Below are 57,671 nucleotides of genomic sequence, written 5' to 3' on the forward strand. Positions count from 1 at the left end.
AGTTATTATGTGAGTGCCACCAATAAATATGGCTGCGGGGCCACAAGTAATACGGTAAAAATAAGTTTTCTGCCACAACTGTTTGCCAATATCAAAAAAGCAAAAGATAGTTTATATGTAATAACCAACCGTCCAATAAAAACATATATTTGGTATAAAGACACCATATTATATAATACCACTTCATGGCTCTACCACCCACCTACTGGCAGGTATACCGTTACGGTAACTGATGCGGATGGTTGTATGGCAAACAGTGGTTCATTGTTGCATACAGGAGTAAATACTATTATTGAAAACAATTTGCATATATATCCAAACCCCGTGCGGGATATGCTGTATATAGAGGGGTTGTGGTTGGTTGGTGATAACACAAACCATGGGCAGAAGACAAACATTGCCCTATATGATATGCATGGCAAGAAAGTATACGCCGCGGCGGATGCGGTTACGAATGGAGAGAATAATTATAAGATAAATGTATCGAGTTTTCCAAAAGGAATATATATAATACTTGTAGGAGATGTGATGCAAAAAATTGTGATTGAATAACCACTCGACACTTAGCTGCACCAATAACACACCCCTTCCTCGCTTAACCAAAACACACTCCCCGCAATAAGCGGGGCAAGCACGAGGGAAAATCCTTCATCCTAACATTTTTATTATAACAAAAAAGGACTGATTTGCAAGTTGTACTTCCCGCCGCGGCGAACCTACTTCCTACTTCCTACTTCCTACTTCCCACCGCGGCGGCTTTACTACTTTATACTTCTACCTAGTTCCATCCCGGATCCAGAGGAGCATCAGCAATAATCGAATACTTATCGCCCATACTTTTTAAAACGGTACGCCACAAAGCATCGGCAGGTGTATTAAATAAATATTGAAAATTTGCAGGAGCTGTTATCCATGATTTGCTTTCGGTTTCTTTTTCTAATTGTCCGGGTGTCCAACCTGAGTATCCTATAAAAAATCTAAAATCTTTTTCTGTTACTTTTCCTTCACGAAATAATTGTAGCATCTGTTCGTGGTCGCCACCCCAAAATATGCCTTGCATAATCTCGGTACTGCCTTCAATTAAATGACCTACCGTATGTATATAATGTAATGTATTAGTCTCGCACGGCCCTCCTTTGAACAATCCTGGATTGCAATTCGGGAAATCCTCCATGGCATCACGCATGCTTAGGTTAATGGGCTGGTTTAATACAAACCCAATGGTTCCGCGTTCGTTGTGCTCTACCAACAGTATTACACTGCGAATAAAATTAATGTCCATCATGAACGGTTCGCTCAATAAAAGGACTCCTCTGTTTGGCATCGGTTTCATATTGCAAAATTGTTTTACTTTTCTTGTATATATAACGTAAATAAACGCTTTTTATTACATAATGGTTTGCAAGTGACAAATATTTTTCTAAACACTCTTAATTTTCTGAAGTGAGTTTGATAAAGATATCACTCATGGCTGGCATCTTCTCGCTAAATGACACCACTTCTACATGCTGCATCACTTGTTTCAAAAGTTCATTTCTACCCATGGGGCTTGGGTGTTTCAATATACATATATGACTGCCGTTCTCTATACGGTCATCTACAATCTCTGTGTTTTGCGGGGTTTGCAAATTGTCGCCATTATAAACCAATTCATAAGTATTGGTACGAAACTGTTCTTTCACTTGTTGTAATTCTGCCTCTAATATTTTTTTAGATTTATTAATAAATATAATATAGTCACACATTTCTTCCACCGATTCCATGCGGTGTGTGGAGAATATAATAGAAGCTCCTTTGGCTTTAAGAGCAAGTATTTCGTCTTTAATTAGTTTTGCATTATTGGGATCGAAACCTGTAAAGGGTTCATCCAATATTATTAAAGTAGGTTCATGAATAACGGTACTAATAAATTGTACTTTTTGTTGCATTCCCTTTGAAAGTTCTTCCACCTTTTTCTTCCACCAAGTGCCAATATCGAACTTATCAACCCATACCTTACAACGTGTAATAGCGTCTGCTCTGCTCAATCCCTTAAGCTGGGCTAGGTATAATAATTGTTCGCCCACTTCCATCTTCTTATACAATCCACGCTCTTCGGGCAAATAACCAATGCCTTCTATATGTTTGGGTTTGAGTGGTTGTCCTTCAAATAATACCAAACCACTATCGGCACGAGTAATTTGGGTAATGATGCGGATAAGCGAGGTTTTGCCTGCTCCATTAGGTCCAAGCAAACCTGTAATTTTTCCTTTGGGCATTTTCAAACTCACTTTGTCCAATGCCAAATGAGAGGCATATTGCTTACTCACATCTTGGGTTTCTATAATACTTATTTCCATTTTTATACTACTGAAATTACACTATCGGGAATGTCGCCCTCGTCTTTAAATTTAACCATCAACCGTGCCAAGGTTGCAACATCTTTTTCGCAATAAGCTTTAATTCGATTCAAATCGCCCTCATTATAATATATACCACTTACCATACTTCCGTCTATATCATCTTTGGGTGTTGGGATATCAAAAGCTGCGGCCAATAATTCTAAGGAAGTGTACGCTTTAAAGTCGCCAAATTTCCACAACTCCATCGTATCTAAATGGTTCAACTCCCAAGGCTTTTTGCCAGCAGTGTCTAATACAATGGGTAGCTTTACTTGGTTAATTACCATACGGCGTGACAAATAAGGAAAATCGAATTCTTTGCCATTATGGGCCAACAATAATTGCATCGGCGATTTCACAAATTTATCTAGGGCATCCGACACATCATTCAAAAGTTTCTTCTCGTCATGTCCACAATAAGATTTTATTTTAAGCTGATACGACTTACCCCAACGGCTGAACAGTCCCAACGAAACACATATAACTTTACCAAATTCGGCGTAGATTCCAGCACTATTATAGCTTTCGTGTGGTAACTGATTGGGGTATTTGAGGGCAGATTTCTTGTCCCATAGTTTTTTCCAATGTTCGGGCAACTCTTGGTAATTGCGATATTGAGGCACAGTCTCAACATCCAAAGCCATCACATTTCCGAGGTCTAAATTTTCGAGCATACTAATTTTGTTTTTAAAGTTTCAAACCTAATGCATATTGTATTGCTGTGCAACTTTGTGAAAAAATAATTATATCGGTGCATGGTTGCATGTCTTCACCAACCTTCAAAGCAATGTTTTATGAAATAGAAAAAAATTGTCGCATTCAAAAACTCAAAATTGCAAATAATTATCTGCCATTATTTCCTATTATGGACTAAGGTGATTAATTTGCAAGCGTTTTCAAAAAACAATTATATAACAATAAACAAAATTATGCAAAAGTACAAAAAATTTATTCCTTGGGTAATCCTCGGTATTCTCATCATTTGGTGTGTGAGCGTTTACAATGGCTTTGTAAGTAAAGATGTAGTATTAGGCGAAAAGTGGGGAAAGGTACAAAGTGCTTATCAATTGCGTGCTGACAAAATTAAACAGTTAGTAAGTGTAGTAAAGGGATCTGCTAAGTTTGAGAAAGAAACATTATTGGGTGTGGTAGAAGCACGTGCAGGAATGGCCCGCCAAGCAACCTTCGACCCAACTAAAGGAACCGCTGAAGACTTTAAAAAATATGAAAGCATACAAAGAGACTTGATGTCGAACCCTAAAACAGGTTTCAATATTGTTGTCGAGCAATATCCGCAGCTTCGCACTACCGATCAATACAAAGCTTTGATGTATGAAATAAGTGAAACTGAAAATATGATTAAAACAGAGCGTGATCAATTTACGATTGCTGTAAAAGAATACAATACTGCTACACGTCGTTTCCCTGGTAATTTATTTGCAAGTATATTTGGCTTTAGCCAAAAAGAATTTTTTGCAGCCGATACTGGTACCGACAAAGCCCCTATTGAGAGTCTGAAAGAACTTGAAAAATAATTAAGGTGGCATTCTTAAACCCAGAACAAGAACAGCAAATTGAAAAAGCTATAGGTTTGGCCGAAAACCAAACCTCTGGCGAAATTCGTTTGCACACAGAACAGTTCTGCGACCTAGATGATACCTTGCAACGTGCATTGGAAGTGTTCTACGATTTGGAAATGGATAAAACCCAACAACAAAACGGAATACTTATATATATAGCTTACGAGGACAAAAAAATGGCCATAGTAGGCGATGAAGGTATCAATAATGTAGTTCCTAAAAATTACTGGGATATTATTATACAAGAAATGAAGTCCGATTTTGCTGCAGGTAATTTTGAAGAAGGAATCTGCAAAGCCGTGCATGAAGTAGGCGAAAAATTAAAACAATACTTCCCTTGGAACAGTGATGACAAAAACGAACTTTCTGACAAAATATCCAACCATTGAAATTTATATTTAAATATCTAAGACTATTAGTATTTGTTGGGATTTGCTTGCCATTATTTTCAAGTGCTCAAGCTCAAATTCCACCTAAATCAAATAGGTTGGTAAACGATTATGCAGGTGTATTAACTTCATCTCAAATTGTAGCACTCGAAAATGAAGCTGTAGCATTTGATAATAAAACATCCACACAAATTGCGATAGTAACTATCAAATCACTGGAAGGAAGAGATATAGCGGGTTACAGCCAGGAACTTGCTGAAACTTGGGGCATAGGGCAACAAGGCAAAGACAATGGTATATTGATTTTAATAGCCGTTATAGACCACAAAACACGAATACATACAGGTCGCGGAATTACAGGCTATGCATCTGCTTCAAGATTGGGAGTTGAGCTAGAGGAAAAAGAAATGAATCCCCATTTCAAAAAAGGTGATTTTTATACAGGGCTTTCCAATGGACTCACCCAACTGGAAAAATTATTGGATGGGAAATATGAGGCAGTTCCCAAATCGAAAAGAAGCAAGCACTGGACTTCCTTTTTGGGAATGGCCATTATTATCATAATCATTATCATATCATCTATTCGTCGCAATCGTAAAGGTGGCGGGGGAAGTAGCGGGTTAGGTGCAGGAGGATTATTCTTCTTAGGTGGTAGCGGTGGTTGGGGCGGTGGAAGCAGTGGAGGAGGTGGTGGTTTCGGCGGCTTTGGAGGCGGAAGTTTCGGCGGAGGCGGTGCTAGTAGTAGTTGGTAATAACCAATTACGGCATATATGTATTCAGAACATAATTCGGAATTTGATGCTCATGCTATACACCACCGCATGATGCAATAGGGTAGGATTATAATATGAAATATTCGAGCGGAGACATTTTTATTTACAAAGGTCGCCGCGGCGGGGCAGCAGAGCAGCAGCAAGGAAAATTTCACAAAATAGCATATTGCCAATCAGCAGAAATCAAATCCGATAAGCGAAGTCGATGCTGTCGTTCCGACCGTGGTTTTTGCAAGATGCTTAACCGAATTCGCCACGGCGAAACTTGGGTAAATAAAAAAGCTTTTTGCTTCGTTTTTGGCTTCAAAAATGAAGCCCCGATAGTTATCGGAGTTCGCGGCGACCGAGGAGTGGAAAAAAGTATCGCTAAAATATATAATACAAGCATGTCTTGAGTACATGTATCCCTCAATTACGAATTACGAATCTTCAATTATGAATTATCTTCACATATTATACCGACACTCAATATATAATAGTCCAAAAAAGGGGGACTAATCCCCCCGCATCCCGATAATTATCGGGATTAAGCGGGGCTTTCGGGATGTAGTTCGGCATTACCTTTCTAAAAACTAAGCCGCCACAGGCGGAGAACTATTATAGTTTAAGAACTGGTATTAAGCACCATGTAACCCTGAGCGGCCCGCCGCGGCAGGGAAGGGTGGCTTAGTTACAAGACGAAAGTATAAAGTATATATAATACGACTTCCCATTTCTAAAAGTAAAGAATAAATAAATATTATTATTTTGTTCCCCTTACTTCCTACTTCCCTTCGCCGCGGCGAACCTACTTCCTACTTCCTTCGCCGCGGCGAACCCACTTCCTACCTTATTCTATTCGCATCCAACCACCTCTGATACCTCCTCGCATTTGCATTATGTTGTGAAAGTGTCTCTGCAAAATTGTGATACCCCAGCCTGGTTTCACTGGCACAATAAAATATAAAATCATTATTATCGGCATTCAACACGGCGTCTATGGCTTCTATGGTTGGGTTGCAGATGGGGCCCGGTGGAAGACCTCTGTGTGTATAGGTATTATAGGGGGATGAAGCCGATGCGTCTTTATGTTTATTATATATACGTTTGAGGGTAAAATCATTTAAAGCAAATTTGATAGTTGGGTCCATTTCCAAATTCATTTTCTTATGCAATCGGTTAAACACCACACCTGCAATAATAGGCATATCGGATTGTTTGTTCGTTTCTTTTATAACCAAAGATGCGATAGTAATTGCATCGCTTCTAGTAACACCTAATGCTTTTAATTTGCTTTCGCGTTCGCTATTCCAAAACCTATCATACTCATGCACCAATCGACCTATAACGCTGTCGGGCTTAGTATCCCAATTGATGAAATAGGTGTTTGGAATAAATATTTCAAACATATTTTTGGGCAAAATATTATACAATTTTAGCTTATTGCCCTTATATAACTCATTTGCTAAATCCTGGCTATCGGTTTCCAAATTGGCAACTATGTTTTTTATAATATCCCCTACCCTATTGTGCGATTGTATAATAATTTTTACGGGTTCTTGCTTGCCTGAACGAAGTAACTGTATCAATTCTTTATTGCCCATCCCGTCAGCCAAAGTATAGCGACCTGGCTTAATGAGTTTATCATATTTCATGGCTTCCGCTATCCATTTAAAACTCCATGAATCTTGTAAAATTGGAGATAAGTCATCTAGCACCATATTATAGGTACTTCCTGATTTAATATATATAAACTGTTTGTCTTTAGCTAATTTTAAATTAGGTTTGTATAACACAAACCAATACAAGAAACCCACCGCGGCAGCAATCACTACTATAATCGAACAAATGATAATAATGAGTTTTTTGGTACTCCGCTTTGTCTTCTTTTTAGCCATTGATTTTATTATTCGCTACAAATATAATTATTTTATTACAACCCCACACTCCATTGTTTATTATTTGGTTGAAGTTTCCTCAATCGAAGTATATACTTTTTCAAATTCACTGTATCATTTTTCTTCTCAGAAATATTCGCCAAATTAATCAATGCTTGTATATGATTTGGGTCGTAGTATATACATTTGTGCAAACAGGTTTCTGCTAAAGAAATATTATTTTCTTTCCCTGCTACCATCGCCATGTTATACCAAGTAACAGGCATCGCAGGATTTATCAATAATAGTTTTTCTAAAATATCTTTACCCCTTGCGGTATTACCTGTAGCAATATATACAATGCCTAGTTTTTGTTGAAACTCCAAATTTTTGGCCGCAAACCTTACCGCATTTTCAAGCCATGAAACAGCGGAATTCATATCACCTTTTTCCAAAAATGCTATGCCTAATCTATAATTTGTCCAAGCATCTGCACTTATTATCTTGTTAATTTGCATATAATTAATTAGCTCTGCATATTTTTGAGAAATATACAATTCTCGTATCTTAAGTTCAGGATTTTCCTTGCCCATTTTCTTAATATAGTATGCGGCACTATCAAGTGTGTGGTTCTTATTATTGTCCTTCTCGTAAGAGTTAAGATACGCCACTGCAGCAGCAATATCAGCCACTTCACGGTTATTCACACAACGTAATCCTTTAAAAGTGTTGGTGGTGTTTGAAGTCGTATTCCCTACTTTTTTTCTTATATAATGATCCGTAACTGACACATGTGGAATATCACTACTTCCATTCTTGGGCATATGGCATTGCACACAATTATCTTGGACTTTGTTTCGTATAAGTATATTTTCCGTACAAGTATTTTTAACTGCATTACTGTGGCAATTTTTGCATGCGGTATTATATTGTTCTTTTCCAGTTTGCCTTGTACTTACATGGGGATTATGACAAGTAATACATGTTAATTTCAAATTATTATTATCATTCAAATCAGGATTGCTTTTCAAAAAACAGGGGCTCATTTGTAACCTTACCGCATGGCTCGCCATATAAAATCTATTCTCATCATCCGCATATCTGGGCAGGAAAACATCCATCACGTCACTCAGTTTCATACCCGGCCTAAAGCTTTGCCAGTCCTTGCCTTGCTTCAATACAGTATTACCTTGCAAATGGCATCGTTGACATACATCAATCTGCAATTGCCAAGGTAATTTTCTCGGGTTTACAATGCTATAATCTATATTGTTTTTGGTATCAACCAATATACCTTTCTGCTTATCGCTCACATGCAAACTTCCGGGTCCATGACAACGTTCGCAACCTATACCCAAAGGTATATTTGTAAATTGATTTTCGGAGCCCTGCACATAATCGGGCAAGGAATTATGGCAACTCATACACTCGTGGCCTATAATGCGTGAGAATCGGCTATTCGCTCCATTCTCAAAGCCCGGCGGCAAATCCCACTTTCCCTCTTGTGTATAGAAAGTTAGTGGTGCTTGGTATAAATATCCATTACTTTCTATTATATGTGAATTGGTATGATGCCCCGAACCTATGATATACTTTATTTTTTGATCACGCTTATGGATGGTATCTTTTCCTTGCAGTTTAAATTCCAATATATATAATTCATTCCCCACAAAATGTGGAGCATAATACAAATCCAAAAACTTATCATATAGTACTTCGTGACCCGTAAATTTGCCTGCACTTTTTTGTGGCGTAGCCAATCCAAACGATTGCCCCATGCCTGTTTGCATAAAAGTTTCATATTTATCGGCATGACAGCCTTTGCAGGCTTCACTACCTAAATATTTTGCAGAATCGGAATGATTGCGATATAAAAATTTTTCTTTTGCAGGTTCACTTTGGTCACCACACGACCAAAAAATAAGCATAAAAGCTACCAGTAAAAATAATGCGAGGGCTATATTTTTTGCCTGAGCCAAAACAGGATTTATTATATATATTATTTATTACCAAACTTGGCCTGCCAATCTAGCATACCACCTAATAAATTCCGCACATTGGTAAAACCATTTTTCATCATAAAGTCACGGGCTGCGGCACTACGGCCACCAGCTTTGCAATGAACAATCACTTCTTCATCTTTCCAATCGCCCAAGTCATCAATTACGGATTGTATAGTACCCAGCGGAACCAACTTCGCACCTATATTAAATTCTTCGTATTCATAAGATTCACGCACATCTATAATGTTGAGTTTTTCACCACTATCCATGCGTTGCTTTAATTCTTCTGAGGTAATATCCATAGGGGCTATTTTTATTTTTACCCCGCCGCGGCGGGATTATTTTTTATTTTTCAAGTAGGCAGTTTGCTCACAACCCACAACTCACAACTTACTTTTCACTTTCTCCTCCTCCTTTACTTCTACTTTCACTTCCGTTTTTTCTTCTGATTCGATTACAGGAATTTCGGGTTCCATATCGGCAAGTAAATCCAATAATTGTATTAATTTACTTTGCATTTCTGAACGGTTGATTATCATATCTAGAAAACCATGCTCCAATAAAAATTCAGAACTTTGGAAACCCTTCGGTAAATCTTTTCCTATTGCTTCTTTTATAATTCGTGGTCCTGCAAATCCTATCAGGGCTTCTGGCTCTGCTATATTAAAATCGCCAAGCATGGCAAATGATGCAGTAACACCGCCCGTTGTGGGATCAGTTAAGTATGATATATAAGGAACTCCTGCTTTGGCAAGTAACGCAAGCTTTGCAGAAGTCTTCGCCATTTGCATCAGCGAAAAAGCAGCCTCCATCATCCTTGCTCCACCCGATTTGCTAATAACCATCACGGGTATTTTATGCTCACGTCCATAGTCAATAGCCCTAGCAATTTTTTCTCCCATCACCGAGCCCATGGACCCGCCGATGAAAATAAAATCCATGCAAGCCACTACCAATTTATGCCGACCGATATCACCCACAGCTACACGCAATGCATCGTTCAAGCCCGTTTTACTAATGGTGTCCTTCAGCCTACTTTCGTAACTCTTAGTATCATTAAATTTGAGGGGGTCAGTTGGTAATATATTCGAGAACAACTCCGTGAAATTCTCACCGAACAATACCTCAAAATATTCTGCTGAACCAATCTTTGTATGGTAGTTACAATTAGGACAAACCCATTTATTATTGATATGGTCTACTACGTCCATCACTTTTTTACAGCGAGAACACTTATGCCACAAGCCCTCGGGCGTGGATTTTTTATCTTTGGTAGAAGTGGTAATTCCTTCTTTAACGCGTTTAAACCAACTCATTTTTTATCATTGATTTTTAATGGTGGGCAAAAGTCGGTTTTTTCAGCCAAACTTGTGCTTTTATAATATAAGTATGTAATTTACAAAGGGTTAATTTATCACCCAAACTCTATCATCACCTGATTCTTTTCTACTTTATCTTTTTCACTGATATAAATCTTCTTAATCAGCCCATCCACAGGCGATTTGATGATATTTTCCATTTTCATGGCTTCTAATAACAATAGGCTATCACCTTTGGCAATTTGCTGTCCCTCTTGGGCTAAAAGTTTCAACACCATGCCAGGCATTGGTGCTTTTACCTGTCCTTGCTTTTTACCCGCTTTGGTATCCATGCCCATGCTTGCCAAAAGCTCATCGTATCTATCTTGCAGTTTAACAGTTGTTTTTTTACCATTCACTTTCACCACCAACTCTTTGGTATCCTCATCGGTGCTCACAATCTCCACTTTATAGTTCCGACCTCTCAAATTATAATAGTAATTGTCTCCTTCTTTCGATAGCAGTTCCAGCGGCACCAATTGCCCGTTTACTCTTAGCTCATCAGCCTTTCGCTCTGTATTATATTCCTTGTCTCCTATTTTGGCTTTCATGCGGCAAATATAAATCAATTTACGTCCCGATACCTATCGGGATGCGAATTGCGATTTTTTTAATCTAAATTTTCATTGTCAATGAGCCATTTATCATTTACCTTTTACCATTAATCATTAAAGCTTATCCCCTCTTTCAAAAGCCTTGGAAGCTTCTGCTGCAAACCAATTCTTCCTCTACTTTTATAATAATTCAAAATAGTACTAGGCTTTATTGGAATTATCATAGGACATGCCAACACTCCATCATTATATAAATCACGATAACACATATTGAGTTTGCATAACTCACCATTTATATATGCTGATAAATTTTCTGGGAGGGTTTGTTCATCTGTTTCTATCATCCAAACATGATGTGACTTACTATTATCCTTTAATGGAGCTGGACTCACAATATAATCAAACATTGGAATTTTATAGTATTCGCAAGCACTCTTAATCACAGTATCTGTTTCTGAAGTTAGCAAATGTTCCCCAAAAACTGATAATGTTTCAGACTTCCGTCCTATTATAATAACGCGAATAGGGTTAAGTGAAACTACACTTATCAAATCACCAATACAATACCTAAACAAACCGCTGCATGTGGTAATCACAAGTTCTCCCATATCACCCACCGCGGTTTTTGTAATTGGATTTGTCCTACCATTTTCATATAATAATTCAAAGTATATTCCATCATTTACATACAATCGAATTCCCGTTTCACTTTTACGATCTTGCCAACCCAAAAAACCTTCGGAAGTAGGATAAGTTTCTACAAAATCTAATGTATTATCAAATACAGTTTGCAAATAATTTAAATAAGGTTTCGGACTCGTCCCGCTCAAATTTAAAACAGGATTTGCAGCTATAATAGTTTGCAATTGTTCAACATTGAGTGAAGAAAAGAAATCACGCATCCAAGCAGGCATTGCTACAATAAATCCCGGTGGCGATTCTGCAATTTCATTGTATATACTTTGAATCCTGTCTTTGAATAATGGAATTTTACGCGTAACAGTCGAAGGTCTTGAAAAATACTTTGACCAACTTGGCATTTGACAAGCAAGGATAGCAGAAATCGGAGCTGATTTTATATCTCCAAATTGACTAAATATAGGAGCATCCCCAAAACTAAGCGGTGGTGACTTTAATATGCGTTTCGCACCATATAAATTAATCACACTTGCCACAGCATTCCTTCTGCCACTAAGTTGATTTCTCAACAACTCTTTACTTATAGGTATATATTTTTTATTGCCAGCACTGCCCGATGTTTCTGCCATAAACAAAGGCTTTCCCTGCCAAATTTGGTGCGGATTTCCATCTTTTATATTTTCAATATATGTTATATAATCTTGATATGTGGTAAGTGGAAAATCTTCCATCTCGTTCACACCAATATTTGCTTTTATTCCTAAATCTCTACCCATTTCGCAAGTAGAAATTTTCTTGATTATATAATATAATACTTTGTTTTGAGATAAAGCTATCTCTTCGTTTGTATTTGGAATATTTTCCAACCCTCTTAGTACCTTTTGCGAAATAAAGGGTGAAGCGAAACGAAACAACACATCTCTAATCATAATCAATATCTATATTTATCGCAAATGTATGCAAAATTCTCTACTGTATGAGATTGGCTACCTCCCACCAAAACCGTTAGTTTGTAATACTCTTAATTCATAAATTGATTGATCTGCTTATTTTAAATCAATTGATTACCTTTGCTTTTTAAAACTAGGCAAAGAATTTATCAGATATTTTTACCCATGAAAAACAAATCAATTGTATTTATCATAATATTCCTCTTCATCTCTCATTTATCCTCAGCCGTTAAAGTAAAAAAACGTTTCTATTTCTCCTGGGGTTATAACCACGAGTGGTATGCAAAAAATAATATCAATATATCACAACCCTCCTTGCAAAACAATTATAGTTTTCTCAATGTGAAAGGGATTGACAAACCCGGCTGGAATGAGGGAATCTTTAAGCAAGATTTAACTATACCGCAGTATAATTACCGACTAGGTTACAATATAAATACAAAGTGGAGCGGCGAACTAAATTTCGACCATACCAAGTATCAAGTCTCTGAACAAATACTACATGTGAGTGGCGTATACCAAGGCAGAGCGATCGATTCTACTTTTAACCGAACAAATAGCAACCTCACCTATCAGTTGAACAATGGGGCAAATTTTTTCCTATTCAATGCTGTCCGAAAATTTGATGTGTTGCATACTACCTCTTCAAAAATAAATATAAAATTTTTGGCAAAAGGAGGCATTGGTTTTATGTACCCGCATGTAGAAAATACTATTATGGGCCAAAATAATAAACCTCATTTTCAGTTTGGTGGTTTTGATGCTGGCTTAGAAGCTTGCGTGCAAGTGAATTTATTCAGAATATTTTATATAGAATACAGCAATAAAGTAATATATGCCATGTACAGAAACTTGAGAATATATGATGGTACGGCAAGTCAGAACTTAGCTTGTTACCAAATGATATTATCCTTGGGGGTAAGGTTTTAAATATTTTACTCGGTATAGTGCACTAAAACAAAAATAGTCATTATCAATTTCTGGTTATAAAAAAAATCGCCCCGCACAAATGGGAACTATACAAAAGATTTAATTGCTGGGAAAGTTAATTTCTACCCAACCTTTTCACTCACCACCCCATACAAATACGTCCCACCAATAGCACTAAGTATTATAATAGCCATACTTATATAACCATAACCTAAGTTCACGAATAGCGGGCCAGGGCAAGCACCTGTCAATGCCCAGCCCAATCCGAATACAGTTCCACCCAAAAGATATTTACCTATTGATTTTACTTTGGGTATAAATACAATGGGGTTTCCTTCTGTATCTTTTAATTTATACTTTTTTACTATCGCTACTATAATAATACCTAATACAACTGCGGTGCCAATAATTCCATACATTTGAAACGACTGAAACCGAAACATTTCTTGTATACGATACCACGATATCGCTTCCGATTTGGTCATAATAATACCAAATATAATTCCTGTTATAATATATTTTAGTGCTTTCATATTTGTATATTAAAAGATAATGGGAAATAATAAATGGGTCATGATTAATCCACCAATAAAAAATCCGATAACGGCAATCAAAGAAGGTAATTGTAAATCGGAGAGACCACTAATCGCATGTCCTGAGGTGCATCCACCCGCCCACCGTGTTCCAAAACCTATAAATAAACCTCCTAAAATAAGTAGTATCATATTTTTGATATTATATAATGATTCCAGTCCAAACAATTCTTCTGGTTGCAGACCTTTGGGTGCGTCAAAACCTAGTTTTGAAATGTCATGTATCGTTTCTTTGGCTATTTGAACTGGTTCATTGGCTGATAAAAATTGATGTGCAATAAATCCACCTGCTACAGAACCTATTAAAAATAGTAAATTCCAGCTTTGTGCTTTCCAATCAAAATTAAATATTTTTATTTTTTTACCTGCTCCACATGCTGCACATATTACACTAAAATTTGAAGAAAAGCCAAATGTCTTTCCAAAAAACAACATCGCAGTCATAATACCTGCAATCGCTACACCTGAAGTATACCAAGGCCACGGCTCTTTAATAATTTCTATCATAGAATTTAATTAGTGTGTTATAATATATAATCGCCCTCGGCAAAAAAAGCCCCTTGTGGAGCTTTCTAATCTAAACTATGTTACCAAATCCGGAAGATTGTGGTCTTTCACGATACGTCAATTAATCCACATTGTCGTGCAGAAACGAATTGTTCTGCTTCAGCTCATGTTTCTTTTCTTCTTTTTCTTCTACCAATGAAACACGACTTAAATTATTCTCCGACGAATGTGGTACTTTTTCAAGGTTTATTGCTTTTCTTATATAGGCTGGAACATTATACATTTCATCAACCATTTGTGGGTTGCGAATATCTTGACTTAGTTTACGCATTTCCACCATGCGTTGTTTCAATTTTTCTACACGCTCTTTATCCTCCTGCATAGCTGGTGTAATTTCTTCTTCATGCAAAGGAATTTCAGCTTGTGGTATTTCTTCTATATGCTCAGCTACGGGCTCTTCAGCAAGGGGTTGCGGAGCATTCAAATCGAATAATTCAAATTGACTTTCTTCCTCATTCAATATAGGTTTTTGCGGAGCATTATTACTATTTGGCTGATTATTTTCCTCCACCAAATTCCGTTTCACCCATTGTTGTTCTATAGGTTTATTTTCCACAGGTTCAAATCCAGTTGCTATAATAGTTACTGAAATTTTATTTCCCAATGATTCGTCTTGTGTTAAACCTAATATGATATCAGTAGTAATTTCTGCTTCACGTTGTACATAGTTGGTAATTTCTTCTATCTCTGTCATCAAGGCTTCATCGGTTCCACTGGTGATATTTAATAATATATTTTTCGCTCCCTTTATTTTATTATTATTCAAAAGTGGACTCGTCATCGCAGCTTCAATGGCATTTAATGCCCTGCATTCACCTTCGGCAGCAGCAGTTCCCATAATAGCTACACCGCTGTTGGTCATCACCGTCCGTACATCTTCAAAATCTACATTTATATATCCTGTTACCGTAATAATTTCTGCAATACCTTTTGCTGCGGTAGTTAATATATCATTGGCATGGGCAAAAGCATTACTGAATTTTTGGTTGCCATGCAATTCCATAATACGATCGTTATTAATAACCAATAAACAATCTACAGAATCCTTCATACGTTGCAAACCACTATCAGCAAATCCTCTTCTGCGGTTACCTTCTACTTTGAATGGTGTTGTTACAATACCCACCGTAAGTATTCCCATATCCTTTGCAGTTTGAGCTATAATAGGTGCTGCACCTGTTCCAGTGCCGCCACCCATACCCGCAGTAATGAAAATCATTTTGGTATTAATACCCAATAATTCTACAATACTTTCTATACTTTCTTGTGCTGCTTTTTCGCCCGTCTCAGGATTTGAACCTGCACCCAAGCCACCAGTCAAACTTTGACCAATCTGTAATTTTAATTGTATCGGACTTGCCTCGATAGCTTGCATGTCGGTATTGCATATTACAAAATCAACTCCACGTATACCTTGGTTATACATGTGGTTAACGGCACTACCTCCGCCGCCGCCCACACCTATTACTTTTATAATATTTTGCTTGTCTTTTGGTATGTCGAATTGTATCATGTGTAGTTTGTATTAAGTATTATATATATTGAAACGTCGTATTATAATCTCCCCCTCATTAACCCCGCGGCGGCGGGAACCATTATTTTAATTGCCTTTCTCTCTCTTATAATCTTCCAACTCTTCATCTTTCATCAAGTTTCTAAACGATTCTGCAAGTTTGCTCACCAATCCGGGTCCTTTAGGTCTTGCTACCTTTACTTCTTCAGCAATAGGTGCTTCTTCTATTTTATCAGGAACTATTGTTGGATTAGTTTGTGAAGTTACAGAGTTAAGTCCTTTCATCACCAAACCTATACCTGTAGCATAAGCAGGGCTTTTAACTTCGTCAACCATTCCTTTAGCCAAATGTTCATCGGGATAGCCCACACGAACATCCAACCCTGTATGAAATTCTACCAACTGTGGCAAATGTTTCAGTTGCGAACCACCACCAGTTAATACAATTCCTGCGATTAATTTTTTCTCAAGACCCGATGCTTTAATTTCATATACTACCGAGCTGATGATTTCTTCCATACGTGCATTGATGATGCGAGAAAGATTCTTCACCGAAATTTCTTTGGGTTCTTTTCCTCTCAATCCCGGAACACATACAATTTCATTTTCCTTATTCTCTTCAGGGATAGCCGATCCGAATTTTATTTTCAAAAGTTCAGCTTGGTTTTTCATCACCATACATCCTTCTTGTATATCATCATTTATCACATTGCCACCAAACGGTATAATAGCGGTATGTCTAATTACATTCTCATGAAATATAGCAACATCGGTAGTACCACCACCAATATCTACCAATACAACTCCAGCTTCCAATTCTTCCGCAGTAAGCACTGCATCTGCCGAAGCAAGAGGTTCCAATATCAAATTCTCCACATGCAAACCTGCACGTGTTACACATTTATATATATTTTTTGCAGCCGTTATATGTCCAGTTATTACATGAAAGTTTCCTTCCAGTCTTAAACCTGCCATTCCAACAGGATCACTAATTCCTGCTTCGCCATCCACTGTATAATCTTGGGGTAAAACATGTATAATTTGCTCACCAGGTGCCAATGCAACTTTATACATATCATCGGCCAAACGATTCAAATCGCTTTGTGTAATTTCAGTATCTATATTATTCCGCACCAACAAACTGCGGTTAGGTGTTGATTTGATATGCTGACCAGCAATACCCACTTGTACCACTTTAATATCTATACCTGAACGAGCTTTGGCTTCGGCAATTGCTTGGCTAACCGCATCTTCGGTTTTAGGTATATTGGTCACCATGCCGTGGTTCACACCTGTGGACAACGCCTGACCCATCCCCAAAATATCAATTTTACCGAATTCATTTTTGCGGCCAACTATAGCACACACCTTAGTGGTACCGATATCTAACCCAACTACAATTTTTTCTTTGCTCATGATATATTATAATAACTTTTTTATCAAAGGTTTATGCTATTTGCACACCACTTCATTACGGAACTTCAAATTAATTGATTTATAATGGTTATAGCCTACTGTGTTGAGAACTTTAGAATAAAAAGTATACATTTTGTTCAGTTTATCAGACAAATCCTTGTCATCTCCGAAAATAATCTCATTCGGACCAATCTTGGGGACTATCGTCAAATCGCCTTCTTCATTGATATATATTTCTTCGGTCATACTCTTGAAATAGGCACTGGTATCAATGGCTTTCAGATAATTATATACCATTTTCCCTTCTTTCGTCACCATCGAATCTTTATATGCCATGCTCTCGAAAAAATATCCATTCACCACAGGAACTCTAGCAGTATAACTCGTACAAAAAGTAAATTTGCCCCCATCCTCATCTATATAATAATCCAATTTATCTGTAAAAACTCGAGCCACAGGACGCTTCTGAACTATCTGTATATTTAGACTCCCAGCTATATCTTTATATACTTTTACCTTTTTTATAAATGGGTTTCCCAATAGTACATTCTCTAATATATAAGGATTCAAATCCTTAACTGCAGCACCAACAATGGAGTTAATATGCAAATGATTTGTAATGATATGACCAACAGCCTCCTTGTCCACAAAATAATTCCCACTCGTTTGGTTGTCAATTTCAATATTTACCTGAGTACAAGTAATATGCTCTTGTTCACTTCCAGTAAAACTCAAAAATATAATCAAGTTCACCACCAGCAAACCCCATAACATGATATTCGATATTTTATATATTCTTTTGTTCAACTTCTATTTTAATATTTTTTCAAAGACCCTTACTATAATATTTTTTCAAAGGCGAAATGAAAGTATCAACATCACCAGCACCCAATGTTAACAACACTTCTGGCTTATATTTCTTTATCTCTTTCATTAGGTTTTCTTTAGAGACCAATACTTTGTTTTTATTTTTCATCAAGTCGAAAATGATTTTCGAAGTCACGCCTTTCATCGGTTTTTCTCGGGCAGGATAAATATCCATGAGTATAATTTCATCCAATAAATCCAAACTTTCCGCAAAGCCTTTTGCAAAATCACGCGTACGACTATATAAATGCGGCTGAAAAATACCCGTAATTTTTTTATCCTTATATAACATTTTAGCCGAATTGATAGCTGCTTTCAACTCTTCCGGATGGTGAGCATAATCATCAATATATACAAAATCCTTTAGCTTAATAATATATTCAAATCTTCTCTTCACGCCTGCAAATGTTTTCAAACCTTTTTTAATTTGCTTCTCCGTCAATCCCAAATACTTGCACACAGCTATTGCTGCAGTGGCATTCTCCACATTGTGCGAACCAGGCAAACCACATATAATATTATTCCATTTCACATCCGCATCCTTATAGGTAAATTTATAATCCCCGTTCACTACTTTTATCTTCTCCGAATTGATATCAGCATCCACATATATGCTGTAAGTGGAATTTGGCTTTCTAAAATGAGCAATCTGTGGTATCTCTTTTTTAGCAAATAATATCCCATCCTTTTTGGTTTTCTTTGAAAAAGCAATAAAGGTTTTTTCCATCTCTGCATGATTTCCATATATATCCAAATGGTCGGCGTCTGTTGCTGTAACTATAGATACATCAGGTTTCAAATGCAAAAATGAACGATCGAATTCATCTGCTTCTACTACTACAAAAGGGTACTCTCCAGTATTGGCTATATAATTTGTTTGATAATTGGTAGAAATTCCGCCCAAAAATGCCAACACATCCACACCTGAACTTTTCAGAATATGAGCTATCATTGTCGACGTTGTAGTTTTACCATGTGTGCCCGCTACTGCAATCGTATAATAATTCTTGCTAATTAATCCCAACAATTCAGAGCGTTTTACAATATTATAGTCATTTTCGACCAACCATTTAAACCCTTTGTGTTCCGCAGGTACAGCAGGTGTTCGTACAATTAATATATTATTTTTGCTGATGCTTAATTTTCGTCCAAAGTAATTTATATACTGTTCTTCTAAAAAACTTAGTTGTTTTTTTAATGTTTTTACTTGATCATCGAAAGCTATTTCAATTCCTTCTTTTTGCAATGCCTGCGTTAGGGGTGTTTCTGTTTTATCATAACCTGATACAATAATATTGGTGCCGTTAAAAAAACGTGCAAGTGCACTCATGCCAATCCCTCCAACGCCCAAAAAGTATATATATTTTATATTCTTTAGATTCATTTCACCAAACTTAAAATTTCAGAAACTATGGTTTTTGCAGCATCGGGTGTGGCAAAAAATTTAATATGAGTCGCTAGTTTATTTTGTAACACAATGTCATTCATCAATGCGAGGCAACTATCCATTAAGCTGCTTTTAGCATCTATATCTTTCACCATCATCGCTGCTTCTTTGTTAACCAAGGCCATTGCATTTTTTGTCTGATGGTCTTCGGACACATTGGGCGAAGGCACCAATACCAAAGGCTTTCCTACCAAAGCAATTTCTGATATCGAGCTTGCACCCGCACGCGAAACTATAACATCGGCCATAGCATAAGCCAAATCCATTTGATATATAAAATCATAAATTTTTACATTCTCATTTTCCAAATGCTTCACTTCATCATAATACAATTTACCTGTTTGCCATATAACTTGATATCCTGCGTCAGTAAGTTTATATACGTCACTTTTTAAAGTTTGATTCAGCGTTCTGGCACCTAGGCTTCCACCTATAAATAAAATCGTTTTCTTAGCCAAACCTAATCCGAAAAATTTGGAAGCTTCTTGCTTTTTCTGTGCCATATTTTGCAAATCTTGTCGCACAGGATTGCCTGTTTTTACAATCTTTGCCGCTGGAAAATACTTTTCCATTCCGTCATAAGCCACACATATTTTATTCGCTCTTTTACTCAGCCATTTGTTGGTAAGACCTGCATACGAATTTTGTTCATGAATCAAGGTAGGAATACCTTTTATCCCTGCGGTATAAAGCAGCGGGCCACTTGCATATCCACCTACTCCAATAGCTATTTGTGGTTTAAATTTGTTTAATATAATATTTGCTATATATATGCTCGACAATACTTTAATTGGGAAAGATAAATTACCGAGCGTCAATTTTCTTTGCAAACCACTTATCCATAGTCCCTCAATTTCAAATCCAGCTTTAGGTACTTTCTCCATTTCCATTTTGCCTTTAGCTCCCACAAATAATATATTTATACCCGGAATTTGTTTCTCCAATTCCTGTGCAATAGAAACTGCTGGATATATATGTCCTCCAGTCCCTCCTCCTGATATGATTACTTTCGTTAAGGGTAACATATTATATAGTTTGAGCTTGTAAATTATTATCTACATTATCTGATGGGGACACAGCGGACGAAGCTTCTATCTCCTCTTCCTTATGCCCTTCCTCCACCTTTCTACTCACACTTAATATAATACCAAATGCTATAGAATTAAATAAGATACTGGTACCGCCCATGCTCACCAAAGGCAAAGGCAAACCCGTAACTGGGAAAACATTTACTGCTACTCCCATATTAATAAATGCCTGTATCACCAAGCTAAAAGCCAAGCCCACTGCCAACAAAGCACCATAAGCCCTGGGACTTTTTATCACAATTCGAATACATCGAAATAGAAATAATAGATATAATAGTACAATTGTCATTCCTCCAATTAATCCATATTCTTCTATGATAATAGCAAAAATAAAATCTGAATACGGATGAGGTAAAAAATTTCTTTGTGTACTATTGCCTGGGCCCTTACCTGTGATGCCTCCAGTGGCAATTGCAATCTTAGCTTGCTGATTTTGATAGCTACCTCCATTATCTCCATCAATATAGGTTTCAATTCTGTTTTTCCATGTTTCAAAACGTCCCTTTGCAGGTGTAAACATAGCTACCGACACCAATAATCCCAATGCCAAAACTCCACTCCCTACTATCATAAATATATATTTTAAAGGCATCCTTCCTATAAACATCACCAATAATGAAGTAGCGAATAAAACTGCTGCCGTGGAAAGATTTGCAGGTGCTATTAAAGTACATATAACAACTACCCAAGCCAATATAGGCATAAATGACTTTTTCAATTCTTTAGGTTCATCTTGTGCTCTCGACAATTGACGAGCGATAAACATAATTAAGGCGACCTTGGCCAAATCGCTTGTTTGAAAAGTTTGGTTGATCAATGGTAAATTAATCCATCGCTTGGCATCATTCAAATCAACCCCCCAGATTAATGTATATATTAATAAGGGTACCGATACCACAACCAAAATTAATGAAATGCGTGAGTAATATCTGTAATCAATTAGGTGACACAGATACATAAAAAACAACCCAAATATTAGAATAGCCAAATGCTTAAACATTTTAGCTTCGGTATTGCCATCGTATTGCGTAAAAGCAATACTGCCCGTACTGCTATATACAGCCAATACACCGAATAGAGACAGTATAATGATTACAAACCATAATACTAAGTCTCCTTTTGCTTTATTTAGTATGATATCCACAGGATATTAACAATTTTCAATGTTTATGATAAATTTTGAAATATATACCTATAAGTTCCTAACAGCTTTTTTGAACTGGCGTCCCCTGTCTTGATAATCCTCGAATAAATCGAAACTCGCACAAGCTGGACTTAATAATACGATATCTTCCTTGCTTGCTAATTTGTAGGCAATGTGTACAGCTTCTTGCATGGAAGTAGCATTAACTATCATATCCACTTCTTGGCCGAAAGCTTCGTGAATTTTTCTATTGTCTAAACCTAGACATACAATAATTTTTACTTTATCTTTCACCAATTGTTTCAATTGGGTATAGTCATTGCCCTTATCAACGCCACCTGCTATCCAAACTACTGGACTTTGCATACTTTCTAATGCATACCACACCGCATTTACGGTGGTAGCTTTTGAGTCGTTTACAAACTCAATACCACCAACCTTGCCACAATTTTCGAGGCGGTGTTCGATGTTAACAAATTGAGACAGGCTCTCCCTAATTACTCCTTTACGGATTTCGAGCACTTCGCCTACTACAGCCGCAGCCATAGAATTGTAGACATTGTGACGGCCTTTTAATGATAATTCTGATAGATTCATAATAGTTATTTGGTTGTTTAAAGGGTTGATTTCTACTGTTAATTGATTCTCGTTATTATATGCTCCCGGTATACATTTATCGAAAAATGAAAAAGGTAATAACTTTGCTTTTGTTTGGTGCTTTTCTAAATTATCTAACGTAAGTTTATTGTCTGCACAATATATAAAATAGTCTGCTAGGGTTTGGTTTCGTACAATCCTAAACTTGCTGGATATATAATTATCCAACTCATAATTATATCTATCCAAATGGTCGGGTGATATATTAGTAAGGACGGCTATATTTGCCCTAAAATCATACATACCATCCAATTGAAAACTACTTATTTCTAAAACATAATAGTCGAAATTTTCAAGTGCTACCTGACGGGCAAAACTTTTTCCGATATTGCCTCCCAACCCCACATTCATGTCTGCTCTTTTCATGATGTCATATATCATAGAAGCGGTAGTGGTTTTGCCATCGGTGCCTGTAATACATATAGTATATGCATTTGTATACTTTCCTGCAAATTCTATTTCAGATATGACAGCTATTTCAAGGGCTTTTAATTTTTTGATAATCTCGGCCTTCTCAGGGATTCCAGGGCTTTTTATAACCAAATCTGCATTTAAGATTAACGCTTCTGTATGCATGCTTTGCTCGAATGCGATATGATAGTGATTAAGTTCATCAATATAGTTTTCTTTTATCGCTCCACTATCACTTACAAAAACATCATAGTCTTTTTGTACACCCAAAATGGCTGCTCCAGTTCCGCTTTCGCCGGCTCCCAATATGACTAATCTTTTTTTCAAGTTATATATTATCTTACTTTTAAGGTGAGTATGGTTATTAGTGCTAACATGATTCCCACTACCCAAAAGCGGGCAACTATTTTGCTTTCATGATAACCTTTCTTTTGAAAATGGTGGTGCAGCGGCGACATCAGAAATATTCTTTTCCCTTCTCCAAATTTTCGTTTGGTATATTTAAAATATGTGACCTGTATCACCACCGATAAATTTTCGGCAAGGAAAACACCACATAATATTGGAATCAATAATTCCTTTCTAATAATAATAGCAAAAGCTGCGATGATACCTCCTAATGCCAAACTTCCGGTATCTCCCATGAATACTTGTGCAGGGTATGTATTATACCATAAGAATCCAACACAAGCTCCTACAAATGCTCCCGCAAAAATGGTAAGCTCCCCCAAATGGGATATATACATGATATTTAAATATTTTGAGAAGACTATATTCCCCGTGAGGTAAGCTATCAAAGCCAAGGTTATGCCCATAATACCTGATGTGCCAGCTGCAAGTCCATCTATACCGTCGGTAATATTTGCCCCATTGGATACTGCTGTTATAATAAATATAACCACCAACACAAAAACTAAACCTGCCCAGTTACTTCCAAAAATATCGCCATAATCTAATTCATGATTTTTAAAAAATGGTATAGTTGTTACTGTTGATCTATGTTCTTTTGCATATAATGTTTTCCCGTCTACAGTTTCTTCCGTTTTATGATATCCTTCTCCAGCATGCTGCGACACTTCGGTTTCCGGTATAAAATCTTTTACCATTACCGATGGATGCAAATACAAGGTTAATCCTACTACCAATCCGCACACTACTTGTCCTATAATTTTGAATTTTCCTGCTAATCCTTTTTTATCTTTTTTGAATACTTTTATATAATCATCTATAAAACCAATTAATCCCAGCCATACAGTTACAAATAACATCAGTATGATATATACATTCCATATTCTTGCAAAAAGCAAAGTCGGAATTACAATAGCGGCTATAATAATTAATCCGCCCATTGTAGGAGTTCCTTGCTTGGCTTCTTCACCTTGTAAACCAAGCTTACGCACGGTTTCTGATACTTGCAATTTGTGAAGCATTTTAATAAGTCTGCCTCCAAAAACCAATGAAATAAGTAAGGACACTATAATAGCCGCCCCAGTTCTTACCGAGATAAACTGATACAATCCCGAGCCTGAGAAATGATAATGTTTGTTTAGATATTCAAATAAATAATATAGCATGCTACTTTTCTAGTTTTTCTATAAGTTCTATTATAATTTTTTTATCGTCAAATTCATGTTTTACACCTGCTATCTCTTGATATGTCTCATGCCCCTTGCCTGCAAGAAGTATAATATCCATAGGGTTTGCCATACTCACTGCTGTTTTGATGGCTTCTCTCCTATCTACAATACGAAGCGTTTTCTTATAATGTAATGCGGACACCCCTACTTGCATTTGGTCAATAATTGTTTCTGGATTTTCATCTCTTGGATTATCCGAAGTAAATATTACTTTATCGCTCATCTCTGCTGCAACCTTGGCCATCATTGGTCTTTTGCCTGCATCCCTATTTCCACCACAACCGATAATTGTATATAATGTTTCGTTACGGCTACGAATATCATTAATGGTTTGCAATACATTCTGTAGTGCATCGGGTGTATGGGCATAATCAATAATGGCCATGAGCTTTTTGGGCGACATGAAATAGTCAAACCTTCCAGTTACGCTGCCCAAATTGCTTAATGCTGTTATAATCTCTTCTTTGCTTTTTCCCAATAAAAATGCAACAGCATATACAGTTAATATATTATATGCATTAAACCTTCCAACAAGTCTATACCAAGCCTCTTCCCCGTCAATGTTTAATAATAAACCATTAAAATCACATTCAATAATTTTCGCTTTGAAATCGGCAGGGGCATTTAAGGCAAATGAATATTTTGCCGCCTTTGTATTTTGCACCATAATTGATCCATTACGATCATCTTTGTTATATAATGCAAATGCATCAATATCCAAATTATCAAATAATTTTTTCTTGGCTTTTATATAATTGTCAAATGTATGATGGTAGTCAAGATGGTCTTGGGTAATATTGGTAAAAGCTGCTCCAGTTATTGTCAATCCCGCAATCCTATTTTGCTCAATTGAATGGCTACTAGCTTCCATAAATACATATTCACAACCTGCGTCAACCATATCGGCCAACAATTTGTTTAAGGATATAGCATCGGGTGTTGTATGTGTAGCTGGAATTATTTGCTCGTTAATCTGATTTTGAACAGTTGATAAAAGGCCACAGGAATGACCCAGTTTAGTAAATAAATTAAACAATAAAGTGGCACAGGTCGTTTTGCCATTGGTACCTGTAATAGCAACAAGTTTTAATTTCTCTGAAGGATTATTATAGAAGTTGGATGAAATTTGTCCGAGTGCTTCTGAAGTATTATTAACTTGAATATATACAATACCCTCATTTATTACTTGAGGTATTTGCTCTACAACTATAATAACACATCCTTGCTCAATTACTTTAGGAATATAATTGTGTCCATCTGTTTGAGTTCCTTTCACTGCAACAAACATCATATCTTTCAATGCTTTTCTACTATCAGAAACAATAGCAGAAACGGGCAAAGAAGTATCTCCTACCACTTCGACAATATTTACATTCGATATGACCTCTTTTATAGTTTTCACTGATTTATTATATAAGTTCAATTACTACCGTGTTCCCCTTATATATTCTAGTTCCTTTTTCGAGGCTTTGAAATTTCACTTTCCCTTTTTTGCCTACATACTGCACTTTCAAGCCTCTGTTTTCTAGCAAGTACAAGGCATCACGCAGTCCCATTCCCATTACATCAGGCATTTGATTATTGGGTGACACTTGCGTTTCTGTTATATTTATTTTAGTAGAATTGGTAGTGGCATTAGACCATTCTTGGGTACTGTATACTTTGGCTTTATTTTGGGTTACCTGATAAAAATCGCTGGTATAACCTGCGGTCTTAGTTATATAATTTATTTTATTCGTATCATGTATATTTTCTGGCTCACGGTTCACTGAAGCAGCATATACTTTATCAGCAATTTCTTTAAATACTGGGCCTGCAACCAATGCTCCATAATATACACCATTGCTGGGTTTGAAAATCATGACCATGCAAGTATATTGAGGTTTGTCAGCAGGAAAAAAACCACAAAAACTGGATTTATATTTTTCTACATATTTGCCGCCCTCAACTATCTGTGCTGTCCCAGTTTTACCTCCTATTGGATATATTTTCGACCGAATACTGGTAGCGGTACCGTGCTCCACAACTCCAGTGAGCATAGGCATTACTCTCTGCAATGTTTTATCAGAGACTATTTTTTCTGATAATACTTCTGTATTATATTCTTTAATTAATTTACCAGTTTGCTCCACCCTTTTCACAAACATGGGCTTTACCATTCTACCGTTGTTTGCTACTGCATTATATAAAGTTAAAATCTGCATAGGGGTCACCATGATGGCATACCCAATCGACATCCAAGGCAAGGTAGTTGAACTCCATTGTCTATCTTGTGGAGTAACTACTTTATATACTCTTTCATCGGGAAAACCAAGTTTCAAACTTTGACCAAACTTAAAATCATTGACAAGTCTGTTCACAAATCTGCTTGGATTATTACTATAATACTTCCACACAAATTTGCTAATCCCCACATTGGATGAAAGTTCGAAAGCCTTCTGCAAGGTGAGCATTCCTTTGCCGCCATGCTCACTGTCACGCATCGTCCTGTCTCCATATGTTGTGGTACCATCTTCAGAAGAAACAGTTTCATTTTCATTTGCATAACCATCCTCCAACAAAGCGAGTACTGAAGCTAATTTAAACGTACTTCCCGGTTCCGTAGCTTCGCTTATACTATAATTATCGGCCTCAATTACTTCATCATTATCATTTCTTTTTAGGTTTGCAATTGCTTTTATTGCACCTGTATTAGTTTCCATTAATACCACACATCCGTAACTTGCTTTTTCTTTTATCAAAGCATTTTTTAAAGAATTCTCTGCAATGTCTTGTATACTCATATCAATGGTAGTATATATATCATATCCATTGTGTGGCTCTACATCATTATCATCGCTAATAGGTATCCAATTTCCACCAACAATTTTTTGCATTAATCTCTTCCCTTCCCTGCCTTTTAATTCCTCATTATATGCAGCTTCCAAACCTATCCCTCTCTCGTTTTCTTTCTTTTGCCCAATGGTACGTATGGCTAACATCCCAAAAGGATTTTCACGTATGTCTTGTTCTTCAATCAGAATTCCGCCCTTGTTACGACCTAATCTGAATATGGGAAAATGCTTTACTTTTTTCAACTGGTCATAACTGATTTTTTTTAGCAATGGCACATATCTATCTGAACCTTTGCGTGCTTTATTTAATACAACAAGATAATCTTTTCTGCTCTTTTCAGGATTTATATTCGCCAACATTAAAGCCAAGGAGTCAATGTTTTTTTTCCATATATCTTCGCTAAGTCCGCTGGCATGAGGATCCAACACTACATTATATATAGGAACAGAAGTGGCCATCAAACTACCATCGGCTGCATATATATTACCACGCATCGCAGAAATTGTGCGTAATTCGGTAGTTTGCTCAGTTTGCATAGCCACCCACTTTCCACCTTCTACAAACTGAATTTTATAGGTATAATATAATATAACCGCTGCAAACGAAGCCATAAAAATAAAGCTTAGATAAACTCGGAGTAATATGATTTGCTTGTTAGTCAATTGAAAAATTATGAGTGATGAATTATGAATATATAGATATTATTTTTTCAAGTTGTTCTTAGTAGTTAAAATGGATCAGCGAATAATTTTCAAAAGCTCGCCCGCAGTGTTATTGCTTGTTTCATAGGGGGTGTTGTTTATAAAGTCTGTGGCTAGAATTAAATCCAACCAATAAATGGTTTCATCGCATTCCTTCTGAGCAATAGCCAACTTATGAATAAAATCTAATTTAGATTCTGCATTCTGAGCTTTTCTTACCAAGGCTCCAATAGCGGTGCCGCTTCTGAGTAATTGCCTACTCATCACAAACTCCTTCTTTTCAGTCGTTATGTACTTATATAATTTCACAATCTCAATCGCAAATTCAAATGATTTTACTAGTAATATATTTTTCTTAATTTTTTCCATTCATCATTTATAATTTATCCCGCTGCGGCGGGCATCATTATCTTATTATTTTCACTGGTGGTTCACTCAAGGGTTTTAACTCTGTATCCTTCAATCTGTTCAGCACTTCCGATTGTTTGCTTTTGCTCATTAATTCTTTAGCTATACTTATATACTCACTTCTTAGTTCTTTTTTTTCTGTAGTTAATCGGGCTATCTTCACTACTGCTTTATTGGCATAATGTTGATTGGCTATATATATCATACCCAACAAAAACATATAGGAAATAAATGGCATCCACTTTTTTATATGTTCGGGAGTGATAAAAAAACTAAACTCCGAAAATTTAACCAATGGGCTTTTCCCGCTTTTCTCCTTATCTGTATTTGGTTGCTCCATTTATTATATTATAATTTTTCAGCAATTCTTAGTTTTGCACTGCGTGAACGCGGGTTCCTATCTATTTCCTCTTCCGATGGTGAAACGGCTTTCGATAAGGCTTTCAAAGGATTGCTACTATTACCGTATAAATCTTTTTTTATATGTCCTTCTATATTACCACTTGCAATAAAATTCTTCACCAACCTATCTTCTAAACTGTGATAACTCATTACTACCAATCGACCACCTTTGGCCAAAGAATCTGTGGTATCATATAAAAATTTTCCCAATACTTCAAGTTCCTTGTTCACTTCCATTCGGACTGCCTGGAATACTTGACTCAAAAAAGTATATTTATCTTTGAAAGGCGTAACTCTCTCAATTGCCGATAAAAAATCATTGATAGTTTCTATACTTTTATGTTCTCTAGCATCAATAATAGTCTTAGCTATTTTCCTACTATTTTTTAATTCGCCATACGATTTAAATATATATATAAGTTGTTCCTCACTATATTTATTTAAAACATCTCTGGCATCGGGAGTCGATTGTTGATCCATTCGCATATCCAATACTGCATCACTTCTATAACTAAAGCCCCGCGATCCTTCATCAAATTGATAACTCGACACACCCAGGTCGGCCAATATTCCATCGGCAGCTTTTATATGGTGATACTTTAAAAAGTTTTTGAGGAACCTGAAATTATGGTTCACCCAAATAAAACGAGAATCATTAGGCAAATTAGCCCGAACATCATCGTCTTGGTCGAAACCTATAAGTTTACCTTTAGGCCCTAGTTTTTCGAGTATTGCTCTGGAATGACCACCCCCACCAAAAGTTACGTCCACATATACACCATTGGGCTTGATGTTCAACGCTTCAATGCATTCATGCAGCATTACGGGCGTATGATATGTGGCGGCAATGCTCAACTTTCAGGTTCTTTATTACCTTTTTTGGGCATCACCTCTTCGGCAAGGGAGCTAAAGTCGTCGGAACTCATGTTGAGCTCTTCGTTATAAACTTTCTCACTCCAGATTTCAATACGGTTACTGTATGCAAACAGAACCACATCATTATGTATTTCAGCATATTCTAATAATTTTTTAGGTATTAATATTCTATCATTTCCATCAACTGGAACTTCATTGGCTCCATTGTTAAACAACCTGATAAACTGCCTATCACGGCGATTGAAAAGATTCAAATCATTGAGCTTATCTGTCTCTGCTTCCCACGCTTGTTTGGTAAACAATACCAAGCACTTGTCGAAGCCGCGGTTAATGATTAAACCATCCTGAGCCTCGGGAGGTAGCTGCTTTTTGAGGCGTGCAGGAATTATCAGCCTGCCTTTGCCGTCCAGCTTACATTCGAATTCTCCGATGAACTTAGTCATTACCAGTGTTTTAAATTAACGCAACGAAGGTAAAACATTTTCCTCCACAAAAAACCACTAAAATCATTTTGTGGAAAAGTTTCAATCCTTTTTTTATCACAAATATAGCATATTTCTTTGTTTTACAATAATTTAAATATGGTGGAGTTATGTGGGGGAACATTAAAAAAATATTCCTAATTCAAGGCACAGAATGAATGCTATATTTTTTTTAAACTGTTATTTGTGCAAATGGCTTTTGTGGTGTTGGTTTGAACAAAATTTAAAACATGAAAAAACAGATTATTTATTCAATGACTTTGGCAACAATAATGTTTGCCACAAGCTGCAAAGACAGCAGCTCCGACGGATTACCCTCTCAAATGGAAATTCACAAAAAAGTTTACAAGGCATCAACTGATATTGGAGATTTGAACACTGCCATCAATTCTTTACGCTATATAATAGCGATGGACTCAGCCAATCAAAATTTATTGGACACCTTAGCAAATCTATATTTGTCAGTAGGACAGGTTCACCAAGCTGTTAAAGTTTGCGACCAATTTGCAGCCAAATACCCACTAACCGAAAAAGTAATGGAAACAAAACAATTGAGCTTCGAAAAACTAGGTATGCTCGACTCAGCTTATGCAATGGCTGACAAACTATTCCTAAAAACCGAAAAGCTTAAATATATATATCGACAAGGATATTATAAATTACAGATGGGCGATCTAAAAGGATTTGAATATCTGCAAAGAGTAATCGACATCAAAGGCCCAATTAAAGACAGCACAGAAATGATGTTTGAACGTGTTGCCCAAATGATACCTATTAAAGCCGCCGCATATTTTGTAAAGGGTACTACGCTAACCCAGCTTCGCAAACATGCTGAAGCCAAAGAAAATTTGAAATTGGCTATTAAGGAATACCCTGAATTTGAATATGCGAATAGGTTATTACAAAACTACGATCAATATGTTCGTGAGATGGAATCACAAATGAGACGATGAAAGTTTTTGCAAAAAAAATACTGATCGGCAATATCATTATTGCTTCTATCTTGGCAGTACTTGGATTTCTGGGATACTGCAGTATAGACGTAGATTCATCGGTATATATGATATTGCGATGGGCATTGGTGGTCTGTATTATATTATATGCTTTTAGCAGCAAAAAGCTAACTGCATGGATAGTTGCCGCTATGGTTGCAGGTATAGTCTGCGGTTACGACTTTCAGCAAAATGAATTTGTGATTGCCCTCGAAAAATTGAGCAAAATATTTGTCCGCCTCATCAAGACTATTATAGCTCCACTTATATTTTCCACGCTTGTGGTTGGCATTGCAGGGCATTCCAATTTGAAACAAGTGGGCCGTATGGGGCTAAAAGCCATTATATATTTTGAGATTGTAACAACCTTAGCTTTATTTATCGGGCTGGCTGCTATCAACTTCACACAAGCTGGTGTGGGCGTGCATGTGCAGGCAAATGAGAAAGTAGTAAAAAAAGCTACGGATATCATTAACAATAAAAAAGAAGCCGACCACCTTTTAGAAGTTTTCCCAGAAAATATTGCTTTAGCAGTTGCCGAAAATAAGATATTACAAGTAGTAATTTTCAGTCTTTTGTTTGCAATGGGATTAGCTTTGGTAAAAAACAGTTCCAAACAAATTATGTTGAATGGCTGCCAAGCTTTGGCCGATGTAATGTTTAAAGTAACAGATATTGTAATGTTGGTTGCTCCCTTAGCTGTTTTCGGGGCTCTAGCCTCCACCGTTTCTAAAAATGGTGTTGGGGTATTGATGGATTTGGCCAAACTCGTAGGCACTTTATATGGTGCTTTGGTTGTATTTGTAATACTCGTTTTCATTCCAATTCTATTATTAGTAAAAGCAAATCTCAAAAAGTTTTGGCTGGCATTGCGTGAACCTGTTTCATTGGCTTTTGCAACAGCAAGCAGCGAAGCGGCTTTACCCAAAGCTATGGAAAACATGCACAAATATGGAATACCACAACATATAGTTTCTTTTGTACTTCCTACAGGTTATAGTTTCAATTTAGATGGCACAACATTATATCTTTCCATGGCGTCTGTCTTTGTGGCACAGATGTGTGGCGTAGATTTAACCCTAGCACAACAAATAACAATGTGTCTCACCTTGATGCTTACCAGTAAAGGCGTTGCAGGGGTTCGCGGGGCTTCATTTTTGGTATTGCTTGGCACGGTTACTGCTATGGGATTAGATCAGGAAAAAGCTTTCTTGATTTTGGCAGTCGATGCTTTTATGGACATGGCAAGAACTGCTGTAAATGTAACAGGAAACTGTATTGCAACAATTGTCGTAGCTAAATGGGAAAAAGAAATTTAAATATGAAACTCAAAGTCATTTTATATATTGTCATTACCCTCGCTGCAAATAAATTGTTCTCTCAAAGCAGTTATATATTACAAAACAAAGTTCCGTTACCCAAAGAATTCAACCTAAGTGTGGAAGAGCGTTTGGACAAAGCACGAGAGCATTTAAAAAGTTTAAACATTAAATACAATGATGAGCTACTGAAAGAAGAGATTATCTTGTTTCAAGGATATATTAGAAGTGGCCAAGTATTGTTCAACGACACCATAAGTTATCATATTGATAAAATTGCCCACAAGTTTTTTGAACGCGACAAGTCCCTTACAAATAATATAAAAATATACTTATGTAAAAATGATTATGCAGTCAATTTTTCCGCTCCCGATGGAGTCATTTTTATATCTACTGGGTTTATAGCTCAGTGTATGGATGAGTCGCAACTTGCCTTTGCTATTGCCAGAGAAATTGCAAAATACCAAGATGGTTATATCCAAAGTTTAGATGTTACCTTGCTAAATAAAGGTGGCGACGTAAAATCCTATAATACCTACTTCCATGAGTTTACCGATCAGATTTTGGTAGAAACCGCCAATACCCATGAATATGATAAAACAGCAATGGAACTGACTAAAAATGCAGGTTTCGATATGGGTGAGGCTTTGTTGTACTTCGACATATTGCACAATGCAGAATTACCTTTTGAATATGTTAAATTTGAGAAATCATTTTTCGAAAGTGCAAATTTTACTATTCCTGCTGAATTCGATATAGACACCACGATGACCGTAACCCATAGCGAAGAAGTGCAACAGTCAGAATCGCCAATATATGATGACTACGGTAAACGTAAAGATGTTTTAGGTTATTATAAAGCAGCTATTAGCCGCAAACATACTATTGATGTTGCAACGTTTAGTTATATGATAAAACTTGCTAAACTGGAAACATGTAAGCAAGAATTGCTTCGTAAAGAATATAATGATGCGTTGTATAATTCATACTGTATTATCAAACAAGATTCTGGAAATATTTTAGCTAAAGAAATTTTTGTGCAGGCACTTTTTGGGTTTTCTATCAATAAGAACGAAAGTATAGAGCAATACCTCAAAGGGCTTTGGGCAGAAAAAAAATTGGATAAACTTGCAGAATATGTGTTCAAAAAAGTTGGAATAACCCCTGTAGATACTTGTATAAAAATACTATATAAACTTAAAGCCAACAATCCAAACAATTTGGTGGTATTAGCTCTTCGTAAGTGTTGGGAATGGGCTGCCCAAAATCCAAAATCAACCTACCTAAATAGTTTTCGCGATTATTTGATGGCATATTTGAGCAGTAATTCAAATATGAAAAGTGAGTATTTTGTGTTTTCTAGGAACGACATAAAACCCGATGAGCCTAATAAAGTTGAAGAACCTATAATTAGTAAATATGCTAAAATAAAGAAACCCAAGGTGCTGGAAAATGCCTACCGAATTATTCCTGACGCATACACACAAACTGCCATGATGGATATAACTTCTGCATTTATTTTCGAACGGGAATATAAAAATGCTGTTTCCAATTTTGAATATGTTTTTAGCGACATGGAAACGGAATCCAAAAAGAAAATTAAGAAAAATGATAAAATATTACAGTCTTCTCTCGATTTCGATTATCTCAATATGCTGAAAAACGAGCAGGACCCCGTAAGAGAGATAATACCCAAAAAGGAAAGAGTAAAAGTAGAAAGCCTCTTTAAGAAATATGACAAATTACTTGGTGGCAAAGTTCTGAATATGAGTGTTGAAGAAACAAAACTGTATAATGTACAAATATGGAACGACGAGGTGCTCATCAATGATTATATATATGAAATTGGCAACAACTTATTGGGGTACAGAACAAATTATTCAGCTACCCACTTCTATGCTTATCAGTTATCTTTGGCAAAAAAAACTCCCTATCTATTTACAGGCAAGTTTACAAAAAAGATATACCATAAAGAATCAAATACCGATGGCGATGATTGCAATAGCTGTAGCATTACTAATTGTTTGATACTTGTAGATGTATACAATGTAATTGTACCAAGTAAAAAGTTCTTATTTGAATATTATATTATCGATTTCAAAACTGGTCGTAAAATATATCAAAATGCGAATGATGACTATATTCCCTATAAAAGCGACATGCTTAAAGCCCATATATATGACATCCTTTATCAATTATCGTATTAAGCTATGAACAGTTTTTTTTATACAATTATTTTTCTACTATTCTGCTTAAGCATCACAGCTCAAGTACCCGGATATCTTGGAAAAAAGAATAGTATCGGTATTGGGGCACAATGGTTCCCATCTTACAAAAACTACGGATATACCAATACATCTTATACCCCAAAATGGGACAGTTCTTTTACACTAAGTAATTTTAGATATAAATCTGCCTTTAATGCATTTTACGAACGTGTAATCGACCGTCATATTTCAATGAATTTTAATTACAACTACCAACGTGGAGGCTATTATTCTCTAGAAGAAAAGGAACTCATCGACAGTGCTGGGAATATCACTATAACACAATCATTTCAGGGCTATAATGTGGTTCAACATCGATATGAATTGTTATTCAAATTCTTTTTTAGGAACAGTGGGGGACTTGCTCCTCTTGGCTCATATTTAGGCGTTGGTTTAAATTATAGTATTGTGAAAGGTTGGACTGTGGGCGATGAAGACAGTACCCTGATTAAAAAATCACTAACGGCAATGTCCCTCACCTGGGGTAAAACCAGAATACTTGGAGATCATATTATAATAGACTATGGAATCCGCTGTACACCATTTTATTTCAATGGGGAGGTAAACGTCATCAATCAACCTGTTAGAAATTTGAAACCGGCCTCTTATATGTTTGGCAGGAACATACTCTTTGCTTATATCAATTTTGGAATATTGATATAATTCAAATAGATATACCATCGCATTAATGAACCAAAGAAATACCAACCGAAGTAATATATACATTCGAGCCTTGATTCTTATTCAATAAAGGCATCAACGATGTTTCCGCCCATATACGAATAAACTTGTAAGCCACTCTAATTGTTGCTTTCACATTAAATGTAGATTGATTTAAACTGCTCCAGCGGTTTATATAATAGTTGATTCCGTCTTTGCTATACTCCACATTCTGTTTCGAAGCAAAACGCCAACATCCAATTACTCCCATAGCCATTTGAAAAGCATTTTCTGGACTAATTTTATGGGGCCCTACTGCAAATCTTACCATTACAGGCACGTTTAATGAATGGTTGATAATCCTATTTTTGGTATACTGCAATAAAGAATCGTACATAGGGGTGAGCATACTATTGCTCTTGTTAATATGCAACAATACGGATTCATCGCTCAAGCGGATAGCAGAATGTTCATAGCCGATGCCCGACACAAAACTCACGCGTTTTTTGTCATTTGATGTGATATTTTCAAACAAATTTATTTTCCAATTAAATGATTTCCCTATATCATTATTTAGATATTTCATATCGTTCTTTAAAGTTATTTGCCCCATAGTTGAGCCTACAAAATTGAATCCCAAATCAAGTCCATCCCATACACTTCTGTACACATGCTTATCGCGTTCCATACTAAAGAAATATTTATTTAAAGTATCGAGCAATACACTGCCTTTATTCTCTATTACAATTGTTGTGTCATATATTAATTTTCCATCTTTTGATATCACTACTCTCTTTTTATATACTTCCTTCTTGTTATAAGAAGTATCAGCCTGTGCAACCGTTTTATGATATAGGAAAATGCTGCCTAAAATTAGTATTATATTAAAGTATCTCATCTTGTTTTATATTATATATTTATACCAATATTTATTTTTACTACTGGTTATTTAAAATCCTCCGAAAAAAACCGTATTACCTATTATCACTGGCTTTCCGTTTATGTTTTGAGGAATGTTTTTACTCACATTTACTTTGAACTTGGTATTTTTGTTTACCCAACTGCTTGCTCTTTGTGCTACTTGATCCCAATTAACTTTAGCAGCTCCGTTTCCACTTACTTGCACTATTCTTTGGTCTTGTTCAGCAGGCATTTGTTGGAGTTCTTGCTCTATTAATTTTTGTTTAATTCTATTTTCTAAAGCCATATCTTCTTCACTATTGGCAGTATTTTCCAATCTCACCACATTAAAATCAATCGGTTTATTGGTATCGACTGCCACTATGGTATTTGAATTATCATGCAACTTATCATTTGCTTTATTAACCAAACTTGCATGGTGCATCAAAGGCTTACGAAGTGAGGTGCTGCTGGCAAAGGTTGCATTTGTAGAATTTGATAATGGTGTCTCTATCACTATCTGCTCCGACGGTTTTGCCACTTCAATTTGGGCCGTAGAAACTGATAAATTGGCATCCATATTCCCCATATTGTTATAAGCAAAATAAATTACCAAACAAGCTGCCACCGCTGCGGACAGGTATGGAACCACTTGGGCATATAAAGGTCTGATTGCTTTAATATAGAGTGTGCGTTTATCTTTAAAAACTACTTTCTTATCGGGCAATAAATAAGTAAGTTTATATAATTCAAAATCTTTTTGATAAGCGGGATTCGATGATACAAAAGCCAATAAATCTTTTTCTTGAGCTATAGTAAGTTGGCGTTCGAAATACAATATCATCCATTCATCAGCATTTTTTTTATTGATACCGGCGGTTGTGATGATAGCAATCTTTTTGAGAACTTGCTTATGCAGTTTATTTAAAACTATAGTTTCATCGGCTCCTATTTTTGCCAATTTATATAAGTTGCGGTCACGTTTGAATAGTGGATTCTGTTTGATAAAATCTGCGAGTTCAATTTTTTCTACCTGTGATAATTCTCCTTCGATTTCTTTGGTTAAGTAAAGTTCAATATTATTTCGTGTGACCCTGCCCATAGGTTCAGAGCATATTTTTTTGAGCTGGTGTTTGAAATCGTTTCCCATCCCCTGTTCAGGAAAATCAATTCGCTTGCTTTGTCCAAAACTGTCAAACTCTTCTTTCTGTAGCGGATTAAGTTCCAAAAAAGCAAACAGTTCTTTCTGCTCGCTATGACTTAATATGCCATCATAAAAGTCGACAATGTATATAATATAATTTTCTAAAGTTATTGTCATTCGGGTATATTTATATTATAATAGTTCTTCAAATTTTCCCAATTTTTCTTTCAGTACTTGTCTGCCACGGAATATATATACTTTTACTTGCGACAGGCTAAGGTTGGTCATCTCGCTTATTTGCTCATAACTATAGCCCTCATAATCCCTGAGTAATATTACAGAACGTTGCACATCGCTCAGTTCTGATACAGCTTGATCGATAATCTCCTTTACACCTGTGTAATGGCTGGGTGTATGCGTATGGTCGAATTCATTCACCTCGTCCCAATTAGCTTTCTTTTTTTCACGCCGTATTAAGTCTATCATGGTATGATATGCTGTAGTATATAAATACGATTTGCATTTGTCAAACTCTACAATGTCGTTTTTCAACCACATTTTTTCAAACGAGTCTTGAACAATGTCCTTTGCTTTATCCTCATCTCTGATGTTTTTAAGGATAAACCGATAGACACCGTCTGAATACAAATCGACACATTTGTTAAATTCTGTCGCAGTCATTTAGGGTTGGTGATTTTGACTTATGGTACGCCACTAAAATTTCTTTGTTACAAAAATAAAAGATTTTTTTGTGCATTCGGTTATTTTTGCCCCATGCTGCTACAGGTAAATATACCATTGCAATCATTGAACACCTTTGGAATCAATGCTTTTGCTAAATATTTTGTTGAAATAAATACTATAGAATCTGCTCAAGAATTCTTTGCCGAAAAGAAATTTGACACAGAAAAGAAACTCATACTGGGCGGTGGCAGCAATATCCTCTTCACGAAAGATTATGATGGTATCGTTATCAAAAATAATATTATCGGCATTGAAAAAATACAAGAAGACGAAAGCCATGTATTGCTAAAAGCCAATGCTGGCAGCACTTGGCATCAATTAGTATTACACGCTGTTGCAAATAATTGGGGAGGGGTCGAAAACCTTTCACTAATTCCGGGCCTCTGCGGTGCCGCACCCATGCAAAATATTGGTGCCTACGGTGTGGAGCTCAAAGATGTATTTGAAAGTTTGGAAGCATTGAATATCGAAACCAACCAAATACAAACATTCACACACGCCGATTGTGAGTTTGGCTACCGTGAGAGCGTGTTCAAAAACAAACTTAAAAACCAGTTCCTCATCCTTTCCATTACTTTAAAACTAAACAAGAAACCAATATATAATACTTCCTACGGTGCTATCCAAACCACCTTGGAATATATGGGCATTATTGAACCTACCGTCAAATCCATCAGCGATGCGGTTATCCAAATTCGCAGCAGCAAACTCCCTAACCCTGCCGAATTGGGCAATGCAGGTAGCTTTTTCAAAAACCCTGAGATACCCATAGGACAATACGAAAAATTACAACTGCAATACCCTTTATTACCCAATTATAAAGGCTCAATACCCAACCATCTAAAAGTGCCCGCAGGTTGGCTTATTGAGCAGTGCGGCTGGAAAGGGAAAGTGGTAGGCAATACAGGTTCACACAAGTTCCAAGCACTCGTATTGGTAAACTATGGCAATGCTACAGGTGCCGAAATATATAAGCTCGCCCAAGACATCATTGCCAGCGTAAAAGATAAATTTGATATTGTTTTAAAAGCCGAGGTGAATTTGGAATAAGGAAGCCGCCTAGGTCTCTCTTTGCACTTGACTTCCTCTCTGAGCCTCTTGCAGAGGACGTAGAGGCTACATCGCATAAACAGACGCTGAGTCCCTGCCACGCTCATACTTCGCTGCAGGAGACTTAGCTGCGAAGGACCTTGCCCAAGATATTATAGCAAGCGTAAAAAAAAAATTGATATTGATTTAAAGCTGAGGTGAATTTGGAGTAGAGACCCTTCCAATGCAACGTCTATTTTCGAATACCAATTTAGTGAACTTATTATAAATCATAATCATTACCTTTGCAAAAATAAACAATAGCTTATGTTGCGTTCAACCTTACTTATTTTCACTATCATATTTTTAAATATGAATACTTCAATAGGTCAAGTAAACCTCTCAAAAGGTCTGGTAGCTTACTTCCCCTTCGAAGGAAACAGCTTCGATTCTATCAGCCCCAACGCTACCAATAATAATACCGGAGCCTTGTTAACTCAAAATCGTCAAGGTAGAAAAAGTAAAGCAATGGATTTCCTAGCTTCCAATGAAAACTATATAGACGTTGGAACAAATCTTTCCTATTTTCCTGTTAGTATTTCTGTATGGATTATGCCCCGATACTGCCCCAATATCGGAGTTATTTTCTCTAATGAATATAATTTATACCAATGGACAACTACCGCAATGGAACTTATGCAATTGGCTGATGGCACCATTCGTTTTGGTATGGGAAATTCAAGCAATGGACAATCATATAAATATATTGAATCTGCAAATCAAGTGAAATACGATGGTTCCTGGTATCATATCGTGGCAACCTGCGATCAAAATTACAACTGTGAGATTTATATTGATAAAGTACGAGATAGAACAGGCAAATTGTCATTGGGCAATTTCGTTACCTGCATCAACAATGCAAATATAGGAGCACGACCTATAGCAGCCTTAGTACAAGGAGGTATGCAGGGCCATTTTTATAATGGAGTAATGGATGAATTACGTATTTACAATAGAGTGCTTGACACCAGCGATATCGATGCGTTATTCAATCTAGATTCCTCCACACTAGCCGCTGTCCCTTATATTGAGACAGCCGAACCAAATATCAATATAACTAAATTAAATGGAATTATAAATATCCTATCTGATCTGCAAATAGAAAAGGTGAAAATATATGATATGATGGGTAGACAAGTTTACACAAAAACAGTAAATGCTCTTGCTACACAAATAACTGATATGTCAAACCAAAACGGGAACAACTGCTACATTATCGAAATCCTTTGCAAAAACAATCTGCCCGTTCGCCAAAAAATAATACTGTAGTACACATAATGATGCACCCGATGGGGTTTACAAAATATTTTCCTTATGCAGGCCGGTTGCAATCCGATAATTATCGGGACGGATTGAGTTTCGGTATAAGTTTAAGAATTGCTATTATCCAGACGCGAGCACAGATGGAAGTCGGGTTGAAAAAAACAACACAATCTAAAACAAAAAAAGGAGCCTAGTAGTAAAACTAGACCCCTTTATAATTATTATTGTGGCCAACTATTAACCCCGCCAAGACGGGAGCCATTAACCATTAACTTAGTATTTAATCAACCTAACCGTCGATGACTGTTCGCCTTTGGCTAAGTGGAGAATATAAACACCCGCTGCCTTGTCGCTCAAATCAACTGTATATATGTTCTTGTTCAAATAAGAAACAGTTACCACGATTTGTTTGCCCGCTATGTCAGTAATATATAATTGTTTCACCTCAACACCCGCTGGCATCTCAATATTAAACACGCCTTGCGATGGGTTGGGATATACTTTTACTAATAAATTGTTTGTAGTTGCTATGACACCTCCCCAAACTACTGTAGATTTAACTGACATGCCCTTGCAGCCATTTGCATCGGTCACCTCCACAGTATAGTCGCCGTTACTATATACTTTCAGTTTCTGTGTGGTGGCTCCTGTTATGGCTACACCATTTTTGTACCATTGATAGGTACTGAACGCCGTTGTAGATAATTCGTTGTTAGGTATGTCCTGTGTGATTGTTGGTACTGGAAGTGGATTTACAAACACATTCACTGCCGCAGTGGTGGCTTTGCAACCATTATTGTCAGTTATCTTGGCAGTATAAGGGCCAGAAGCTTTTACAAATATCGGATTGGCGGTTGTGGTTAACACATTGGTGTTAAGCATCCAAGAAACGCTGCTGAGACCTGTATTTGTATTGGTTGCAGTAAGACTAACAGAGTCTCCGTTGCATACAGTACTACTGCCCGCTGCGGTTAATGATGGACTGGGTGCCGTGTGCAAAGACAAGCTTATTGAACTGCTAGAGGTAGCTGTACAACCGCCGTTATTAATCACCTCTGCCGTATAAGTGCCTGCACCGCTAATATATAAGAATGAGTCAGTTCCTGTACTGATATTATTTCCATTCAATTTCCACTGATAGGTAAATGAACCTGTATCCTGAGGCGAAACACTTACTCTCATGCTATCACCAGGGCAAATTGTAGAACTTGCGTTACCGTTCAAGGTAGGAATAGTAGGAATTGGTTTGTATGCAACCACCACTGCTGTCGAGGTGCTTTTACAACCATTGGCATTGGTAACTTTCACGGAATAAGAACCATTGGTAAATACTGTTAAGCTGCTGGCAACTGCTCCACTTATTACATTCCCGTTTTGCATCCACTCATAGGTATAGCTTGCGTTATTGATCGCATCTATATAAACAGTATCCATGCCGCAAGCTGTTGGATTGCCTTTTAGCGTAACACTTGCATTTGGCAATGAGTCTATTATAATATTTGCTGCCGCAGATGCTGTTAAACAACCATTTGTATTGGTTATTGATACTTGATAATTACCTGTTGCTTTTGCATAGTAAACAGAATCTGTAGCACCATTAATGCTAGTTGCGTTCATCCACCATTGGTAAGTTAAACCACTTCCGGGTGTTGTGCTAAGTTTAAGACTATCACCCATACATTTGATACCCGTGCCTATATATGAAACATTGGCAGTGGGTCTAGAATATACCGTAAGTTTTGAAGAACTGGAAAGTGCTGCACAACCTGATGCCTTATCTTGCACCACTACCATATAAGTGCCCGATGTTTTTGCATAATATATGGAATCGGTAGCACCTTGTATTACTGTATTATTGAACAACCATTGGTAGTTATTCGCACTACCACCCTGGGCGGTAAGTGCTGAACTATCGCCTTGGCAGAAAGTAATTTGACCCACGCTAAAAGCCGCGGTGGGGGCGGTACCCACTTTTATGGTGATGGTATCTGAATTTAGGTCGCAACCACTATAATAGTTATCTGCAACATTGAGGTAGTAATCTCCAGCTTGTGTAGCATAGAACACCGAGTCGGTGGCACCACTAACAGGAGAACCATTAAAATACCACTGGAAATCGCTGGTATTTTTACTGTCAACGCCCGAGAGTTTGATGGAATCGTTAGCACATATACTTGTTGTGGGTAGAAATGATAAAATGGGAACTGGGTTAGTTTCATCAAAGCTCAAGTTCTGCAAAGTATCGTTAAAACCATTAGAGTCGTTGTGGTAACTGATATAAGGTCGGATATAATAAGTGCCAATGTCGGACATGTCGAACTTGTTAGTGATATCAATGGTCATTGCATCCTTAGGGTTAAATTTACTACCCGTTACGGCCACAGGACCATAAGTAATTATATTGCTATTTGGGTCGGTCACTTCTGCGGCCACCCATGCAGTATCTTTAGTGAGGTCTATGGTGTCAATACCCATGTTCTTAATGGAGACTGATATGGTCTGATTGTATCCGCCCAAGCAAGCTACCGCAACGGGCGATAAAAGTTTGTTGAGCGAGAAGTCCTGCAAGGTCTTGGCGTTATACTCATCTGCACCTATGTCGGGCGTTGTGCTGCTGCGGCTGTCGTCGTCTATGTCTACAGAAACTCCCAGAGCATCACCACGGTTGTCTAATTGAGTACCCGAGGCATGAAGGTCGGATGCAGAGTAATGGTAAGGGTCGCCGTCAACAGACTGGCCTCCCCCTCCGCTAGGATATGCTACTTGGTAGTTGGTAGTATTATAACTCTTTGCTCCTAAAAGTACAAGACTTGTATCTGCTGCATTATAATAGTTATTATAGTTTACGCTGTCGGGGAGAGTTGAGTTTCCTGTGATCTCCATGGCAACTGCGTTTACTGCTTTTGCATTGTTGATGGCAAAAGTATTGTTTTTGAACTGAGTTCTTAACATATAGCCTGTTACATAAAGAGCTCTGTGTGAAGACCCGGTGGCCGTAGCTATTGAAACAGTATTGTGAAAATAATTCCAGTAATAACCCTGATTAATATGGATACCGTAAACTATGCCAGTACTTGTAAAATTCCCTCCTACCATATTGTTGAACAATTCTCCACGAGCTACATTGCCTCCATATACATATTGAATGAAGATGCCGTACTGGCCAACATTATTAATAAAGTTGCCTTTTACTTCGTAGTATGCTCCAGATACATTTGAGGTAGCGTTACTGTTATATATATAGATACCTGCAGAATTGTTCGCACTGCCCGAACGGTTCTGTACCTTGTTGTTCAATATTTTTTCAGCATGGCTGCTGGTAGCATATATGCCAGCATAATATGCGTTGCTTATGTCGTTATTTCTTATATAAGTAATACTTGAAGCTATATTCGAGTTGGAATGAATACCATAATATCCTCCTATTATAATATTGCTGTCAATATAGTTTGCGTCGTTCGAGCCAGCAGAATTTATAGTGGTGGCATTACCATTAATTACCAATGCGGCAAAATTAGTTCCTGTAGCAGTGGCAGCCGATCCGCTGCATTCTATTTTGCACTTGGCAAATTTGTTGAAACTTGAGTTCAAAATGTTAACAGCCCATGCATTGCTTCCGCTGCTGGCCTGGATACCCATGTCGCGGAAAGTAACATATTTGGAAGATGACAACCTAAGTGTATGAGGTGCGGCTGCCGAGCCAGAAAAGGTAAGTATTGTGCTATCGACACCGTGTCCGATGAAGGTTATAGTATTGGTGCTTGAAACACCATTCACCACCCCAATTTCTACTTGCTCTGTAAAAGTGTCAGCCGAAACATCGAAAACAACAGCACCATTAATACCGCTGCACATCAATTGAGAAACAGCAGACTTGAAAGAAATGAAATTAGTAGTTGATGCCGAATTTTTAGAATTGATTGTGTAATTTCCTGACATTACTACACAAAAAGTTTTTTGAACTGTATCATTCCAATAAAAAGAATCGCCTGCTCGAGCAGTATACACTTTTATATTATTGGCACCTGAACCTATGGTAATATTATTGGTGAAAGTAACTGTGGCAGTATCGCATATTTGCAAAGCGGGGCTGAAAGTAAATGTTTCACTATCGGCTGCATTTCCGTTAAGTTTATAATATACTTTTAAACTAGAAACAGAATCGGATCCGCTATTTTTAATTAAAACAGATAAAGGCTGAGAGCCTGCGGAAACAGGAAATATTGGCGTAAGTAACTGCATAACTGCTATATCAGTTTGAGGTGCTGAGGTATTTTCATCTGCTCCAATATCTGGAGGATTATTGCGGGTTTGTCCATCTATATCTGAGTTCACACTAAGATTAACACCATCGTTACACACATTTTTTATATGCAAATCGGTATTGGAAACAAAGGCGGGGACTTCAAAGAACGATGATATACCGGCTCCATTCGGATAAGCCGCAGCAGATAAATTACTAGCTTGATAATTAGTTCCTCCTATTCGCATCACATTAGAATTTGTGGAATACAATATATTATTATCAAAAGCTGATATAGCATTGTTGTTATTGATATCAGCCGCATAATTTGCACCACCTGTTTGAGCATTGGCAAGTATATTGTTTCTAAAATCTATGCTATTGGTTCCTCCATATACCGAGAAACAAAAACTATTGGTAGCAGTACCAGTCATATAAAATGAATTGTGGTAAATTTTCCAATTCTGTCCATACATATTGATGCAACCTGCTGTATTGGTATTATTGAATGCCCCGCCGAAGAAATTATTAAATATCTCCCCAGAAGTATTCACATTGGGCCCACCTTGAGAGGTAAGTATATATATATGATACTGACCCGTACGCAAAAATATATTTTCTTTTATTTCATGAAAATAACCACTTGATGGAGTTCCGTTAATTAAATATATACAAGAAGAATTGCTATTTCCTGTAGCAAGTTCAAAAGTATTGCCTATAATTTTATTGGTTGAAATACTGCTGCTATTTTGATAAATTCCATAATAATACGCATTCTGCAACTTATTGCGTCTGATATAGTTTACCACAGAACCATTGTTACCTGCATGAGTAATATTATAATATCCTCCCGTAATCCTATTGGAATCTATATAATTATTATTACAATTAGATGTTCCTGCAAAAGCAGTTTTGGAGCCGCTAAACACCACACCTGCAGAATTATTGCTTGTAGTGGCTTTATTTAACTCGAGCACACAACTTCTAACGGTATTGTTATTTGCATTGCTCAAGAACATGGCCACAGCATAAGTAACTCCCGATGCACGTATTCTCATGTTTCGGAAATTTATATATTGAGAACCTTTTAGTAAAACTGTGTGTGCTGCTCCTGCTACACCATCATAAGTTAACATGGTGCTAGTTGTATCCACACCTTCAAAAGTAATAGTATTGGTTGAAGATGTTCCTGAAATTAAGGGTATACTAATTTGTTCGTTAAATGTATCTGCTGCTATGTTGAATACAACAGGGCCTGATATGCCGCAATTTGTAAGCTTTACAACCGCATCATTAAAGGTTAGAAAATTAGTGGAACCGCTGCCATTCGAATCAATCGTATATGACCCACTTAACGGGGTAGTACAAATTACAAAAGTGCGACAAATTGTATCATTATTAGCAGTTTGTGTTCCACCGCCGTTTACATTGTTCAACCACACTTTTATAGTGTACGTGCCGGCCGTCGAAATATTTAATAATGTATCAAATTTTGCGGTATACATACTATCCGCTGCAATGTTTAGGCCTGATAATGATTGTGTAACCGCTGCATTATTATCTAATTGATATCCGATATCAACAGAAGTCATATTGGTATCTGTCAAGTTAAACATGGAGAAACGAATCGTATCATTACCTACATAAAAACTTGTTGGTGAAACGTGTGCATATGCCAAACCATCTTTGGTAGATGAAGTAACAACAAGTGAATAATCTTCCTGTTCGCCATATCCAGTACTGCAAGGATTGGGAGAGGAACCGCCGCCAAAATCACCTGTAACTCTTATTCTATATACACCAGCCGCTGTGCCCACAGGTATACTAAAAGTGTCTGAAACCACAGCATTGGCTGTAGTGGTGGGCGAAGTCCAAACCAATTCAGGGGCAGAGGTGCTAAAAGTGCCATCTAAGTCCCAATCAATAAAAATCCTTCCGCGAGTTGAATTACCTGTCCCATTTTTTATGGAGAAATTAATAACTGTGCCTGGTACACCTGATACTGCCATGTGAGTATAGTCAAAATAGTTAGGTGAATTACCTGTGGCAGTGGTAGAATTGTTTACTGCAGACCCCAATGTTACGTTTTGTAAACCTATACTATAACCTGCAACATTTGTGGTGCTTGGGATGCAATAATTAGGCTGTGAATAACACTGTGCCTTTGATTGGGAAAAATTCAATATGAATAACAGCATAAGTGCTACTCTAATGAATCCATTAATTTTTGTGAATTTTCTTTTCATGTGTGATGGTTGTTAATTTGGATTATTATTAATTTGGAATGCAAATATAGCCAAAGAAACCCCATGGGAAATTATTTTTCTTGCATTTTAAGGTACAAAAGAAAATTAATCTAAAATAGGTAAGATTGGCATCAAAAAAGCAATAGGAAATCTAACCTTTAATTTATTTATAAAAATAGCGTGAAATTATTATTTGAATAACTTGTAAAAATACACTAATAGCTTAACCCCAGTGATAAAAACATTTGGCAGCAAGCCACATTCTAGGCAGCAATTCAATTATAAATTCTCAGGTTTCGATACATATCTAGCATACTCCTTTTCTAATATGTAAAAAGGATTTATTCAACTGCCCTCAATTATTGATTTTTCGATTTCCGATTTATCGAGTAATATTCGCAAAAATTTAGTCCATTTCATGTTTTTCGCATTTATATTAATTACAAGTGTTGCTGTAGTATATACTTATACTCGCAACTCTGCGGCAATAATGCGGTAGAGACCAATCAATCAAGTTTAAATGTTCCGCAGTTTTATAAATATTCGCAGGAATATATGATGGCAAATTGTCCTTTTTCATAATAATTTATTAAAACGGATCATCATCATTCATCTTACTACTTCTAGTAATAGTTACTGAGGGCTCAGGGAAACCAGGATTACTGCTTTGCTCTTCTATATTATAAGTATTATACTCGTCGAGGTCGGAGAACTTGGCATACTCTGCTTGGAACCTCACGTTCACCTTACCTGTAGCTCCGTTACGGTGCTTTCCTATAATAATTTCGGCCACCCCAGCAAGGCTGTTTCCTTCCCCATCCTCTGTTACGCCATAATACTCGGGGCGGTGAATGAACATCACCAAATCCGCATCTTGCTCAATAGATCCCGATTCACGCAGGTCGCTAAGCATGGGCATTTTTCCTCCGCCTCGCTTTTCGCTTTCACGGTTAAGTTGTGCGAGTGCCATAATGGGTATAGCTAGTTCTTTTGCTAGTGATTTTAGTGAGCGACTTATATAACTTATCTCCTGCTCGCGATTGCTATTTTTATTACTGTCATCACCTTTCATTAACTGCAAGTAATCGACAACTACTAATTCTATATCGTGTTGTGCTTTAAGACGGCGGCATTTGGCACGCAACTGAAATATGGAAAGGGCGGCGGTATCATCAATAAATATTTTTGATTCGCCCAATTGTACCACCTTTTTGTTGAGCTGTTCCCACTCGTACGGAGCTAGTTGTCCCGTTTTTAACTTGCCACCTGGTATCATAGCTTCGGAAGAAATGAGCCTAGTAACCAACTCCACCGATTCCATCTCGAGCGAGAAAACAGCCACAGCTTTTTTTGCCATTACTGCGGCATTACGTGCAGCGGTTAATGCAAAGGCGGTTTTACCCATACCTGGGCGGGCTGCAACTATAATAAGGTTATTTTTTTGCCAACCGCTGGTCATTCTATCTAAATGCGTAAAGCCTGATGGCACGCCCGATAGGCCGTCTTTATTATCTTTTACACTCTCAATCTGTTTAATAGCTTTCACTATCAAATCGTCAACCTTAGCATAGGTTTTTGATATATTGGTTTCGGCTATTTCAAATAATTTTTTCTCAGCGGAGTCAAGCAGTTCGAAGGAGTCGTTCTCATCATCATAAGCATCTTTCTGTATCTCGCCACTTACCCTTATAAGTTCGCGTTGTATATATTTTTGCGAAACAATGCGGGCATGGAACTCGATATGTGCCGCAGAACCAATACGGTTGGTAAGTTGTGATATATAAAAAGCCCCACCAGCTTCGTCAAGTCTACCTTGATTACGCAAGTTACTGGTAACGGTAAGCATGTCGATCGGCTCGGCTCTAGCAAATAACACTTTGCACACCTCATATATAAGTTGGTGCGACTGTTTGTAAAACATTTGCGGCTCGAGTATCTCGGCTACGCGTTCCATAGCATCGCGTTCGAGCATGAGTGCACCAAGTACAATTTCTTCGAGGTCGGTGGCTTGAGGTGGGAGTTTGCCGAATTCGTTTACCAAATTGCCGGCGGTCATTTCATTAAGGTCGGTACGTTTTTTTTTGAAGGATTGAGAAGACATCGGGGATATTTAACGATTGAATGATTTGTGATTGAATGATTTTAGTTGCGAGTTGTCAGTTGTGGTTTGTCAGTTAGACTTTCTCATAACTCACAACCCGAGACTGACAACCATTATAATGATGCGAAAATAGTTATTAGCATTGGGCTTGAACAAAGGTAGTGGATTGTCCACATATATATATATAATGTGCAATTAATGTGGAGTGTTTATATAATAGCTTGATGGTCAATTTTTGCTTATGTGTATTATATAATTATTCACATTAATCTCTCGTGTGGAACTGCATTTTTCCACAGCTTGAATATCAAGCACAAGCAATTGTTAACAGTAAAAACTGTATATTTAATTTTGGAATCTAAAACAAAAGCATTCCATTATTTTTGCCCCATGCAAATAAAAGAAATCTGCAATTACCTAGAACAAATAGCCCCACCTCACCTGCAAGAGGATTACGATAACAGTGGTTTGCTGATAGGCAATGCAAATAATACATTTACCAAAGCCTTGATAACACTGGATGTAACTGAAGCCGTGGTGCAAGAAGCAATAGATAACGGTTGTAATATGATCATCGCACATCACCCGCTCATCTTTGGCGGATTGAAACGTATTACAGGCAAAGATTATGTGCAACGATGTGTAGCCATGGCCATTAAAAATGATATTGCGATATATGCGATTCACACGAATTTAGATAATGTGTTATGGGGGGTGAATGCAAAAATTGCAGAGAAGCTAGGTTTGCAGAACTTAAAAATCTTGGATCACAAAGATGGACAATTATTGAAACTTGTAACTTTTGTGCCGCACGATAAAGCAAGTAAAGTTCGTGAAGTCCTTTTTGCTGCAGGAGCTGGTACAATTGGCTTGTATGATAATTGTACTTATAATGTTGAAGGACTTGGAACTTTTAAAGCAGGAGAAGGAACAAATCCTTATGTGGGGGAAAAGAATAAATTGCATGAAGAACCAGAAACCAGAATTGAAACTATAGTTCCTATACATTTAAAGAATGAAGTGCAGAAAGCACTCATCAATTCGCATCCTTATGAAGAAGTGGCTTATGATTGGTATCCTATTTTGAACACCAATCCGCAAATAGGAAGTGGTGTCATTGGTGAATTGGAAAAAGAAATGGAAGTGGTCGAATGGCTCGAATTTTTGAAAGCCAAAATGAATTTGTCCTGTATTCGATATACCAAATCCTACACAGGTAAAGTAAAGAAGGTGGCTATATGTGGTGGCAGCGGGAGTTTCCTACAAAAAACTGCAATGGCCGCAGGTGCTGATGCCTATGTAACAGCAGATTTTAAGTACCATGAGTTTTTTATTGCAGAAAACTCAATGCTGTTGTGCGATATAGGGCATTATGAAAGTGAAATATTTACAAATGAATTGCTTTTGGAAAAATTGAGAGAAAAATACCTTACTTTTGCAGCCCAAATTTCGGCAATAGATACCAACCCCATAAACTATTATTAATAAACAACATGGAAGCTACCGTTGAGCAAAAACTTGAAGCACTTTACAAACTGCAACTTATCGACTCTCAAATTGATCGTGTAAAATCGATGCGTGGGGAGTTACCACTTGAGGTGGCAGACTTAGAAGATGAGATAGCTGGTCTTGAAACCCGCATGTCGAACTTAAATACTGATGTTGCCAAATTGGACGAAACCATTTCGACCAATAAGCACAATATCAAAACATCGCAAGCACTTATAAAAAAGTACGATGGTCAGCTTACCAATGTAAAAAACAACCGCGAGTACGATGCCCTTACCAAAGAGGTTGAAATACAAGGTTTAGAAATACAAGCCGCTGAAAAAAGAATCAAAGATTTTCAGATTGAGGTGAAGTACAAAAACGAATTGGTTGAGAAACTTAAAGAAGAAATTAGCGAACGAAATAAAGACCTCGTGAATAAAAAAGGTGAACTTGATAATATTATTGAGGAAACCACCAAGGAAGAAAAAGAGTTAGACAAAGAACGTAAAACTGCTCACAAAATCGTTGATGAAAGATTATACTCAGCTTATTACCGTATCCGCAGCAATGTGAGAAATGGTTTAGGTGTTTCAATTATCGAGCGTGATTCTTGCAGCGGATGTTTTGCTTCTATTCCACCACAAAGACAGATAGAAATAAAGCAGCATAAGAAAATTATAGTGTGCGAAAACTGCGGACGAATTCTTGTTGACTCAAAGTTAGCAGGAGAAGAAGTTGAAAGTTAAAATAATGTCAAAATCAGATAGAAAAAACCGGTCTAAGGCCGGTTTTTTTCGTTAACATATTTCATCATATACATTATCAGGCAAATAAAATTTAATCGCCCGATGACAATCAGGTTTTAAGTACCGATAAATTTGCCGCACTAATTTTTAAAATGGAAAGTTCAAGTCAAAGTACAACTATAAATCGTGTTTCATTTGGCACCCTTCTAATTACCTTAGGCATTATTTATGGCGATATAGGAACTTCGCCCTTATATGTTGTTGATGCAATTATTCACCAAGGAAATGGTATTGAAAATGGATTACTAAAGTTCGACCCGCTATTAATATTGGGAGGCCTTTCATGCATCTTTTGGACCCTAACCATTCAAACGACTGTTAAATATGTGATATTAACATTGCGAGCAGATAACAATGGCGAAGGTGGTATTTTTTCCCTTTTTGCTTTAGTTCGACGCTATAGAAAATGGCTATATATCCCTGCCATCATAGGTGGTTGCACACTTTTGGCGGATGGTTTTATCACACCGCCTATTTCTGTTTCCTCAGCATTAGAAGGACTTAAAATTATCAATCCGAGTATTACTACTGACCAGATTGTTCCAATGGTAATTATTATCATTACAATCTTATTTGTATTTCAACGTTGGGGAACCACATTATTGGGTAAAACCTTTGGACCTTTAATGTTTATTTGGTTTTCGATGCTTGGAGTGATCGGATTAATTGGACTAATACAATATCCCGAGATTGTTAAAGCAGTAAATCCTTACTACGCTTATCAGCTTTTGGCAGAATATCCTGAAGGATTTTGGTTGCTGGGGGCGGTATTTTTATGCACCACAGGTGCTGAAGCAATGTACAGTGATTTAGGGCATTGTGGACTTAAAAATATCAGGATTAGCTGGATTTTTGTTAAAACAACTCTTTTACTAAATTACTTTGGCCAAGGAGCATATTTGTTGGCACATTATGGCCAACCCGCTCCCGAAAAAATGTTTTATGCGTTAATGCCCGATTGGTTTTTGCCTTATGGAATAACGGTAGCTACTTTAGCAGCAATTATTGCAAGTCAAGCACTAATAAGTGGCTCCTATACTTTAATTAATGCAGCTATGAGATTAAATTTCTGGCCCAAGGTTGGTGTAAAGTATCCCACGGTTCATAGGGGGCAATTGTATGTTCCTAGTATTAATAATATTTTATGGATGGGTTGCATGTGTGTTGTTTGGTATTTTAAAGAATCCAACAAAATGGAAGCCGCCTATGGTCTTGCGAATAATTTAACAATGATAATGACCTCGTTCCTACTTGCAGCCTGGTTATTGTCAAAAAAGATAAATCACTATATTGTTATTTCCCTTATTCTAGTCTTTTTAACTGTGGAGATAACTTTTCTTGTTGCGAATTTAAATAAGTTTAAAGAAGGCGGATTTATTACAATTATCATTTCATCCGGACTTTTGTTTGTGATGTATATTTGGCATAAGGCCAGGCAAATTCAAAAAAGATATATCCACTATAATGATATACATAAATACTTGCCTATGATTGAAGAACTGCATGCCGATACAGAAATCCCGAAGCATGCAGGCAATTTGGTTTATCTAACCAACTCCAATTATCCAAACTTGATTGAGGCAAAAATTATTAACAGCATACTCAAGAAAAAACCCAAAAGGGCAGATGTATATTGGTTACTGCATGTAAACACTAGCGATGAACCCCATACGGTCGAGTATAAAGTTCACCATTTGATTCCAGGGAAAGTAATCAGGGTCGATTTTAATTTAGGCTTTAGAGTGGAGCAAAGAATTAATATCTATTTCAGGAAGGTAATCGACGAACTTGTCAAACATCATGAGGTATCCATTATAAGCCGCTACAAATCATTAGAGAAATTCCATATAGCTGGCGATTTCCAGTTTGTTGTTTTTGATAGATTTATGAGTTACGAAAACGATTTACCATTTGTGGAAGACTTTACGTTGGATATGTATTTTCAACTAAAAAAACTCAGTACACCTACCACTAGAGCTTTTGGGTTAGATAATAGTGTAGTAAGTGTGGAGACCGTTCCCCTTATTATATCACAGCCAAAAAACATTAAAATTAAACGCCTAATTTAGCAAAATGTAAGGCAGTAGATTCAGAAATTTAAGAACCTATCCAAAAAGCCATTTAATGTCTTAATTATCAGATATATTTAACCAATATGGCATCTTTATTACTAAAGCTGTAAATGATTTTTTGTAAAACCTTACAAATTTGATAAATTAATTTGGAAGTATAATTTGGAATTGACTACTTTTGAATCAAGATTTCAATAAATAGAACTCAAATGAAGTTGATCAGAAAAAAAATCCAATCGTTATTGTTGCTTGCATTATTTGTAGGACAGTTTCCTACATTGTTAGCACAAGACCTCCCGCGTCAGTATTTATACGTAAGTAAGCAAACGGGGCAAACAAGTAATTTCCACGGACAGCAAGGTAAAACCACCGACAAATATGAGGAGGGTAATGTCACCATTAATGTAGTGGGACCTATTACGCATGCGGTTACCCCTAATGATATGTCAATAGGACATAATCAAACCAAAACTTGGCAAGGGCAAATTTCACCTCTTATAGCACAGTGTCCTGCTCCTGGAAGTAGTGTTAGTGCTAAATTGAATGCGGCCTATGATGTTGTATTTAGCAGACCTCAAGGAGGTGCTGCAGATGGAGCAGTTATATTAAGCACTTATAATTGCAGCACAGAAGCTGATGGGGTGAACCATGAGCACAGTGGTTGTCAATTTCACGGTTCTTTAGGTGGTATGCACGAAATAGTAAGAAAAATAGGAACGGTGGTTCAAGATTTTGAAATATTCAGTATCAATTGTATTGTGCCGGTAGCTTTCAATTGTGCAGATGGAACTGCTACCTTGCATGCCGATATATATCCCGGCAATGAGGGTACAGTTATTTGGCAAACACCTTTTGGACAATTAACTGGAAATGATATTCAAATTAACCTTCCTCCCAATTTTAATAATATTAATGTTACAGCAACTTATACAGTTAGGGGCGTAAGCTATAGTGCTAATGGTGTAATCAGACCCGACAATTTAACAGGTTTTGCACTTCCATGTTGTGCAAATCAACCTAAGAATGTTAGGGACATAGCGATGCTTACTTTTGATGGTCCTTGCCATCCTCCAGTTGTTTTTGCACCTGCTATTGTTTCGCCTCCTACAACAGGAATTGTAGGGCCAACAAATATAATAAATGTAACTGCTTCTGCAAATACAGTTAACTTAGGATCAACAATCACAACTGTAAATGAAAATATTGAGTTATCTGTCACTCCATTTGCTGTGGACTTTAGCAAAATTGGAAATTTACTTAAAGACGCTGCCGAAGTAGTATCGCATACACCTGGCAGTCCCTGCTCACCATCTTTTAGTGTTACTGGTGGGTTAACACTTACTACTTCTAAAAAATGTTGCCTAGGTCCGTGTTTAATTAAGGATGCTCAAAAAATTGCTGGATCTGTTGGCGTTTCTGCAGGTGTAAGCTGTAGGTTTCCTATCTATGGCATTCCTTATGTAGCATCATTAGATGCTTTATTAGAAGCGTCCATTGGTGTTACTGGCACATTAAGTCACCAAACAACTTGTGATGCCCCAAAAGTATGTGCTGAGCTAGGTGCAACAATCAGTTTCGGTTTGGGAATTGGTGCTTCTATTGCAGGCGGCATGATTACTGCCGATTTGAAAGGCGTAGTAGAAGGAGCATCGGCAAGTGTGAACTATTGCTTTATTCCGGCACCTATTACGGGTGAATGGAAAGCTAACTTAGGCAAAATAAAAGTAGTAGGTACAGTTACCACGCTTGAAGTATTTAACTATACTGTGGAATACACTTTATTTGACGGCTATGAATTTGGCCCGTTCCCTTTATAAATCTATTATAAAAATTAACTGCACCTAACCAAAAGTGTTAAACCATAGAATCGTGTCAACTCTAACAAAATATATCATAGCTGTACTTTTGCCATTGGCAGTGGTTGCCCAAGCAAAAGTACCCCCATATGAGTTCAAGCCTGTTGAGATAAAATTCTCTGCTGGATTTACAGGATTAATGAACGACCCTACCCATAAAAGTGGAAGCGAATTAGTATATAAATATAACGGTCAAATATTTGATAAGACCGATGGCCAAATACCTACAAAAGAAGATGGATTTGATGGAACAAGTAAAAGATCTACGCCATGGGAAACATTAGGCGAACTTATACATGCCTATCGTGAGAAAAACTTCGACAAAATACTTTCTTTATACACTGTTACTACCCAAGATCAACTCATCACTTTGCTTGCTGGCGAAAAGAAAGAAAAGTTTTTGAACCATGTTTCCAAAATAACCAAAGCAAAAATATTGGCTGGATTTGAATATAAAGAAGGCATATTGGTTATATACGAATCGAAAGAACTTGGAATTAGTTCTTGCTATATGATTAAGAAGAAGAAGAAATATGTGCTATCATCATTTAACGATGACGGTCCAGAGGCTTGGAATCTTTCCCTATATTTTAAATTCAAACCAGAACCTATCACAGTGCCGTTAATTCAAACTACTGTAGATAGCTTTGGATCGACCGAAACAAAAAGAATTGATTTTAAATTAAACAAAGCGAATAACTTTGTTACTGTATGTGGAGACAAATTGGGTCAAGCTGTACTTTATAATATTAAAGACAATAGTGAATACGATTTGAATCCTGAGCCAGGTATTGTTGGAATCGATTTTAACAAATCAAAATCGGCCATGCCCAAAGAATATACTTTATATATAGCTGAAACCAATTACCCATTAACAATGGTTTCTGAACCAATCTTAAAAGTTGCAAAAGGGTTTACCTTCAAGGTGTACAAAAAATAACTTGCCCAAAAGTTATTTATTTTCCTTCTGAAGTTGTATTTTGCCTTAACTTTGCGTACTTTTATGAGAAACATCAAAGTACTATTTTATCCCCTCATTTTTATTGCTTTATCCTGCGGTGGCGAAGAAAAAACTCCCCACGAAAAAAGTATTGACGAAATAAAAGCTTGGCAAATAAAGGCTGATAGCTCTATTCAGAAGAATGAGAATGTATCAGGAATTTGCGATTCGCTCATTACACATTATGAGCATTTTGTGAATGCCTATCCGCAAGACACTTTCGTACCTGAATGTTTGGAAAGAATTGCATCTTTAAATCAACGGTTGAAACAATTTGAAAAAGCTGAAATAGCTATGGAGAAATTCCAAAAAATGTTTCCTAAACATAAAAAGATTCCCTTCATCCTGTTTCAGGAAGCAATTATGTTTCAAACAGATATGCATCAACTTGGAAAAGCGAAAGATAAATTTAACGAATTAATTTTAAAATATCCAAATACTAAATGGGCAAGCGATGCTAAAATAATCATGGAATCGAATGCCAGCAGCGATATAGAGCTTTTTAATTCTATTATGAAGAACGCTGAAGATAAAAAAATAACAAAGAAATAATGGGGAGTTTGGTAGCAATTGTAGGAAGGCCTAATGTTGGTAAATCAACACTGTTCAACAGGCTTGTTGGGCAAAGAAAAGCCATCGTGGACGATGTGAGCGGCGTAACTCGCGATCGCCACTACGCAGAAGCAGAATGGCTTGATAAAGAATTTATTGTAATAGATACAGGCGGATATGTAAAACAAAGCAATGATGTATTTGAAACTTCGATAAGAGAACAGGTGAAAATTGCTATTTCAGAAGCGGATGTGCTGCTTTTTATGGTGGATATAACCTGTGGTGTCACCGACCTCGATGCAGAATTTGCAGACCTGCTTCGCCGCAGCAGCAAAAAAGTGTTGGTAGTGGCAAACAAATTGGACAATTATGAACGCCTTGCTGATGTAGCTGAATTTTATTCGTTGGGCTTTGAACACATTTTCCCTATTTCATCAATGACAGGTAGTGGAACCGGGGAACTTTTGGA

The 57,671-nt window shown here is 36.9% G+C and carries 49 protein-coding genes (1 of these 49 running past the window's edge); 19 read left to right on the top strand and 30 right to left on the bottom strand.

What is annotated here, in order from left to right:
• Positions 1-552: T9SS type A sorting domain-containing protein (locus SGJ10_12160; GenBank protein MDZ4758875.1), on the top strand; the 552-nt coding region annotated here is incomplete at its 5' end.
• 226 nt (positions 553-778) lie between these two features.
• On the opposite strand, the gene SGJ10_12165 is transcribed toward SGJ10_12160, so the two are convergent.
• From SGJ10_12165 to SGJ10_12175, 3 genes are all read right to left on the bottom strand, one after another.
• Positions 779-1,333: a YqgE/AlgH family protein gene (locus SGJ10_12165; protein ID MDZ4758876.1), complete on the bottom strand. Its 555-nt coding sequence runs from the start codon at positions 1,331-1,333 to the stop codon at positions 779-781.
• A 97-nt stretch (positions 1,334-1,430) separates the two neighbouring features.
• Positions 1,431-2,339 (bottom strand): ATP-binding cassette domain-containing protein, encoded by a 909-nt coding sequence (locus SGJ10_12170; GenBank protein ID MDZ4758877.1) that lies wholly within the window; start codon positions 2,337-2,339, stop codon positions 1,431-1,433.
• A 2-nt stretch (positions 2,340-2,341) separates the two neighbouring features.
• A complete protein-coding gene (locus tag SGJ10_12175; GenBank protein ID MDZ4758878.1) occupies positions 2,342-3,055 on the bottom strand; it encodes a ribonuclease H-like domain-containing protein in 714 nt (237 codons plus the stop codon).
• Positions 3,056-3,310: 255 nt separating this feature from the next.
• On the opposite strand from SGJ10_12175, the gene SGJ10_12180 reads away from it, so the two are divergent.
• The 4 genes from SGJ10_12180 (at position 3,311) to SGJ10_12195 (ending at position 5,518) form a co-directional block, all read left to right on the top strand.
• Positions 3,311-3,916 (top strand): LemA family protein, encoded by a 606-nt coding sequence (locus SGJ10_12180; protein ID MDZ4758879.1) that lies wholly within the window; start codon positions 3,311-3,313, stop codon positions 3,914-3,916.
• A gap of 5 nt (positions 3,917-3,921) precedes the next feature.
• Positions 3,922-4,350 (top strand): TPM domain-containing protein, encoded by a 429-nt coding sequence (locus SGJ10_12185; protein ID MDZ4758880.1) that lies wholly within the window; start codon positions 3,922-3,924, stop codon positions 4,348-4,350.
• A 47-nt stretch (positions 4,351-4,397) separates the two neighbouring features.
• Complete coding sequence (locus SGJ10_12190; GenBank protein MDZ4758881.1) at positions 4,398-5,102, top strand: TPM domain-containing protein; 705 nt, start codon at positions 4,398-4,400, stop codon at positions 5,100-5,102.
• Positions 5,103-5,197: 95 nt separating this feature from the next.
• Positions 5,198-5,518: a hypothetical protein gene (locus SGJ10_12195; GenBank protein ID MDZ4758882.1), complete on the top strand. Its 321-nt coding sequence runs from the start codon at positions 5,198-5,200 to the stop codon at positions 5,516-5,518.
• 429 nt (positions 5,519-5,947) lie between these two features.
• On the opposite strand, the gene mltG is transcribed toward SGJ10_12195, so the two are convergent.
• From mltG to SGJ10_12225, 6 genes are all read right to left on the bottom strand, one after another.
• Positions 5,948-7,000 carry an endolytic transglycosylase MltG gene (gene mltG / locus SGJ10_12200; GenBank protein ID MDZ4758883.1) on the bottom strand — a complete coding sequence of 351 codons (1,053 nt, stop codon included), beginning with the start codon at positions 6,998-7,000 and terminating at the stop codon, positions 5,948-5,950.
• A 35-nt stretch (positions 7,001-7,035) separates the two neighbouring features.
• Positions 7,036-8,958 (bottom strand): multiheme c-type cytochrome, encoded by a 1,923-nt coding sequence (locus SGJ10_12205; GenBank protein MDZ4758884.1) that lies wholly within the window; start codon positions 8,956-8,958, stop codon positions 7,036-7,038.
• Between the two features lie 20 nt (positions 8,959-8,978).
• Entirely contained in the window at positions 8,979-9,284 is a 306-nt protein-coding gene (locus SGJ10_12210) for a rhodanese-like domain-containing protein (protein ID MDZ4758885.1), read from the bottom strand.
• An 81-nt stretch (positions 9,285-9,365) separates the two neighbouring features.
• The gene (gene accD / locus SGJ10_12215; protein ID MDZ4758886.1) at positions 9,366-10,298 is read right to left on the bottom strand and encodes an acetyl-CoA carboxylase, carboxyltransferase subunit beta; all 933 of its coding nucleotides are present in this window, start codon (positions 10,296-10,298) and stop codon (positions 9,366-9,368) included.
• Between the two features lie 98 nt (positions 10,299-10,396).
• Positions 10,397-10,891 (bottom strand): biotin/lipoyl-containing protein, encoded by a 495-nt coding sequence (locus SGJ10_12220; protein ID MDZ4758887.1) that lies wholly within the window; start codon positions 10,889-10,891, stop codon positions 10,397-10,399.
• A gap of 110 nt (positions 10,892-11,001) precedes the next feature.
• Positions 11,002-12,462, bottom strand: coding sequence for a GH3 auxin-responsive promoter family protein (locus SGJ10_12225; protein ID MDZ4758888.1), 1,461 nt, complete (start codon positions 12,460-12,462; stop codon positions 11,002-11,004).
• A 186-nt stretch (positions 12,463-12,648) separates the two neighbouring features.
• Here SGJ10_12225 and SGJ10_12230 point away from each other — a divergent pair, with 186 nt between their 5' ends.
• On the top strand, positions 12,649-13,413 hold the full coding sequence (locus SGJ10_12230) for a hypothetical protein (protein ID MDZ4758889.1): 765 nt from the start codon (positions 12,649-12,651) through the stop codon (positions 13,411-13,413).
• Between the two features lie 122 nt (positions 13,414-13,535).
• On the opposite strand, the gene SGJ10_12235 is transcribed toward SGJ10_12230, so the two are convergent.
• The 16 genes from SGJ10_12235 to mraZ form a co-directional block, all read right to left on the bottom strand.
• Positions 13,536-13,946, bottom strand: a complete 411-nt coding sequence (locus SGJ10_12235) for a DUF6691 family protein (GenBank protein ID MDZ4758890.1) — start codon at positions 13,944-13,946, stop codon at positions 13,536-13,538.
• 9 nt (positions 13,947-13,955) lie between these two features.
• Positions 13,956-14,513 carry a YeeE/YedE thiosulfate transporter family protein gene (locus SGJ10_12240; protein MDZ4758891.1) on the bottom strand — a complete coding sequence of 186 codons (558 nt, stop codon included), beginning with the start codon at positions 14,511-14,513 and terminating at the stop codon, positions 13,956-13,958.
• 121 nt (positions 14,514-14,634) lie between these two features.
• The gene (gene ftsZ / locus SGJ10_12245; protein ID MDZ4758892.1) at positions 14,635-16,086 is read right to left on the bottom strand and encodes a cell division protein FtsZ; all 1,452 of its coding nucleotides are present in this window, start codon (positions 16,084-16,086) and stop codon (positions 14,635-14,637) included.
• A gap of 87 nt (positions 16,087-16,173) precedes the next feature.
• Complete coding sequence (ftsA, locus tag SGJ10_12250) at positions 16,174-17,502, bottom strand: cell division protein FtsA (protein ID MDZ4758893.1); 1,329 nt, start codon at positions 17,500-17,502, stop codon at positions 16,174-16,176.
• Between the two features lie 36 nt (positions 17,503-17,538).
• On the bottom strand, positions 17,539-18,309 hold the full coding sequence (locus tag SGJ10_12255) for a hypothetical protein (GenBank protein ID MDZ4758894.1): 771 nt from the start codon (positions 18,307-18,309) through the stop codon (positions 17,539-17,541).
• A 19-nt stretch (positions 18,310-18,328) separates the two neighbouring features.
• Positions 18,329-19,753, bottom strand: coding sequence for a UDP-N-acetylmuramate--L-alanine ligase (gene murC / locus SGJ10_12260; GenBank protein MDZ4758895.1), 1,425 nt, complete (start codon positions 19,751-19,753; stop codon positions 18,329-18,331).
• On the bottom strand, positions 19,750-20,841 hold the full coding sequence (murG, locus tag SGJ10_12265) for an undecaprenyldiphospho-muramoylpentapeptide beta-N-acetylglucosaminyltransferase (protein MDZ4758896.1): 1,092 nt from the start codon (positions 20,839-20,841) through the stop codon (positions 19,750-19,752). Before murG ends, murC begins: the two co-directional genes overlap by 4 nt.
• 1 nt (position 20,842) lies before the next feature.
• Entirely contained in the window at positions 20,843-22,048 is a 1,206-nt protein-coding gene (locus tag SGJ10_12270; GenBank protein ID MDZ4758897.1) for an FtsW/RodA/SpoVE family cell cycle protein, read from the bottom strand.
• Positions 22,049-22,096: 48 nt separating this feature from the next.
• On the bottom strand, positions 22,097-23,443 hold the full coding sequence (gene murD, locus SGJ10_12275) for a UDP-N-acetylmuramoyl-L-alanine--D-glutamate ligase (GenBank protein ID MDZ4758898.1): 1,347 nt from the start codon (positions 23,441-23,443) through the stop codon (positions 22,097-22,099).
• 8 nt (positions 23,444-23,451) lie between these two features.
• Positions 23,452-24,690, bottom strand: a complete 1,239-nt coding sequence (gene mraY, locus SGJ10_12280) for a phospho-N-acetylmuramoyl-pentapeptide-transferase (protein ID MDZ4758899.1) — start codon at positions 24,688-24,690, stop codon at positions 23,452-23,454.
• A 1-nt stretch (position 24,691) separates the two neighbouring features.
• Positions 24,692-26,155, bottom strand: a complete 1,464-nt coding sequence (locus tag SGJ10_12285; GenBank protein MDZ4758900.1) for a UDP-N-acetylmuramoyl-L-alanyl-D-glutamate--2,6-diaminopimelate ligase — start codon at positions 26,153-26,155, stop codon at positions 24,692-24,694.
• A gap of 7 nt (positions 26,156-26,162) precedes the next feature.
• Positions 26,163-28,199: a penicillin-binding protein gene (locus tag SGJ10_12290; GenBank protein MDZ4758901.1), complete on the bottom strand. Its 2,037-nt coding sequence runs from the start codon at positions 28,197-28,199 to the stop codon at positions 26,163-26,165.
• A 126-nt stretch (positions 28,200-28,325) separates the two neighbouring features.
• Positions 28,326-28,658, bottom strand: a complete 333-nt coding sequence (locus tag SGJ10_12295; protein MDZ4758902.1) for a four helix bundle protein — start codon at positions 28,656-28,658, stop codon at positions 28,326-28,328.
• Positions 28,659-28,695: 37 nt separating this feature from the next.
• On the bottom strand, positions 28,696-29,037 hold the full coding sequence (locus SGJ10_12300; protein MDZ4758903.1) for an FtsL-like putative cell division protein: 342 nt from the start codon (positions 29,035-29,037) through the stop codon (positions 28,696-28,698).
• A gap of 8 nt (positions 29,038-29,045) precedes the next feature.
• Positions 29,046-29,948, bottom strand: coding sequence for a 16S rRNA (cytosine(1402)-N(4))-methyltransferase RsmH (gene rsmH / locus SGJ10_12305; protein MDZ4758904.1), 903 nt, complete (start codon positions 29,946-29,948; stop codon positions 29,046-29,048).
• A gap of 2 nt (positions 29,949-29,950) precedes the next feature.
• The gene (gene mraZ, locus SGJ10_12310; GenBank protein MDZ4758905.1) at positions 29,951-30,418 is read right to left on the bottom strand and encodes a division/cell wall cluster transcriptional repressor MraZ; all 468 of its coding nucleotides are present in this window, start codon (positions 30,416-30,418) and stop codon (positions 29,951-29,953) included.
• Positions 30,419-30,687: 269 nt separating this feature from the next.
• Here mraZ and SGJ10_12315 point away from each other — a divergent pair, with 269 nt between their 5' ends.
• Genes SGJ10_12315 through SGJ10_12330 form a run of 4 tightly spaced genes read left to right on the top strand, consistent with a single transcriptional unit; the run spans position 30,688 to position 35,698 of the window.
• Entirely contained in the window at positions 30,688-31,410 is a 723-nt protein-coding gene (locus SGJ10_12315; protein MDZ4758906.1) for a hypothetical protein, read from the top strand.
• A complete protein-coding gene (locus SGJ10_12320) occupies positions 31,407-32,768 on the top strand; it encodes a cation:dicarboxylase symporter family transporter (GenBank protein MDZ4758907.1) in 1,362 nt (453 codons plus the stop codon). The genes SGJ10_12315 and SGJ10_12320 overlap by 4 nt, the downstream gene beginning before the upstream one ends.
• Positions 32,769-32,770: 2 nt before the next feature.
• Complete coding sequence (locus SGJ10_12325) at positions 32,771-34,975, top strand: hypothetical protein (GenBank protein MDZ4758908.1); 2,205 nt, start codon at positions 32,771-32,773, stop codon at positions 34,973-34,975.
• Between the two features lie 3 nt (positions 34,976-34,978).
• Positions 34,979-35,698: a hypothetical protein gene (locus SGJ10_12330; GenBank protein ID MDZ4758909.1), complete on the top strand. Its 720-nt coding sequence runs from the start codon at positions 34,979-34,981 to the stop codon at positions 35,696-35,698.
• 22 nt (positions 35,699-35,720) lie between these two features.
• Here SGJ10_12330 and SGJ10_12335 read toward each other — a convergent pair whose 3' ends face one another.
• From SGJ10_12335 to SGJ10_12345, 3 genes are read right to left on the bottom strand one after another with little or no spacing between them, the layout of a single operon-like run.
• A complete protein-coding gene (locus tag SGJ10_12335) occupies positions 35,721-36,593 on the bottom strand; it encodes a hypothetical protein (GenBank protein ID MDZ4758910.1) in 873 nt (290 codons plus the stop codon).
• A 51-nt stretch (positions 36,594-36,644) separates the two neighbouring features.
• Positions 36,645-37,916 carry a hypothetical protein gene (locus tag SGJ10_12340; protein ID MDZ4758911.1) on the bottom strand — a complete coding sequence of 424 codons (1,272 nt, stop codon included), beginning with the start codon at positions 37,914-37,916 and terminating at the stop codon, positions 36,645-36,647.
• A 15-nt stretch (positions 37,917-37,931) separates the two neighbouring features.
• Positions 37,932-38,420 (bottom strand): RNA polymerase sigma factor, encoded by a 489-nt coding sequence (locus SGJ10_12345; GenBank protein MDZ4758912.1) that lies wholly within the window; start codon positions 38,418-38,420, stop codon positions 37,932-37,934.
• Positions 38,421-38,513: 93 nt separating this feature from the next.
• Between SGJ10_12345 and murB the strand changes: the two genes are divergently transcribed.
• Together murB and SGJ10_12355 are read left to right on the top strand one after the other, a co-directional pair.
• On the top strand, positions 38,514-39,533 hold the full coding sequence (murB, locus tag SGJ10_12350) for a UDP-N-acetylmuramate dehydrogenase (protein MDZ4758913.1): 1,020 nt from the start codon (positions 38,514-38,516) through the stop codon (positions 39,531-39,533).
• A 351-nt stretch (positions 39,534-39,884) separates the two neighbouring features.
• The gene (locus SGJ10_12355; protein ID MDZ4758914.1) at positions 39,885-40,841 is read left to right on the top strand and encodes a LamG-like jellyroll fold domain-containing protein; all 957 of its coding nucleotides are present in this window, start codon (positions 39,885-39,887) and stop codon (positions 40,839-40,841) included.
• A gap of 267 nt (positions 40,842-41,108) precedes the next feature.
• On the opposite strand, the gene SGJ10_12360 is transcribed toward SGJ10_12355, so the two are convergent.
• Together SGJ10_12360 and dnaB are read right to left on the bottom strand one after the other, a co-directional pair.
• Positions 41,109-47,324 (bottom strand): GEVED domain-containing protein, encoded by a 6,216-nt coding sequence (locus SGJ10_12360; protein MDZ4758915.1) that lies wholly within the window; start codon positions 47,322-47,324, stop codon positions 41,109-41,111.
• Between the two features lie 589 nt (positions 47,325-47,913).
• A complete protein-coding gene (gene dnaB, locus SGJ10_12365) occupies positions 47,914-49,425 on the bottom strand; it encodes a replicative DNA helicase (GenBank protein ID MDZ4758916.1) in 1,512 nt (503 codons plus the stop codon).
• Between the two features lie 390 nt (positions 49,426-49,815).
• Here dnaB and SGJ10_12370 point away from each other — a divergent pair, with 390 nt between their 5' ends.
• The 7 genes from SGJ10_12370 to der form a co-directional block, all read left to right on the top strand.
• Entirely contained in the window at positions 49,816-50,910 is a 1,095-nt protein-coding gene (locus tag SGJ10_12370) for a Nif3-like dinuclear metal center hexameric protein (GenBank protein MDZ4758917.1), read from the top strand.
• Positions 50,911-50,918: 8 nt separating this feature from the next.
• Positions 50,919-51,662 (top strand): C4-type zinc ribbon domain-containing protein, encoded by a 744-nt coding sequence (locus SGJ10_12375; protein ID MDZ4758918.1) that lies wholly within the window; start codon positions 50,919-50,921, stop codon positions 51,660-51,662.
• A 152-nt stretch (positions 51,663-51,814) separates the two neighbouring features.
• Positions 51,815-53,791: a KUP/HAK/KT family potassium transporter gene (locus tag SGJ10_12380; protein ID MDZ4758919.1), complete on the top strand. Its 1,977-nt coding sequence runs from the start codon at positions 51,815-51,817 to the stop codon at positions 53,789-53,791.
• 212 nt (positions 53,792-54,003) lie between these two features.
• Positions 54,004-55,611 (top strand): hypothetical protein, encoded by a 1,608-nt coding sequence (locus SGJ10_12385; protein MDZ4758920.1) that lies wholly within the window; start codon positions 54,004-54,006, stop codon positions 55,609-55,611.
• Between the two features lie 52 nt (positions 55,612-55,663).
• Positions 55,664-56,590: a hypothetical protein gene (locus SGJ10_12390; protein MDZ4758921.1), complete on the top strand. Its 927-nt coding sequence runs from the start codon at positions 55,664-55,666 to the stop codon at positions 56,588-56,590.
• 63 nt (positions 56,591-56,653) lie between these two features.
• Complete coding sequence (gene bamD, locus SGJ10_12395) at positions 56,654-57,202, top strand: outer membrane protein assembly factor BamD (GenBank protein ID MDZ4758922.1); 549 nt, start codon at positions 56,654-56,656, stop codon at positions 57,200-57,202.
• Positions 57,202-57,671 carry the 5' portion of a ribosome biogenesis GTPase Der gene (gene der / locus SGJ10_12400; protein MDZ4758923.1) on the top strand. 832 nt of this gene lie beyond the right edge of the window, so only the first 470 of its 1,302 coding nucleotides appear in the window; it begins with the start codon at positions 57,202-57,204; its stop codon lies beyond the right edge, outside the window. The genes bamD and der overlap by 1 nt, the downstream gene beginning before the upstream one ends.

It is taken from the genome of Bacteroidota bacterium (assembly GCA_034439655.1).
Classification (GTDB): domain Bacteria; phylum Bacteroidota; class Bacteroidia; order UKL13-3; family UKL13-3; genus CANJUD01.

Coding starts and splice junctions, on each gene's coding strand:
- SGJ10_12165 (MDZ4758876.1), bottom strand. CDS start 1,333: ATGAAACCGATGCCAAACAGAGGAGTCCTTTTATTGAGCGAACCGTTC.
- SGJ10_12170 (MDZ4758877.1), bottom strand. CDS start 2,339: ATGGAAATAAGTATTATAGAAACCCAAGATGTGAGTAAGCAATATGCC.
- SGJ10_12175 (MDZ4758878.1), bottom strand. CDS start 3,055: ATGCTCGAAAATTTAGACCTCGGAAATGTGATGGCTTTGGATGTTGAG.
- SGJ10_12180 (MDZ4758879.1), top strand. CDS start 3,311: ATGCAAAAGTACAAAAAATTTATTCCTTGGGTAATCCTCGGTATTCTC.
- SGJ10_12195 (MDZ4758882.1), top strand. CDS start 5,198: ATGAAATATTCGAGCGGAGACATTTTTATTTACAAAGGTCGCCGCGGC.
- mltG (MDZ4758883.1), bottom strand. CDS start 7,000: ATGGCTAAAAAGAAGACAAAGCGGAGTACCAAAAAACTCATTATTATC.
- SGJ10_12210 (MDZ4758885.1), bottom strand. CDS start 9,284: ATGGATATTACCTCAGAAGAATTAAAGCAACGCATGGATAGTGGTGAA.
- accD (MDZ4758886.1), bottom strand. CDS start 10,298: ATGAGTTGGTTTAAACGCGTTAAAGAAGGAATTACCACTTCTACCAAA.
- SGJ10_12220 (MDZ4758887.1), bottom strand. CDS start 10,891: ATGAAAGCCAAAATAGGAGACAAGGAATATAATACAGAGCGAAAGGCT.
- SGJ10_12225 (MDZ4758888.1), bottom strand. CDS start 12,462: ATGATTAGAGATGTGTTGTTTCGTTTCGCTTCACCCTTTATTTCGCAA.
- SGJ10_12230 (MDZ4758889.1), top strand. CDS start 12,649: ATGAAAAACAAATCAATTGTATTTATCATAATATTCCTCTTCATCTCT.
- SGJ10_12235 (MDZ4758890.1), bottom strand. CDS start 13,946: ATGAAAGCACTAAAATATATTATAACAGGAATTATATTTGGTATTATT.
- SGJ10_12240 (MDZ4758891.1), bottom strand. CDS start 14,513: ATGATAGAAATTATTAAAGAGCCGTGGCCTTGGTATACTTCAGGTGTA.
- ftsZ (MDZ4758892.1), bottom strand. CDS start 16,086: ATGATACAATTCGACATACCAAAAGACAAGCAAAATATTATAAAAGTA.
- ftsA (MDZ4758893.1), bottom strand. CDS start 17,502: ATGAGCAAAGAAAAAATTGTAGTTGGGTTAGATATCGGTACCACTAAG.
- murC (MDZ4758895.1), bottom strand. CDS start 19,753: ATGAATCTAAAGAATATAAAATATATATACTTTTTGGGCGTTGGAGGG.
- murG (MDZ4758896.1), bottom strand. CDS start 20,841: ATGTTACCCTTAACGAAAGTAATCATATCAGGAGGAGGGACTGGAGGA.
- mraY (MDZ4758899.1), bottom strand. CDS start 24,690: ATGCTATATTATTTATTTGAATATCTAAACAAACATTATCATTTCTCA.
- SGJ10_12290 (MDZ4758901.1), bottom strand. CDS start 28,199: ATGGCTTCGTTTGCAGCGGTTATATTATATTATACCTATAAAATTCAG.
- SGJ10_12295 (MDZ4758902.1), bottom strand. CDS start 28,658: ATGGAAAAAATTAAGAAAAATATATTACTAGTAAAATCATTTGAATTT.
- SGJ10_12300 (MDZ4758903.1), bottom strand. CDS start 29,037: ATGGAGCAACCAAATACAGATAAGGAGAAAAGCGGGAAAAGCCCATTG.
- mraZ (MDZ4758905.1), bottom strand. CDS start 30,418: ATGACTAAGTTCATCGGAGAATTCGAATGTAAGCTGGACGGCAAAGGC.
- SGJ10_12315 (MDZ4758906.1), top strand. CDS start 30,688: ATGAAAAAACAGATTATTTATTCAATGACTTTGGCAACAATAATGTTT.
- SGJ10_12320 (MDZ4758907.1), top strand. CDS start 31,407: ATGAAAGTTTTTGCAAAAAAAATACTGATCGGCAATATCATTATTGCT.
- SGJ10_12325 (MDZ4758908.1), top strand. CDS start 32,771: ATGAAACTCAAAGTCATTTTATATATTGTCATTACCCTCGCTGCAAAT.
- SGJ10_12330 (MDZ4758909.1), top strand. CDS start 34,979: ATGAACAGTTTTTTTTATACAATTATTTTTCTACTATTCTGCTTAAGC.
- SGJ10_12335 (MDZ4758910.1), bottom strand. CDS start 36,593: ATGAGATACTTTAATATAATACTAATTTTAGGCAGCATTTTCCTATAT.
- SGJ10_12340 (MDZ4758911.1), bottom strand. CDS start 37,916: ATGACAATAACTTTAGAAAATTATATTATATACATTGTCGACTTTTAT.
- SGJ10_12345 (MDZ4758912.1), bottom strand. CDS start 38,420: ATGACTGCGACAGAATTTAACAAATGTGTCGATTTGTATTCAGACGGT.
- murB (MDZ4758913.1), top strand. CDS start 38,514: ATGCTGCTACAGGTAAATATACCATTGCAATCATTGAACACCTTTGGA.
- SGJ10_12355 (MDZ4758914.1), top strand. CDS start 39,885: ATGAATACTTCAATAGGTCAAGTAAACCTCTCAAAAGGTCTGGTAGCT.
- SGJ10_12360 (MDZ4758915.1), bottom strand. CDS start 47,324: ATGAAAAGAAAATTCACAAAAATTAATGGATTCATTAGAGTAGCACTT.
- dnaB (MDZ4758916.1), bottom strand. CDS start 49,425: ATGTCTTCTCAATCCTTCAAAAAAAAACGTACCGACCTTAATGAAATG.
- SGJ10_12370 (MDZ4758917.1), top strand. CDS start 49,816: ATGCAAATAAAAGAAATCTGCAATTACCTAGAACAAATAGCCCCACCT.
- SGJ10_12375 (MDZ4758918.1), top strand. CDS start 50,919: ATGGAAGCTACCGTTGAGCAAAAACTTGAAGCACTTTACAAACTGCAA.
- SGJ10_12380 (MDZ4758919.1), top strand. CDS start 51,815: ATGGAAAGTTCAAGTCAAAGTACAACTATAAATCGTGTTTCATTTGGC.
- SGJ10_12385 (MDZ4758920.1), top strand. CDS start 54,004: ATGAAGTTGATCAGAAAAAAAATCCAATCGTTATTGTTGCTTGCATTA.
- bamD (MDZ4758922.1), top strand. CDS start 56,654: ATGAGAAACATCAAAGTACTATTTTATCCCCTCATTTTTATTGCTTTA.